This window comes from Methylobacterium haplocladii (assembly GCF_007992175.1).
Taxonomy (GTDB): Bacteria; Pseudomonadota; Alphaproteobacteria; order Rhizobiales; family Beijerinckiaceae; genus Methylobacterium; species Methylobacterium haplocladii.
Genome location: NZ_BJZT01000008.1, coordinates 1 through 54,574, shown reverse-complemented (window position 1 = coordinate 54,574; position 54,574 = coordinate 1). Strand labels below are relative to the sequence as shown.

Genomic DNA, 54,574 nt, shown 5'->3' with positions numbered 1-54,574 from the left:
CGTTCGCGCCGAGTTCGAGGATGACGCCGTCGGTGCCATCCGGCACCGACCAGTCGAGGCGATCGAGCCCGCCGGTGGTGGTGTCGCCCGAGACGCCGGCGTTGCCGACGGTGACGTCGTAGCCCTTGGCCTTCAGCGCTTTCTCCAGCACCGCCGGAAACGCGGACTCGGCCGGCAGCATGTAGCCGGCGGTGAGGCTGTCCCCCAGGGCGACGAGCTTGAGCGGGCGGCCGGCCCGGGCGGTACCGAGAGGAACCGCGATTGCGGCTGCGGCAAAGAGGAGCATCAGCGTGGCCATGCGGCGCCCGGGGCGCCACCCCACATGGTCGCGACATTGCGGGATCGAAGTCTCGCCCGCGTTCCGGATGCGTGACACAAGGCGCCTGACGATCTTCGCTTCAACCCGCACGGGACCACACCTTTCCGCGATGACGACTTTCCCATCCGCGCACAGATCGGTCGGCAGCCCGTGAGCGACAAGGCCGTCGCCCTTTCCGACATCGATCTCAGCCTCGGACGCGGCCCCTCGCGCGTCCACGTGCTCCGCGGCATCTCTCTGGACGTGGCGAAGGGAGAGGCGGTGGGACTGGTCGGGCCTTCGGGGTCCGGCAAGTCGACCCTGCTGATGGTCATGGCCGGGCTGGAGCGTCCGGATTCCGGGCGTATCGCGGTCGCCGGCACCGATCTCGGCGGCCTCGACGAGGATGCGCTGGCGCGCTTCCGCGGCCGCAGCATCGGCATCGTCTTTCAGGCGTTCCACCTCGTGCCGACCATGACGGCGCTCGAAAACGTGGCGCTGCCCCTCGAACTCGCCGACGTGCCAGACGCCCTGGCGCGCGCCGCGGCCGAACTCGACGCGGTCGGTCTCGGCCACCGGCTGCATCACTACCCCGCTCAGCTTTCCGGCGGTGAGCAGCAGCGCGTCGCCGTCGCCCGTGCGCTCGCGCCGAACCCGGCGATCCTGGTGGCCGACGAGCCCACCGGCAATCTCGACGAGGCGACCGGCCGCGGTATCGTCGACCTGCTGTTCACGCTGAAGCGCGAGCGCGGCGCGACGCTGGTCCTGGTGACACACGATCCCGGCCTCGCGCGCCTCTGCGACCGCACCGTGCGGCTGCGCGCAGGCCGGGTCGAGGATCCGGTGGCAGCGTGAGAGCGGACGTCCTTCCCAGCCAGCGCCCGCATTCTGGCGCGGCACTTCGGGATGAGCGCGTCGGTGGGATCGGAGCGCCTCGATCGCTCAGGATGGGGCTGCAGTAACCGCCCATGCACGGCACCCTCCCCTCAGCGCGTTCCGGCCGCCGGCCATTCGGCCTGCCCCTCACCCTGCGCCTTGCCCGACGCGAACTCCGCGGCGGCCTGTCGGGCTTCACCGTGTTCATCGCCTGCATCGCCATCGGCGTCGCGGCGATCGCCGGCGTGACCTCGATCTCGCGATCGCTCAGCGACGGACTCGGACGCGAAGGCCGGCGCATCCTCGGCGGCGATCTCACCTACAGCCTGATCAATCGCGAGGCGACGCTCGCCGAGACCGCGATCCTCGACGCACAAGGCCGCGTCTCCGTCGTCGCGACGATGCGGGCGATGGCTGTGGCGACCGATGGCACTGCGGCCCTCGTCGAGCTGAAAGCGGTCGATGCCAGCTATCCGGCCGTCGGCAGCCTCGCCACCGATCCGACGGCGCCCGTGGCCGATCTGCTCGCGACGCGGGACGGCGCGTTCGGCGCCGTCGCCGATCCCGTCCTGCTTACCCGGCTCGGCCTTAAGGTCGGCGATCGCATCACCGTGGCCGGCAAGCCGCTGGAGATTTGTGCCGCGCTGGTCACCGAACCCGATACGATTTCCGCCGGGATCGGCTTCGGCCCGCGCCTGATCGTCTCGATGGACGCGTTGCGGGCCACCGGCCTCGGCGAGCCGGGCAGCCTCAATCGCTGGAGCTACCGGCTACAGCTTCCGGCAGCGACCGATGCCGAGTTGGAAGCCGCGAGCCATGCCATCGGCAAGGCGTTGCCGGATGCCGGTTGGGAGGTGCGCTCGCGGCTCAACGCCGATCCGCGCTTCGCCAAGAGCGTCGAGCGCTTCACGCAGTTCCTGACACTCGTCGGCCTGACCGCCCTGATCGTCGGCGGCGTCGGCGTGGCCAACGCGGTCAGCGCCTTCGTCGAGCGCAAGCGCGGCTCGATCGCGACGCTGAAGAGCGTCGGCGCGCCGGGCTCGCAGGTCGTCGTGCTCTACCTGACGCAGGTGATGCTCATCGCCGCCTTCAGCATCGCGATCGGGCTGACCGTCGGCGCGGCAATGCCGTTTCTCGTCGATGGGCTGTTCCGCGACCAGCTGCCGCTGCCGCTGGAGCCGACGCTCGCCCCGGGCGAACTCGCCATGTCCGCCGCGTATGGCTTCCTGACGGCGCTCGCCTTCGCCATCCTGCCGCTGGGCCGTGCCCACGACATCCCGGTCTCGGGCCTGTTTCGCGACACCGTCGATCCGTCGGCACAGCGGACGCGGCTGCGCTACAAGGCGATCCTGGCAGCGACGCTGCTGGCGCTGGCCGGTCTTGCGCTGGCCACGGCTTTCGACCGGCGTGTGGCGCTGATTTTCATGGCGGCGGCGGCGCTGGCCTTCGGATTGTTGCGGCTCGTCGCGATCGGGCTGATGGCCCTGGCGCGGCGCTTGCCGCATCCGCGCGCGGCCGGCCCGCGCATGGCGCTGGCCAACCTCCACCGGCCAGGCGCCCTGACGCCGGCGATCATCCTGTCGTTGGGGCTCGGGGTGACGCTACTGGTGACGCTCAGCGTCATCGACGCCAACATCACGCGCGCGCTCACCAACACCCTACCGGGCAAGGCGCCGAACCTGTTCTTCCTCGACGTGCCCTCGCGCGATGCCGATGCCTTCACCGGCTTTCTTCAGAGCAAGGCGCCGGAGGCCAAGGTCGAGCGGGTGCCGATGCTGCGCGGGCGGATCACCGCGCTCGACGGCGTGCCGGTCGAGCAGATCAAGCCGCCGGAGGACGCAGCCTGGGTGCTCGACGGCGACCGTGGCATTACCACCGCCGACGCGCTCCCCGATGGCTCCAAGCTGACCGACGGCCAATGGTGGACCGAGGAAGAGGGCCGAACACCAAAGCTCTCCTTCGAGGCGGATCTCGGCAAGGCGCTCGGCCTGAAGATCGGCAGCACGGTCACCGTCAACGTGCTCGGCCGGACGCTCACCACGACCATCGCGAACTTCCGCAAGGTCGAATGGCGCTCGCTCGGCATCAACTTCGTGATGGTGTTTTCGCCCGGCACCTTCCGCGGAGCGCCGCATTCGGACCTCGCTACGCTGACCCTGCCGAGCGGCCCCGATCCGGCGCTCGAAGCGACGGTCTTACGCGACGTCGCCAAGGCGTTCCCCTCGGTGACCAGCGTGCGGGTGAAAGACGCGCTGGAGACGATCGACCGGCTCGTCCGCAAGCTCACCCTGGCAATCCGCGGCGCCAGCGTGGTGGCGGTGCTGGCGAGCCTGTTCGTGCTGGCCGGCGCCATCGCAGCCGGGCATCGGGCGCGGCTCTACGATGCCGTGGTGCTGAAGGTGCTCGGCGCCAGCCGCCGCCGGCTGATGATCGCCTATGGGATCGAGTACGGCGCGCTCGGCCTCGCTGCGGCTCTGTTCGGTCTGCTTGCCGGTACGCTCGCCGGCTGGACCATCGTCACCAAGGTCATGCGGCTGGAATTCGGCCTCGACCTCGGGGGCGCATCGATCGCCGCCGGGAGCGCCGTTCTGCTGTCTGTCGCGATCGGACTTGCCGGCACGTGGCGCATCCTCGGTCAGAAGCCGGCACTGTACCTACGCCAGTTCTGACGCGGACGGCGCCTCGCCAAAGTCAGGGAAGGCGGGACGAAAGCTTGTTCGCCTAGCCGAAAAAGGAAGTTTTAACGTCATCGCTTCGGATGAAATCTCGGTCTGAAACGTAGCTCGATTTCGCGCGGGCAAGCTCGACGGGGCTCTTGTTTATGACGCGGTGACGGAACATATTTCGGCTTGAGGCCTCCTCTAAGGGGCCACAGGTATCGCGTGCGGCCGTTCAACCCACGCTGAGAAGGCTTCCAAAGGAAACTTTCATGGCATTCGAAAATAGTCCGTTCCGCCAGGGCGCCCAGCCCCAGGGCTACGCGGCGCCCCAAGTCGAAGTCGACCAGGGCCTGCGGAGCTTCATGCTCGGGGTCTACAACAACATGGTCGTTGGCCTCGGGATCTCCGGTCTCGTGGCCCTCGCCATCAACATGGCCGCCGTTGCGAGCTATCAGGGCTCGAAGCCGCTGCTGACCCCGTTCGGCCAGTTCCTCTACACCAGCCCCTTCAAGTGGGTGCTGATGTTCGCGCCGCTGGCGTTCATCTTCGTCTTCTCCTTCCGGATGGACAAGATGTCGGCCTCCTCTGCGCGAACGATGTTCTGGGCGTTCGCGGCGGTGATGGGCGCCTCGATGTCGACCTTGATGCTCGTGTTCACGGGCGCCAGCGTCGTGAGGGTGTTCTTCATCACCTCGGCCACCTTCGCGGGCATCAGCCTCTACGGCTACACCACGAAGCGCAGCCTGTCGGGCATGGGCTCGTTCCTGATGATGGGCCTGATCGGCATCATCATCGCCTCGGTGGTGAACCTGTTCCTGGCCTCCTCGGCCCTGCAGTTCGCCATCTCGGTGCTCGGCGTTCTGATCTTCGCAGGCCTCACAGCCTACGACACGCAGAAGCTGAAGGAGATGTACCTCTACAGCGGCGCGGATTCCGAAGGCGCGGCGAAGATGTCCGTCAACGGCGCCCTGACGCTGTACCTGGACTTCATCAACATGTTCCAGTTCCTGCTCTCGCTCCTCGGCGACCGTCGCTGATCCGGCGAAGCGATCCGGAACGAACCACAGCCCCGGCAGCGATGCCGGGGTTTTTTTGTTTTTGCCGGTCAGCATGAGCCGGACCAGCGCTCGTGAGTCGCGTCTCCCGTGTCGTCTCGAACGGCCTAAAGAGGCGACGACGGATGCGCGCGACGCTTTGTCGAGAAGCACACAGGAACCGCCGCTCCGCGACCTGATTGATGCACATCGCCGGCCGGTAAGTTGGGGGCGTCGGCGGCTGAGGCCTTTGGCTCTCGCCCATCGAAATCCGAGCGGCGAATGCCTCGTTTCCATTTCCACGTATATGACGGGATTACGGCACGTGATCACGACGGGACCGAATTAGCCGATCATGAGGCCGCGCGCGCTATGGCGCTGACGGTTGCCGGGGAGCTCATGAAGGACGAAGGCCGTCGAACGAGCCTGGGCAACGAGTGGCGGCTCGAGGTGACGGACGCCACCAGCCTCGTGTTATACCGGATCGACTTCAGCATTGCCGAGTCGGCCGCCGTCCCACGAAGGCTAGCTTGAAGCTTGGTTCTGGAGGCTTGGATGGGTCGAACTTCGGCGTCGGATTTGAACCGAACGCCCGCTGGTCCTTGACAACTCAAGGCGGCGGCGGTGCCGACAGCATCGCCACGTGCTGTCCTGAACAACCGGGCAAGGGCTTACCCATTTACACCTAGCCGATCTAATGACGAGCTACCGGCTTCGCTGCACTCTTAGCCTTGCGAAAGCGAGTCAGACGGTGGGGATAGTCTCTGCGGGACCAACAGGCCCAATCCCGAACCGACCCCACCCTCGACTCCTCCCAACGAGAAGGAGGAGAGCAGCCACGTTGCCGGATCCGACCAACCGACACGGTCGCGGTCGTGGTGGGCACCGCCCGTCCCCCGACTGACAACGAACAATGAGCGCCGCGCGACCGCTTTGGCTGGATGCGTCGAAAGCAGCCCCTACGGCAGCGCCCCGGCTTTTTCCTTCACCTGAGTGATCGTATCCTGGCAGGCTTTTTCATCACCGGCCTTGTCCTGCGTCTTGGCCGTGTCGAGGAGCTTGCGCGCTTCGGTTATGCCGCCAGCTGTGGGCTTGGCGCCGGGATCGGAGGGCTTGCCCTCGGGAGCCTTGTCGAGGGCCATGGATGAGTTGGAAGATGTCGCGCCGTTAGCCGGCTCCTTCCCAGTGACCTTCGCGGCTCCGCTGCTGTCGAGGCGCCGTTCGATGGTCGTGATGTCGTCTTTGCAGGAAATGGCCAGGGCTGGCGCCGTCGTCGCGCCGAGCATGAGCACGGTCGGCAGAAGGTAGGAAATTCGCATTCGAAATCGCTCCGAGGTCGGCTGCGACGGCAGCCGATGCGGCGATTGAAGTCTTTGCCAGAGCAGGCGTTCCATGGTTGCGGCGCATGGTCATGGCATCGAAATGACGCGGCGGCTGCCGGCTGCAGTGTCGCGCCCGATTGCTGTCGAAGTCGCCGCGACTATTTCGGATAAATGCCGGCAAGCTGCTTGGACGCCGGCTTTATGAGGATGTGAACATGCCGCTGAAAAGACATCTCGACGGCAATTCGCACATCCCGCCCGACGACATCACGACGATCCGCTTCACCATGGCGAGCGACGGCCGGCCGGTCACGGTCAATCTTCCACTCTCCGTCATGCATGCGGAGTTCGGCAGCAGCCGGCTGGACCCGCTCGCGGATTTCGAGACGCTGCGCGACGTGATCGAGGCAACGGCGAGCCAAGTTTACGACGCGACCAACAATGCGGGCGACCACATCTTCCTGGCGGACGCGAGTTTCAAGACGGAAGCCAGCCGGACCTATCTGCAGACGAAGGACAAGGTTTGATACCAGTGGCCGCAACCACTGGCTCTTCGCGCGACCGGCTGCTGCAACTGCGAAGGCGCGCCGCCGCCCACATGGCGTACTGCCTTAGGGGCGTAAGCCTTAGCGGCCACTGGTAAGAGAGAGCCGCTACGGCTGCCATGCCGGCGCCGGGGAGGCTTTTTCCTGCTGGGCCTGATGCGTTCCGATCTCGGCCTGGATCGCCCTCAGCGCCTCTTGGACGCCCTGTCCCGACACCGAGGACAGCACCAGCGGCGTGCTCTTGCAGGCCCGCTTCAGACGGGCCTTCTGTTCCTTGAGCGTCTCCGGATCGAGGGCGTCGCATTTCGAGAGCGCCACGAGTTCCGGCTTGTCGCTGAGACCGTTCCCATAGGCCTCGATCTCGCCGCGGACCATCTTGTAGGCCTTGCCGGCATGTTCGGAGGTGCCCTCCACGAGGTGGAGCAGTACCCGGCAGCGCTCGACGTGGGCCAGGAATTTGTCGCCTAGGCCGATGCCCTCGTGGGCGCCCTCGATCAGGCCGGGAATGTCGGCGAGCACGAATTCGCGCTCGTCGGAGCGGACCACGCCAAGGCCGGGATGCAGCGTCGTGAACGGGTAGTCGGCGATCTTGGGCTTGGCCGCCGTCACGCTGGCCAGGAAGGTCGACTTGCCGGCGTTGGGCAGGCCGACGAGGCCGGCATCGGCGATCAGTTTGAGCCGTAGCCAGATCCACATCTCCGTGCCTTCGAGGCCCGGATTGGCGTGTTTCGGCGCGCGGTTGGTGGACGTGGTGAAATAGGCGTTGCCGAAGCCTCCGTTGCCGCCCTTGGCGAGCCTGACGCGTTGGCCGACTTCCGTCAGGTCGGCGATCAGCGTCTCGCCGTCTTCCGCGATGATCTGCGTGCCTTCGGGCACCTTGAGCACCGTGTCGGCACCCTTGGCCCCGTGGCAGTTCGAGCCCATGCCGTGCTCGCCCTTCTTGGCCTTGAAGTGCTGCTGGTAGCGGTAGTCGATCAGGGTGTTAAGCCCCTGCACGCACTCGACCCAGACGTCGCCGCCACGGCCGCCATCGCCGCCGTTCGGGCCGCCGAATTCGATGAACTTCTCGCGGCGGAACGCGACGCAGCCGCGGCCGCCGTCTCCGGAGCGGACATAGACCTTGGCTTCGTCGAGGAATTTCACGTCTTTACTCGTTTCAGGCTGTGCTGTGGCGGCATTTGCCGCCGAGGTTGCGGTAGCGGACGCTGCGCAGGCCCGCCTCGAACCAGCTCGATCCGGTCTTCTTCGGATCGTAGTCATAGAGGTTGATCTGCATCGCGTCGTCCGGCGAGTGGATGACCGGCGAGCTTTGCGTGTCGTCGTAGGACCATGCCGGCCGCGGTGCGCTGCCGACATCGTCTTGCGTCCCATCCTGCTCGCGCTGGAAGATCTGTGCGTAGACGGGTTTTTGCCCGTCCTGCTCGATGGTGAAATAGAAGCCGACCCGTGGGGTTTGATCGGCGAAATTCGTGAACTCGCAATAGAGCGTCGACACGGCGGCCTTTTTGGCCGTCGCCGCCGGCTTGCCGGCTTCCGAGTTGCCAGCCTCCGGCTTGGCCGCATCCGAGCTCGACCTATCCCGGTGCGGGCGCAGCGCAAACGCTGCCGCCCCGACGGCGGACAGTGCCGCCGCGCCCACCGCGATGATGCCGAGCCGTGTCATCCGATCACCCGTCACTCCGTGCGGCCGACCATTCGGCGCGCGTGAGCCGAAACAGATCGACCTCGCGCTCCTCTCCCCGCGCGGGAAACGCTTGCCGGTCCGAGCCCTGCCGCACGAAACCGCACTTCTCGAGCACCCGACGCGACCGGATATTGGCGGTCATCGATGCCGAGCTCAGCACGTCGCCGCCCGCATAAGCGAAATAGGCGCCCACCATCGTGGCCGCCGCCTCGCTCATCAAGCCTTCGCCCCAATGAGGCGTGCCGAGCCAATAGCCGAGGTGCGCGCCTGGGCCTGCCGGATGGGGGCCGATCGAGACGATCCCGATCAGGGCGGTCGGTGCCGCGCGCAGCGTGAGAGCCATGGCGAGCCCCTCCCCCTCCGTATTGCAGCGCCGGGCCTCGATCACGAAGCTGTCGATAGCGAGCGGATCGATCGGGTGCGGGATGCGCGCGGTCATGTCCGCCACGGTACGCTCGCCGGCCAGCCGTATGATTGCCGCAGCATCGCGGGCCTGCGGCCAGCGCAGCCAGAGCCTGCGGGTCTCGATGCGAAAGACGTCGTCTCGGGCGAGATCAGGGAACATCGCGTCCGCTCCTCGGGCGCCCTCGCGCGGAGGCCGCACCCTGGAATGACGAAGGGGAGGATGGATCCCATCCTCCCCTTCGTTCCGATCTGCGCTGTCGCCTGCTGCGTCCTGCGCCGGTCCGCCGGTTCGGTGTGGGACACCGGCGGGACGCGCTACGAGTCGTCCGCCGTTACTCCGCTGCTACTTGTACCGGTACCACTGCAACGAAGGCGCGGCCACGCTTCGTCTGGAACTCGACACGGCCTTCCGTCAAAGCGAACAGCGTGTGGTCCTTGCCCATGCCGACATTGTTGCCGGGATGCCACTTGGTGCCGCGCTGACGCACGATGATGTTGCCCGGAATCACGGCTTCAGAACCGAACTTCTTGACGCCGAGGCGCTGACCGGCCGAGTCGCGACCGTTGCGGGACGAGCCGCCTGCTTTTTTGTGAGCCATAGGGCTACTCCAAGATCAGTAAGTGATGACGTCTGCGAACGGGCGGTCAGGCGCCGGCGGGCGAAACGACCGCGGGGGCGTCGCCCTCGGCAGGCTGCGCCTTGGCCTTGCGGGGCTCGGCCTTCGTCGACTTGCCGCCGAAACCGATCTCGGTGATCCGCACGGTGGTGAAGTGCTGGCGGTGGCCCCGCTTGCGGCGCGAGTTCTGGCGGCGGCGCTTCTTGAAGGCGATGACCTTCTTGGCGCGTCCGTGGTCGACGATCTCGCCGGAGACCGTCACGCCTTCGAGCAGCGGAGCGCCGACCTGGACGGCATCGCCGTCCGTGAACAGCAGGACTTCGCCGAAGCTGATGGCCGATCCGGCCTCGCCCTCGATCGTGGCGACGGTGATGACGTCGTTGGCGGCAACGCGATACTGCTTGCCGCCCGTCTTGATGACTGCGAACATCGTTGGCTCTCGTGTTCTCTAGCCGGCCTCCCGCGCTGCGAAGCGCATGGGCCGTCTTCTTGTTGAGGTCATCCGCAGCCCGATGGGCGCGAACGCGAAACGCGCGGACTTCGTCGAGGAAGCCGCGCGTCTTGGAGGCCGGATAGTGGCTCGGCTGCCGGATGTCAATGAAGCGGCGGCGATGCGGGTGAAGGCGGTTGCAACTTCTCTCCTATGCCTGGGCGGGGCCAAACAGGCCCTGCTCAGCAAACGGCGCCGATATTGCTCATCACGTCGACGGTGCGGCCAGTATAGCTAGCCCCCGTTGCGCTGATGTAGCCCAGGAGCGCCTTCGGTAGAATCGAAGTGTAGGTCGTCGTCAGCATAACCGCCGAGCCGACGTCGTCGTCGCGCAATATGCTTTTGGCCGAAGTTATGATCTTGCTATCCGTCAATGTCGTCTCGGTCCCCGAACAGGGTTTGATCGTACCGCTCTGGTTCTGAATCATATAGAGCTTGATCGCTGCATTCGGGTAACGGACAAGCGCATTCGCCTGGCGGGGCGAGTAGCTGTTGATCAGTGCGGACATGCAGCTCGAACTTGCGCATGTTGCCATCGCGTGGGCGATCAGCGTCGATGCACGATCGGCGTCGCGCTTGGCACTCACCATGTAAACTAGGTCGAAGCCGCCAGCGAACATCAGCAGCAGCACGGTGCTGATCAACGCAAATTCGATGGATGCGAAGCCCGACTGCGCACTGCGAAAACGCTGGAAAGGTCGACGCATGAACTGAAGTCCTGGCAGGTCTCGATGCCGCTCCCGGCCTGGGTCCGGTCGGTCCGAAGCTTAGAAAACTTGTCTTAAGGCGATATCGACATGTCTATGGGCGGCGAAAGATTACCGAGTCCTTCGCCGTCAGCTGCGGTATGAAGGCAACGATCTGCGGCGTCGGCATCGTAGCTCGCAGAACCAGCACGTCGCCGCTGGCTCCAGAGCTGAAGGTCGATCCAGTTATAGCCGTCGTCGTCGTCGGCAGATCGTCGAGCCGCATCAACTCGATCTTGATACCGTTCGTCGAACTCAGGCAATCCGTCTGAAAGACGACCTTGGCGCAGACCTTAGCAATGTAGCCGGCCTTGTTTCCGAGGGTCAGCTCGCTCTCCGGGTTCGAGGCGCTACTGTACAGTGCATCGCTGAGCGTCTGCTGCGTATAGTGCAGAAAAACGAACTGCAGGATGCCGAGGCACAAGGCCAGGAACGGAAACACGACCAGCGCGAACTCGACGGCGGACGCGCCCGTCTCGTCGGCCAAGCCCCTTCGAGCCCGCGAGAAGCAAGCTGAATACCGACGTGCCGTTGCTGCATCCTGTTTGCGCGCGGCGGCAGGCCGGATCAGCAGCCATGTCGGTAGAGACCGCTTGAGATATGCTCGCATCGCCAATCCTCCCGCGCAGTAAGAGTCTACGACATCACGGGCAAGAATTTTGGCATATGCGGAGGTAGTCGATCAGGCCGCCGAAACTGTCATCGAGACCGGCCGCCCGCCAGGAAATCCGATATTCCTGCTGCGTCGACACGGTAAACTTGTAGCTGCGTTCGGTCCAGGTCTTCGACCAGATACAAACGTCGGCCATGTAAGACTTCATATAATTTGCATTTGTCGACACCGTAAGACTCTGATCGTCGGATTTGTAGCCGCTAGACTTCGGTTCGACCCACAATTCGATGCGCCGGGTTTGCCCGTCGAGGGAGATAGTGCTGACTCCAGCGCCATTCTTGGAGACATCGGTGTCCCGGGTGACGCCGTCCGTATCGGCCGGATTCGAGCAGAGCACAGTATCGTTCGGGTATTGATAGCTCCCGACGTTCTTGCGCGCATTGTAGACGTAGCGAACTTCGTAGACGCCCGCCGGCAGGGTCAAGGGCATGGTGATCGACGAGTTCGTCGTTTGTCCACTCTTGCTACAGGCCGCTGTCTGACTGGCGATCGTCGATCCGATTCGGTTGCTACAGTCACTGTCGAGCTCTGCGAAGTTCTGGCCATACTGCACACCGTCCCCGGTTTCGATCGCCGACAATTGGTCGACTTCGACGCCGGCGTTCGTGGTGCCCCAGCTCTTGCCCTGGCAGATCGAACTGGCGCAGGTCGCCTGCGCCATCGTTCCGAACACACCCCAACCGCCGTTGAGGCTATAATTCTCGAATGACTCGGACATCACCAGCGTCGGCGGTCCGGAGGAGGCGTTGACGGTCACAGTACAGTCACGCGTGACCGTGAAGGTCATGCTGTTCTTGCTCAGGAAGTTCTTGAAAACGAGATCGACCGCGCCGGTGGCGACGACATGGATGTTTCCCGGACGCAAATTGAGCAGCGGCGTCGTCAGGACCGTCTTCGACACCGTCGGTGTCGCCGTGAGTTGTGCCGTTGCGGTCAAGGCGCGTTCGTCGCGGTTCTTGGTTGCGTATGTTTGCACCTGGGCGGCGTAGTCCGCCGGCATGACGGTGCCGGTCAGACTCTCGACATAGACCTCGGCCTGCCGGCAGGTGAGGTCGGCGGCGGAGGTCAGTCGCTGCTTGTAGTCGATAGCGCGGGATACCTCGATACCGCCGCCGACGCCGACCATGAGGGCTGGCAGCAGCAGTGCGAACAGCAGCGCGACGCTGCCCGACTGATTCCTTTTAAACATCGGACATGATCCTGAGCGCGGTCTCATCCACTCCGCTCAGTACCCACTCCAGGTAAAGAATAGCTTCGCCGAATGCCGCACAGCACCCCGGCCGCCGGCTTCGTCAGGGCACGGACAACAAATCTTTAAGCCACTCTGCGAAATGTACGGCCGACATCCCATCGCCTCTTGCGTCCGGGCCAGACATCATGGCGGGACCTTTCGTAGATTGGCCGTACCAATCAGGATGATCGTCATCGGCTCGGCGCTCGCGCCGATCGAGCGTCAAACCGACCGCGCCGGCGCGCGACTCCGCGGACGCTACCGTTTCGTCAGGCCGCCCAGCACATTGCGGAGAATCGCGTTCCCGACCTGGGTGCCGACGGTGCGGGCCATCGAGCGAGCGGCGTTGGAGATGACCTGCTCGGTGAGGCTGGGCTTTGCGCGACCTCTCCCCTTACCCGCGTCCTTCGCCGACGCGCCGCCTCCGAACAGTCCGCCGAGGCTGGAGAGCAGCCCCCCGAGGCCGCCCTCCGACCCTTGGGCAGCCTCCGCCGTCTCGCCGTCGAGGTTCTTGCGCTTCGCAAGGATTTCGTAGGCGCTCTCGGCGTCGACGGCCTCGTCGTACTTCCCCTTCATGGTGCTCTTGCCGATCAGCTCGGCCCGCTCCGTCGGGGTGAGCGGCCCGACGCGGGCTTGCGGCGGCGCGATCAGCGCCCGCTCCACCATCGAAGGCGTACCCTTGGCTTCGAGGAACGAAACCAGCGCCTCGCCGACGGCGAGCTCGGTGATCGCCTTCGACACGTCGAAATCCGGGTTCTGCCGGAAGGTCTCGGCGGCGGCACGCACGGCGCGCTGGTCACGCGGGGTGAAGGCGCGGAGCGCATGCTGCACCCGGTTGCCGAGTTGGCCGAGCACAGTCTCCGGCACGTCGAGGGGGTTCTGCGTCACGAAATAGACGCCGACGCCCTTCGAACGGATCAGGCGCACCACCTGCTCGACGGCATCGAGCAGCGGCTTCGGTGCATCGCTGAAAAGCAGGTGCGCCTCATCGAAGAAGAACACGAGCTTCGGCTTGTCGAGGTCTCCGACCTCAGGGAGCTGCTCGAAGAGCTCGGAGAGCATCCAGAGCAGGAAAGAGGCATAGAGGCGCGGCCGCTGCATCAGCTTGTCGGCGGCGAGGATGTTGATCACGCCCCGCCCGTCGCGATCGGTGCGCATGAAGTCGTGCAGGTCGAGCGCCGGCTCGCCCAGAAACTTGTCCGCGCCCTGGTTCTCCAGCACCAGCAGCGCCCGTTGGATCGCGCCGATCGAAGCGGCGGACACGTTTCCGTATTTGGCGCCGAGGTCCTTCGAATTCTCGGACAGGAACGTCAGCAGCGAGCGCAGATCCTTCAGGTCGATCACCGGCCACTGGTTTTCGTCGGCGACCCGGAAGGCGATGTTGAGCACGCCCTCCTGGGTGTCGTTGAGTTCGAGGAGGCGCCCGAGCAGCAGCGGCCCCATCTCGGTGACGGTGCAGCGGATCGGATGGCCCTGGTCGCCGAACAGGTCCCAGAAGGTCACGGGGAAACGGTCGGGCTCGTAGGTGATCCCGAGTTCCTCGGCGCGCTTGACGAAGGCGGGCTTCGCCTCGCCCGCCGCGGCGAGCCCGGAGAGGTCGCCCTTGATGTCGGCGGCGAAGACCGGGACGCCGGCGTTAGAGAAGCCTTCGGCGAGCACCTGAAGCGTCACGGTCTTGCCGGTGCCGGTCGCCCCCGCGATGAGGCCGTGACGATTGGCGAGCTTGAGCGCCAGCACCTCCGGCTTCGAGCTCTTGCCCGTGCTTTTGCCGACCAGGATCGTGCCGTCGCCCGCCATGCCGTGCATTCCCTCTCAGAACGTGCTCCACCCTACTCCGGGAGCGCGGCCGTTTTCCAGGCTTGGCGGCAAGGCCGGATCCGCGTGGCCTTGATTTCAGCGTTCGCCCGTCGGAAGGACGGGCCGAAACGAGGAGAGGCCCCCCATGGACGAACTGATTGCCCGCATCACGGCCCGCACGGGCGTCGACGCCGAGACTGCGAAAGCGGCGATCGGGCACATCCTCGCCTTCCTGCAGAAGGAGGGTCCGCCCGAGGACGTGGCGCAACTGCTCGCCAAGCTGCCGGGTGCCGACGCGGCCATCGCCGAGTCGAACGCCGAAGAGGGCGGCGGCGGCCTGCTGGGCATGCTCGGCGGCATGGGTGGCGGCGTCATGGCGCTCGGCCAGAAGCTGATGTCGTCCGGCGTCTCGATGAGCCAGATGCAGCCTCTCGGCCAGGAGCTGTTCGCCTACGGCCGTGAGCAGGCCGGCGAGGACACCATGGGCCGCATCATCGGTGCGATCCCGGGTGTCAGCCAGTTCGTGTGAGAGATCTGCGATAACCCTCTCCCCCGCCAGATTTTGGGCTTGCCCAAGATCTGCGCTTTGAGAGCCCGAGTCGGGCAAGCCCGACCTGGGAGGGCGAGGCTGGCCCGCGAAGCAGATCGGGAAGAGGGGCGCGTCATGCCCAAAGAGGGCTGCCCTCCCCTGCAGAGAGGGTTGGGGCTGGCGCCAGCGCGCATCGGATCAAACCCCTGACATCCTCAGGCGGTTTCGTTCGACGGCTACGCGTGTGGTGGTGCGGCCGGCGGTCGGTGCACGAAGTGGTGTTTTCCTCCTAACGATCTGTCCCGACACGCCTTCCAGTGTCATAAAAGCGTGCGCCCTTCGTGATGATGTGCGCCGGTCAAGGCCGGATCGGCCTCGCGGGGCAGGCTCAAAATGGTGCCGAACTTTTCCGGGCGTGACGCGTCCGCGGCGTGGAAGACCGGCTGGGAAACCCACGTCCAGGCGCCCTTCGCCCGCTTCAAGCAGACGTTTGAGGGCGGCATTCCGGGCTTGGTGTTGCCGGGCGGCGCGCCGATCCTGCTGAAAGCGCGGCTTCCGAAGCCGGCGCCGGAATTCGGTCCCAGCCTCGGCCGCATCGGCAGCCTCGAAGTGCGGCTCGCGACGAAGAAATCCGAGGTCCGCCGGGCACAGCGCCTGCGCTACAAGGTCTTTTATGAGGAGATGTCTGCGGTCCCCTCGGGGCTCGCGATGCTCAAGCGCCGCGACATCGACGCCTACGATCCGATCTGCGACCACCTCCTCGTCATCGACCATGCCGCGGTCAAGGCGAAGCCGTTTCGCAAGCCGCGCCCGAAGGTCGTCGGTACCTACCGGCTGTTGCGCGGAGACCGGGCGGAGGGCGGCGCCGGGTTCTACAGCGCAGGTGAATTCGACATCGGTCCGCTTCTCGATCGCCACCCGGGAAAGCGCTTCCTCGAACTCGGCCGCTCCTGCGTGCTCAAGCCCTACCGCACCAAGCGCACGGTGGAGCTGCTCTGGCACGGCATTTGGACCTATGTGCTGCACCATCGCATCGACGCCATGCTCGGCTGCGCGAGCCTCGAGGGTACCGATCCGGACCGGCTGGCGCTGCAGCTCAGCTTCCTCCACCACCATGCCCGTGCCCCGGAGGCGTGGCGGGCGCGGGCAGTCTCGGAGCGCTTCGTCGCCATGGACCGGCTGGCGCCGGAGGCGGTGAACCCGAAAGCGGCGTTGCAGAGCCTGCCGCCTCTGATGAAGGGCTATCTGCGCATCGGCGCGACCTTCGGCGACGGTGCCGTGATCGACCGCCAGTTCGGCACCACCGACGTGTTCGTCGTGCTGCCGGTCGAGGCCATCGCCGCCCGCTACATCGGCCATTTCGGCGCGGAGGCCGACCGGCACGCGGCCTGAGGCGGCACCGTCTTGGCGTCTCCTGTTCCGGCAGGTCGGGTATGCGCGGCCGCCGCCGGGGCTCGACACGCGGGGTGTCCACGCCGATGTGACGGGTCTACCCGCCGGCCGCCTGCCTGCGCCGCGCCCTGCAATCCCCGAAGTGTCGATGCTCGCCCCCTCCCCGCCTTCCGACCGTGACCGTTTCACCGCGATCACCGCCGCGATCACCTGCGTTGCCGTGGTCGGCATCGGCCTCAGCCTGTCGATCCCGCTGCTCTCACTGGAGATGGAGCGGATGGGAGCCTCCGGTTCGATGATCGGGCTGAATACCGCTGTCGGCGGCTTTGCCAGCATCCTCACGGTGCCATTCGTGCCGCGGCTGGCGGCGCGGGTCGGTGTGTTGCAGCTGTTGCTGCTTTCGATCGTATTCGGGGCGGCGCTGCTCGTCGGCTTCAAGGTCTTCTACGACTTCGCCTGGTGGTTTCCGCTTCGCTTCTTTTTTTCGGCGACACTCGGCGCCCTGTTCGTCTTGTCCGAGTTTTGGATCACCCAGGCCGCTCCACCCGAGCGTCGCGGGCTGGTGATGGGCATCTACGCCACCGTGCTGGCACTCGGCTTCGCCATTGGGCCGGGGCTGCTGGTGCTGCTCGGGACGGAGGGGTTTGCGCCGTATCTTGCCGGCGCCGCCCTATTCGTCGTGGCGGCCGTGCCGATCGTGCTCGCGCGGAGCGTCTCGCCGACCATCTCGCGCGAAGGCGGTAGCGTGCGCTTCCTCGCCTATCTCCGGCTCGCTCCGGCGGCGACGCTTGCCGCTTTCATCTACGGCGCTGTCGAAACCGGTGGCTTCGCGATCTTGCCGCTTTACGGATTGAAGGTCGGCTTCGATGCGCAGACGGCCGCCGGCCTCGTCAGCGCCGTGGCACTCGGCAACGTGCTGTTCGCGATCCCCGTGGGCTGGCTTGCTGATCGGATCGACCGTGGCCTCGTGCTGCTCGCGGCGAGCCTAGCCGGCGCAGTCGGTGCAGCGCTGATCCCGGCGGCGAGCGTCTCGCTGCCGGTGCTGGTCGCTTTGCTGTTCCTTTGGGGTGGCGTTGCCGGCACACTCTACACGGTTGGCCTCGCCCATCTCGGTGCGAGCGTGCGCGGACCGGACCTGGCCGGCGCGAATGCGGCCTTCGTCGCGCTCTACAGCGCCGGCCTCATGATCGGCCCGCCGATGATCGGGGCCGGAATGGATCTCATCGTGCCGCAGGGTTTTGCCTGGACGCTGGCCGCCATGTTCGCCGCCTATGCGATTATCGTCACGACCACTACCCTGCGCCGCCGGGCAGCGGCGGATCGGGCTGCACCGCCGGAACGGGTCGAGCGACTTCTCCGTTAACCGGATGAAAGCTGCGCCGTTCGCGGCATCACGGGTTGTTTACGGAGCACGGCCATGAGCCTCATCGGACGCATCGTCACCAAGATCCTGGGCAACGAGGACCGTCAGGTCGTGCGCGACGATCGGAATTCCGGATCGAGCACGCCGCTCGGGCGCCTCGTCACCAAGATCCTGCGCAAGTAGGTTTTCTCTCCCCGTCGCCGGTCTGTCCGGCGACAGCGGAACGACCCGCCGCTTCCGTTACGCGGAAGCGGCTTTCCTCGTGCGCTCAACGAGCCACCGAGGCTTCGAGAACCGTGGACGGCGCGCCCGGTACGCTGTGCTGCCAGAAGCGACCCGTTTTGCCCTTCTCGTAGCCGGCATTGTAGAGGCTGCGCATGTAGGCGGTATCGAAGCCGCGCGCAGCGGCAGCGGTGGGCCCGGTCTCGTCGATATAGGTCAGGTTGAAGCCGATCCCGGACCGACGGCTGACCGTCTCGGTGGCGGACAGCGTCGCGCGGGTGCGGGCTCGGCTCGCCGTCGTGAACGAGCGCCCGGTGATGGCGAGCGTGTTGTTCTGGGTGACGTCGAACTCCGGCTCGAGCCGTCCGTTGATCACCACGTAGATGTCGGCCTGCCCCCGGCCGGCGCGCGTGCGCGGCAGGAATCCCTGCGGCAGGGTGAAGACCGGGATCACCACCGAGCCGTCGACATGCATCTCCTGGAAGGTGCGACCCTCGGCCTGGACGTCCACCAGCTGCGGCGGGAACACGGCCGGGACGCTCGCCGATGCGGTCAGCACGTCACGGAACAGATCGGCGGCAGTCGGCGCCCCGCTGGCGGCGATGGCGCCCATGTTCCAGATCACGGCACGCTGCTGGTCGAGATTGGTCGTCACGACGTAGAGGCGCCGGCCCTTGGCATGCTCGGCGGCGATGGCGACGAGCAGGTCCGGCGTGACGTAACGGCCGATGATCTCCCGCAGCTTGCCGTCCCCGAACAGGCCGGAGCCGAACAGCACGTTGGCGATGCTCGGCGCCTGAACCAGCGATTCGGCGATGCCGCTCGTGTAGAAGTCGGTGAGGTAGGCGTCGTAGGCCGAGCCGAGGAAGGCGAAGGGCGCGATCAGCGCGCCCGTCGAGACTCCGGACACGATTGCGAAGTCGGGCCGGGTGCCGGACGCGGTCCAGCCGTTGAGAACACCCGCGCCATAGGCCCCGTCACCGCCGCCGCCCGAGAGCGCGAGATAGCTGAAGCCGTTACGGCGGCCCTCCGGTCGCTCCGCCACGGCCGCGATTTCGGCCGCGGTGGCGTCGGCATAGGCCCGGACCGAACCCATGCCGGGCACGGTGGCGAGCGAGGCCTGCTGCGCCGTGTAGGGCGTCCGCGGCAATGACGAGCAGGCCGCGACCCCGAAGACGAGCGCGAGCCCAGCGGCAGCGCGAAGGACCCGCAGACGGGACAGGAACGACATGGCAAAAATGTCCGGACCAATGGCTCAGCTTCCACGAAACGAGCATGGCCTTACCTCGTTCCCACAGAAGCTTGACCATTTCGAGGCCTCGGGCGTCGCAGCGGGCGTCTGTTGCATCACGGCCTCACCCAGGATTGTCGCCGGTGGAAGGCGCGAAATCCCAAACGACGCTTAAGTCCTTCAAACCAACATATGTTTGCCATTCTTCCATGTGAGGGCGATGGAAGACGGTGCAGCTGGAGACGGGGGTGCTCCGGGACCTGGGCGGGAACACCCTCGCATGCTGAACGGACCGGCGCTCCTGCGCGTATTCCTCGTGGTAATCGCCGCGGCGGTCCTGACCGGGCTCGTCCAGCATTACTGGATTTTCGACAACAGCCCGCCGGACACGTCGGTATCGGTCACGCGGCCGGCGACGCCGAGCGCGGCCGCGCGCCGAGCCGATCCGGCGCCGGCACGCTCACCCGTACAGTCTGCCCCGCAGCCGCCTCCGGCAACACAGCCGGCGCCCGGACCGAGCCCCGTGGCGGAGCCCGACACGGGCAACGCCGCGCTGATGCCAAGTCCGCAGCCTGCCGCTGCCGAGCCGCCGATGGGCAGATCGCCGGTCGAGCCCCCGACACCGACCCCGCCGGCTGCAGCCCCGCCCGACCCGCGTGAAGAGGACGTCCCCGCGGCCGGGGCCGCCGACCCGCGCGCGGTCGATCTCGTGGATCTCAACACCGGCTCGCTGTCGGAACTCAACGCGCTCAAGGGCGGCGGCGCGATCGGGCGCGCGATCATCCAGCGCCGGCCCTACGCCTCAACGGATCAGCTGCTTTCCAAGCGGGTTCTCAGCCGCGCGATCTACCAACGTATCAAGGACCAGATCACGGTCCGCTAGAGACGCCGAACTCATTGCATCGGGCGGACGGCCCGGGGCTACGGTCGCGACTCACCTTCGTCCAACGAACCGCTATCCACATCGTCGGAGGGTGCTTCGACCCATTCGATCCGCCTGACGCTCTGGTGCCCGGCCTCCCGACTTCGTAAGAAGGACTTGGCAGAGTAACGAGAGCTGAGGCACCCCATGCAGACCACAGCCGGCGCGCCGACCCTGCGTTCGGACCTGGGCGTCGAGGAGACGAGCGAATCGGACAATATCGTCCGATGGGACGGCGATCGTCTGTACGTGGAGCACGACGTCTACCACAACGGACAACTCGTCCATCGCAAGTACCGCCGCACCGTCACCGAGCCGGTCGCCCGCGCCCTTCAGGCGATCATCAACCGCGCGCAGCAATGATCCGAGAGCGCGCGTGAAGGCGCTCCGCGCGATCATCCTTGTGACTGCCCTGCTCTCACCGGTTCCGGCAGCGGCGCAAGTGAGCGTAACCTTCGTCGAACCAGAGCGCTACACCGATGCCGAGAGCCACTTCGGATCGGGCTACACCCTTCGGGTGACGCTGGCGGAAATTCGGCGGCTGTTCACCGAACTCGGCGACCGCGCGCTCCGACCGGGTGAGAGCCTCTCCATCACCGCGCTCGATATCGATCTGGCCGGCTACGAGCGTCCCGGCGCAGTCGGACCCGACAGCCTGCGCATCGTGTCCGATGTCGGGCCGCCGCGCCTTCGGCTGCGCTATACTCTGAAAGAGCGCGACCGCACCGTGCTTGCGGCGGACGAAACGGTGACGGACATCGATTTTCTCTCGCGCTACGCCCGCTCTCTCGGCGGCGCCAGCTTCGCTCACGAGCGGGAACTGATACGGGACTGGCTCCAGACCCGCATTGCCCAGCGCCAGCCGCCGCGCGAGTAAACCACATTCCGGACCAAAGCTTGCTCTCAACGGCCCTACCCCTGGACCCAGCCGGCATGCGACCACCGGCGAGCGCGGCTGTGCGCCGCCTCGCAAGCGGCGGACGTCCATCGAGACGCCGGACCCGCTGGCCACGGCGATGAGGCGCATCGCACACATCTCCGACCTGCATTTCGGCTGCACGAATGCGGAGGTCGTCGAGGGCCTGGTGAACGAGTTGAACGCCGATCGTCCCGACCTGATCATCGCCTCGGGCGACTTCACCATGCGCTCGCGGCGAGCCGAGTACGTGCAGGCCCGGGCGTTCCTCGACCGGCTCGCCTCGCCCTGGATCGGCGTGCCCGGCAACCACGACATCGCTTACTTCGCTTTGCCGACCCGCTTCCTGCGGCCGTTCCGGCGCTACAGGCGCTTCATCGACGAGCGGACCGAGCCGAGCTTCCTCGACGACGAGATCGGGGTCGTCTGCCTCAACACCGTGCGGACCTGGGCCTGGGAGGCGGACTGGTCTCAGGGACGGATCAGCCGAGAGCAGATCGCGCAGGCGGAGGCGCGCCTCGCAGCCCTTCCGGCGGACGTCTTCCGCATCGTCGTCGGCCACCATCCCTTCATCGCACCGCCCTGGAACGCGAAGGCCCGGCTTGTCGGACGGGCCGATGCGGCGCTCGCAGCCTTCCGTCGGCATCGGGTCGGCCTGACACTCGCCGGCCATCTCCACCGGCACTATTCGCGCTTCGTCGAGGGGGACGCCGTGCGAACCGATGCCGGCGCGGCGGCGTCCGGGCATCGCCTTCTGGCCGTGCAGGCCGGATCTGCAACCTCGACGCGTCTGCGCGGCATGGAGCCCAACGCCTATAATCGCATCGTCGTCGAAGACGGCGCCGCGACGGTGACCGTACGGCTCTGGAACGGATCGGCCTGGGAGGATGCGGCGCAGGAGCCCGATGGGCCATGACGGATCGACGGGCGCAGATGTCACGTTCGAAGCGTCCAGTGCCGGACGCCGCTCGGGCCGTGGGGCCTGGGAGTCGTTCCCTGCCGACCTCCGAGGATCCCTGCGATTCCGAGAATCTGTCGCGTCGGACCTTCGCACGAAGCGGTCCGACCGAGCCGCAAAATCACCGATGTCCCCAGGCCGATCATGGCGCAGGAACGTCGGCACGCCTCCGGACATGGCCCGGAACCACTCCGATCCGCCTGCCATTGCACGACGGCCGAGTTGCAGCACGCGTAAGCCTACGACGATGAATCCTGTCGCCCTTGCCACGATGGCGAGCATCATGGTCGGCTTCACCGCCGCGCTCCTCTACGCGCTCAGCACTGGGACCGCTTGGTTCGTCGCGCTGCTCGTGATCCTGGCCGTCGCCCTCTTCGTGAAGTGGCGATAGGGCATCGCAGGCCGCCGCTGCGGTCCTCGTGCGTCGGCGCCGCACGCAGCTTTGAGGCGCCCCTGCGCTGTGCTAACGAGACGCTGAGCTCCCTATCCGGCCGTCATCGCGACCGGGCTGCCTCCGGCAAGTCCGGACGGGATGGGACGACCCCCGAAACCAGGACACGACCCTCAGCCGATGCCGCCTGCTGTGACTTCCTCGGACACCGATAGCGCCTCCACCGAGGGCGCGGCCACGCCGGCGCGCGCTTCAAGCTACTCCTACGAAGAGTTGCTGGCCTGCGGACGTGGCGAGTTGTTCGGGGCCGGCAACGCGCAGCTGCCGCTGCCGCCGATGCTGATGTTCGACCGCATCACGTCGATCGGCACAGAGGGTGGCGCCTACGAGAAGGGCCACGTGCTGGCCGAGTTCGACATCCGCCCGGATCTCTGGTTCTTCCCCTGCCACTTCAAGGGCGATCCGGTGATGCCGGGCTGCCTCGGGCTCGATGCGCTCTGGCAACTCGTCGGATTCTTTCTCGGCTGGTCTGGCGCCCCCGGCCGCGGCCGAGCGCTCGGTGTCGGTGAGGTGAAGTTCTCCGAGCAGGTGCTGCCGACCGTGAAGAAGGTGGTCTACGGCATTGACATCCGGCGCATGCGCACCGGCAAGCTCGTGCTCGGCATCGCCGACGGCTGGCTCGAAGCCGACGGACGGCGTATCTATGAGGCGAAGGATCTGCGCGTCGCCCTGTTCCAGTCCTGAGCGGCCACGTCCCCCGGACATCGCCGTCTGCGGTTGCCGCTGTTGAGATTGGGCGCGCATCATCCTAGGTGACGTCTCGCGGCGCGGTTCGAAGCGTCGCGGTGGAGAAGCCAGGCCATCATGCGGCGCGTCGTGATCACCGGGATGGGCATCGTCTCATCCATCGGCAACAACACTCAGGAGGTCCTCGCCTCCCTGCGCGAGGCGCGCTCTGGCATCGCCCGCGACGCCTCCTACGCGGAACACGGATTTCGCAGCCAGGTTTCCGGTGCACCGAACCTCGACGTCGAGTCGCTGGTCGACCGGCGCGCGATGCGCTTCCATGGCGGCGGCACGGCCTGGAATCACGTCGCCATGGATCAGGCGATCCGCGACGCCGGGCTGGACGCGAACGACGTCTCTAACGACCGCACCGGAATCGTCATGGGCTCCGGCGGCCCTTCGACCCGCGTGATCGTCGAATCCGCGGCGATTGCCCGTGAAAAGGGCCCGAAGCGCGTCGGTCCGTTCGCCGTGCCGAAGGCAATGTCGTCGACCGCCTCCGCGACGCTCGCGACCTGGTTCAAGATCCGCGGCGTGAACTATTCGATCTCGTCCGCCTGCGCGACCTCCAACCATTGCATCGGCAACGCCTCGGAGATCATTGCGGCCGGCCGCCAGGACGTGATCTTCGCCGGCGGCTGTGAGGATCTCGATTGGACGCTCTCCGTCCTGTTCGACGCGATGGGCGCGATGTCCTCGAAGTATAACGACACTCCCGCCCGCGCCTCGCGCGCCTACGACAAGAACCGCGACGGCTTCGTCATTGCCGGCGGTGCCGGCGTGCTGGTGCTCGAGGAGCTCGAGCACGCCAAGGCCCGCGGCGCACGGATCTACGGGGAAATCGCCGGCTACGGCGCCACCTCGGACGGCCACGACATGGTCGCGCCGTCCGGCGAAGGCGCCGTGCGCTGCATGCGGCAGGCGCTGGAGACCGTGAAGGGCGCGAAGATCGACTATATCAACCCGCATGCGACAGCGACGCCCGTCGGCGACGACAAGGAGATCGAGGCGATCCGCGAAGTCTTCGGCCGCAGCGAGGACTGCCCCCCGATCTCGGCCACGAAGTCGCTCACGGGGCACTCGCTCGGTGCCACCGGCGTGCAGGAGGCGATCTACTCGCTCCTGATGATGAACGACGGCTTCATCTGCGAGAGCGCCCATATCGACGAACTCGACCCGGCCTTCGCCGATATGCCGATCCTGCGGGAACGCCGCGACGGCGTGAAGCTCGGCCACGTCATGTCGAACTCCTTCGGTTTCGGTGGCACCAACGCGACGCTGATCCTCAAGAACGTCGACGCCTGAGCGGTCGATCTTCGCCCTTGCGTTCGCGAGGAGCGAAATGGCTCATAAGCTTTCTCGCAACTGCGTCAGCGATTTTCGCAGTTGCGAGATCGGCGGCATAGCCGAAGTGGAAGACGCGCCGATAGCGCGGTGGTGGAACCCCAGAAGTCAGGACGCGTTTGTCTTGCGAACAGCAGGACATCGGCTCCCATGGTCTGGATCGCCTTCGTTGCCTTCGGAAGCGTGGCTGCTACAGCCGGAGTGGTCATTTTTGCCAAGCAGAGCCTGATCGACGATGCCCAGGCAGCGACCAAGGGCTATTTCTGAGAGCGGCGCGTTCACACCTCGCGCGAGAGCCCAGCCCCGTTTTTCGACTGCGGTCGAGGCGGGGCTTTTCTTTGTCCGAGACCTTGGCACGTGGACAGTGCCGTCGCTCGCACGCTAAGCGTGCCCCTTCAGGATCGGGCTATTCGTGCCCGACGAGCGTGCAGGTCGGTTAAGGCAGCGTTTCATGACAGGTCTGATGAAGGGCAAGCGCGGCCTCGTCATGGGGGTCGCGAACAACCATTCCATTGCTTGGGGCATTTCCCAAGCCCTCCATGCCCAGGGTGCCGAACTCGCGTTCACATACCAGGGAGATGCCCTCGGCAAGCGCGTCGCCCCCCTCGCCGCCTCGATCGGTTCCGACATCGTGCTGCCCTGCGATGTCGAGGATATCGCCTCGGTCGATGCGACATTTGCCGCCCTCGACGAACGTTTCGGCGGCGAGCTGGACTTCGTGGTCCACGCCATCGGCTTCTCGGACAAGACCCAGCTCAAGGGCCGCTACGTCGACGTCACGACCCGCGAGAACTTTGCGCGGACGATGACGATCTCGTGTTTCTCGTTCACCGAGATCGCGCAGCGCGCGGCCAAGCGCATGAAGAACGGCGGCTCGCTCCTGACCCTGACCTATGGCGGCTCGACCCGCGTGATGCCGAACTACAATGTGATGGGTGTCGCCAAGGCGGCCCTCGAGGCCTCCGTACGCTACCTGGCCATGGACCTCGGCCCTGACCGCATCCGCGTGAACGCCCTCTCGGCCGGCCCGATGCGGACGCTCGCCGGCGCCGGCATCGCTGACGCCCGCCTGATGTTCAATCACCAGAAGGCCCATGCGCCCCTGCGGCGCACGGTGACGCTCGACGATATCGGCGGCTCGGCGCTCTACCTGCTCTCCGACCTGTCCAGCGGCGTGACCGGTGAAGTGCACTTCGTCGATTCCGGCTACAATATCATCTCGATGCCGCGTCCCGACGTGCTGCAGGCGCAGGACGAAGCGGGCGTGATGGGCGACCATTAGGACCGCTCTGCCGGACCGACGCCGATAGGTTTGTCATCCCATCCGTCGTCACGGCGCCGCGTGGCGGAACGTCGAGTACAGAACCATTTCGCGCTTATCTTGGCCCTGTCGGCGGCCCTGGATTCCCGGCGCACTCGCAGCGCCCTTTGATAACCGTCTGGCCTTATCGTTCCGTCCGTCCGTATCTGACATCGCGGACCGGAAGCGGGATCACGCGCACTGGCTTCCTGACGTCGACGTCGACACCGCTAACAGCAGCCGGCCGCTGAACGGCCGAAACGAGAGCGGGTCGTTCGATGGCCGGTGAAGGCGCTCCGGCGAGCGATCCGCCGATGGCCACACCGAACGCCAGCGCAAGGAGCGCCATCGGGCGGGTGCCCATGTTCGGGCGAATCCTCGGTTCGATTGCATGCGGCAGCATCGTCGCCTCCCATCTCCGGACCGGCCGGAGGATCGCGTTTCGATGCGTCCTTGATGCTGCAGAGCGCGCGTGGCGGCGACGAGCAAGATCGGCCGCTTTCAGCCGTGCCCGGACCGGGCGTGCGGATCGGTCGTGCGGCGGTGCGGATCTGTGCGGGTTTCAGTTGTACTCGTACGCACGCTCGCCATGCGAAGCGATGTCGAGGCCCTCGTACTCGGCCTCCGCGTCGACGCGGATGGGTGTGAGCAGGCCGATCGCGCGGGTCAGGCCGTAGGTGACGGCGCCCGACCAGAGGATGGTCACGACGATTGCGAGCGTCTGTACGCCCAGCTGTGTCCAGACGTTGCCGCTCTCGCCGAGCCCGACGCCACCGAGTTCCGGTAACGCGAAGAACGCGAGCAGCAGCGAGCCGAGCATGCCGCCGACGCCGTGAACGGCGAAGACGTCCAGCGAGTCGTCGATCTGTAGGCGCTGCTTCACGTGCAGCGTCGCGTAGAAGCAGACGATACCGCCGGCGAACCCGATCAGGAGCCCGGCGCCCGGCGCGACCATGCCTGCGGCCGGCGTGATGGTGGCGAGGCCTGCCACGGCACCCGTCACGATGCCGATCGAGGTGGGCTTGCGGATCTTGATCCACTCCGCCGCGGTCCAGGCGATGGCGCCGGCTGCCGCCGAGAGGTGGGTCGCCAGGATGGCGTTCGCCGCGCTGCCGTCCGACGCGAGCGCGCTGCCGCCATTGAAGCCGAACCAGCCGACCCAGAGCATGCCGGCGCCGGCCATGGTCATGCCGGGGCTGTGCGGTGGCGTCATCTGGGCCGGAAAGCCGCGGCGCTTGCCGATCATCACTGCAAGCACCAGCGCCGCGATGCCGGCCGTGGTGTGCACCACGATGCCGCCGGCGAAATCGAGTACGCCGAGGCCGAACATCCAGCCACCGCCCCAGATCCAGTGCGCCACCGGCACGTAGACCAGCATCAGCCAGAGGGCCGAGAACAGCACCACGAACGGAAACGTCACCCGCTCGGGGAACGCACCGATGATCAGCGCCGGCGTGATGACGGCGAATGTCATCTGGTAGAGCGCAAAGGCGCTTTCCGGCAGCAAAGTCGGGGTGCGGACTGCGTCGAGGCCCGACAGGAACACTTTGCCGAGGCCTCCGATCAAGGCGCCGTTCCCGTCGAAGACGAGGCTGTAACCGCAGATCGCCCACAGCACCGACGCCACGCAGCAGATCGCGAAGCACTGCATCAGCACCGAGAGCACGTTCCGCGCATGCACGAGGCCGGCGTAGAACAGGGCCAACCCTGGCAGCGTCATGAACAGCACGAGCGCCGAGGCGGTCAGAATCCAGGCGGTGTGGCCGGTATCGATGACGGGTGCGGCAAGCGCGGGCTGAGCGAGCATCATCAGCCCGAAACAGGTCGAGCCGCACAGGGCGAGACGGCGCATGAAGCGAGCTTTCGAAACGGCCACGGTTGAGCGCTTGCTCAATACGCGGTCATTCTGCCGATTCAAGTCGCGCGTCAGCCTGATACGCGATCGAGTTGCCCATGAACGAGACCGTCAGGCAGCGTGGGACGTCGCCGGCCGATCCTGCACGAGGGCGACGATGTCCTCCCAGCGGGAGACGAAGGCCGCGACGCAGGCCGGATCGAAATGCGTTCCGGCCTGGGCTTCGAGATGGGCGCGGGCCTGCTCGACCGGCCAAGCCGGCTTGTAGACGCGGGCGGAAATGAGGGCGTCGAACACGTCGGCCACCGCGACGATGCGGCCGGAGAGGGGAATTTCCTCGCCCTTGAGGCCCTGCGGGTAGCCGTTCCCGTCCCAGCGCTCGTGGTGCGTCAACGCGATCTCGGAGGCGAGCTGGAGCAGGTGCGACGGGCTGTCGTGCAGCATCCGATAGCCGCGTAGGGCATGCTGCTTCATCTCCTCCCGTTCGGCATCGGTCAGCGGGCCGGGCTTCAGCAGGATTTCATCGGCGATGCCGATCTTGCCGATGTCGTGCATGGTCGAGGCGAGCGCGATGTCGTTCGCGTCCGTTTCCGACAGACCGAGCCCCTCCGCCACGGCGATCGCGCAGCCGGCGACCCGCGTCAGATGATCGCCCGCCTGATCGTCGCGAAACTCGGCGGCGAGCATCAGGCGGCGCACGATCTCGCGTTCGCGCGCAGAGACCTCGGCGACGGCACGTTCGATCTGCTGGTTCATCGCCGCATTCTTGCGGTCGCCGTCGCGGCGGGCGGCGGCGAGTTCGATGAGCGTCCGCAGGCGGATCTGGAGATCGAGCGTGTCGACCGGCTTCAGCATCAGATCCGTCGCACCGGCCTGCAGAGCGGCACGACGCTCGGTCCGCCCCTCGCCGGCGGCGACGATCAGGATGGGGGTGCGGGCAAGCTCGGGAAACGTGCGCAGCGACCGCGTCAAGGCGAAGGCGTCGAGGCCGGTCTCGTGTTCGATCACGACGACGTCGGGCGGCTGTGCGGGGAATTCCGCGAGCGCGGCCCGTACGCTTTCAATGACCTGAGTGGTGCAGTCGAAGCCACGGAGGGCAAGCACGAGCTGGATCGGGGTTTTCGCTGCGACGACGGCCACGAGGGCATTGCCGGTCTCCGCAAGCGTGGCTTTGAGCATTCCCATGGTCCCGTCGGCCCATCTTCGCCGAGGCGATGCCCCCCCAGCACTGCAACGACCGACTCGAGGCTATCGAAGAGCCGTTAATCGAGGTTGAAATTTTGTGCCGGCCGCCGCTTTCTCGTGAAACGGCACCGACGACCGATCCGAAATTTTGTGCACCTCACCGAACGCCGGGTGACCAGATTTCCGCCTGTTGGCTCCGACAGCGCAGGGGGAGTTTCGCCAGCGACGCCGATCAACGACGCCCGCTGGACCCGAAACCACCGCCGCCGCGTGCACCGTCGCCAACCGGCGGATCACCCGGTGCGGCATCGTCCAGGATCTCGAATTCGGCCTGCGCCACCCGCACCACGACGAGTTGAGCAATACGGTCTCCGGGCTCCAGCACGATGCGCGCGACCGTTTCGCCATCGGCAGGCGCCGGGTTGCGGTTCCAGGCGGACACGAAGAGCGGCCCCTCGTAATCGGCGTCGATCACACCGGTGCCGTTGCCGAGCACCAGCCCCTCGCGATGGCCGAGGCCGGAGCGCGGAAGGACGAGGCCGCACCATTCGGGGTCGCGGATCATCACGACCAGACCGGTCGGGATGAGAGTGGCCGGCGCCTGCGGCTCCAGCACGAGCCGCGAGTCGATGCAGGCGAACAGGTCGAGGCCAGCCGAATCGGCCGAGCCGCGGCGGGGAAAGCCCCATGCCGTGAGGCGCGGATCGAGCAGCCGGACAGCGATCCGCATCAGGCGGCCGACGGGTGGCGGCGCGTCGCGGACATGGCGTTCTCCTCCCGGCTTCGATCCCAGCGGCGGTATCGCCTATCCCGTGCCCGATACGCAACGAAACCGGCGGAAGAATCGGCTCATGCTCCGCTGGATCGCCGGCCTCGATGGACGTCGCGGCCTCCGGGCCGAAGCGTGCTGTCGATCGCCTGCAGGCTCATTCCAGCCAGAGAAACTTGAAGCTCGACAGGCGCTGCCCGGTGATGTTTGCAGAGCGATAGACTGCGCGTCAAAATGTTGATGCCATTCGTTGGTTGCTGGATTGGGTTCGAGCGTGTGTGCGCTTATCTTCGATGCGCCGAGACCCTCGTCGTCTGGAGCATCGTCCAGGATCCTCATCCAGGATGAAGACCTAAGCTTTTGTCTTGAAACGGTTTTTCCAGCTAGTCAGCGGTCGCTTTCCGGGCCGACGCCTCGAGAGGGTTTCGGCGACCGACTATGACGGATCGTGCGGAACCCGCCGCGTCAACGCTCGCAAGGCACCGCGGAATGTCCGCACGTCCTGCTCGGTCAGGGCCATGCGGTGCAGGCGGTCGCGCATGTTGCGGATGATTCCGAGGCGCTTTTCGGGCGGATAGAACCCGGCTTGGCCGAGCGCCGTCTCCAAGCTCTCGAACAGCGAAAGCACGGCCTCGCGGCTCGCGGGCGGAGCCGTCATCGCGCCATCGAAGGGCTGGCGGGCGAGGCCGGCGGCGCGCCGCCATTCGTATGAGACGAGCAACACCGCCTGGGCCAGGTTCAGCGAGGAGAACTCGGGCGAGACCGGGAAGGTGACGATGGCATCCGCCAGCGAGACCTCGTCGTTCGAGAGCCCCGTGCGCTCGCGGCCGAACAGGATGCCAACCCGCTGCCCGGATTCCTGCCGCGAGGCCACGTCCGCCATGGCGTCGTCGGGGGCGTAGGCGCGCTTCATCTGGCCGCGCTCGCGGGCCGTGGTCGCCAGCACGTATTGCAGGTCGGAGATCGCCTCCGGCAGCGTCGCGTGGATCGTCGCTGCGTCGAGGATGTGGACGGCGCCGGAGGCCGCCTCGCGCACACCCTTCTTCGGCCAACCACCCTTGGGCGCGACGAGGCGTAATTCGGCCAGCCCGAAATTCGCCATGGCGCGGGCGGTCATGCCGATGTTCTCGGCCAATTGCGGCTCGACCAGGATGATGACGGGGGCGGCGGCGCTCATGCCGGGCCTCTCGCACGGACCGGCGGACTGCGCCAAGTCCGACATTGCGGTCGATTATCCAGCCGCGGCAAGCGAAGTCGGCTGCTCACCGCGGCGAACGTCGATCACCGAAGGAAGCGTCGCCAGCCAAGCCGGCGGCGCCACTCCCAAAAAATCAGATCTTACCGTCGAGGCCCATCTGGTAATACTTGTGGGTGATCTTGTCCTGGTTCTCGAGCAGCCAGTCGATCGAAGGCTCGTTGGTCATGGCCTTGCGGATCGCCTCGCACATGCCCTTGCGCTGGATCTCGAACAGCGACTTGTGGTCGACGGTCTCGGCCTCGATGACGCCGGGGCTGAGCCAGACCGAGCAGATGATGCCGAGGTCGTTGGCCTTGTGCTTGGGGATGTAGCCGGCGCGGACCGCGTCGAGGACGCCGTTGGCAATGGCGAACTGCACCGTGCCCATCAGGATCGAGGTGTACTTGCTCTCCGTCACGCTGACCTTGGAGACGCAGAGCGTCACCGGGCGGACCATGATGTCGGTGTTCAGGAGCGCGAACACGCGGGAATGGCCGACGACCTGATCGCCGGTGAGAGTGGCGAGGGCAGTGCCGACCGGGCCGTCGAGCTCACCGATGATGACCTCGGGTTCGGCCGCCGTGTTCGGCGCGCCGCCCGCGACGAGGGCTTCGCCGGCGCGCAGGATGATACGGTCGCTCATGATGTCTCCTTGAAAATGGGAATGGCCTGAACCTGTTGCGCGAGTACACAAAATCCAGGGGCTGGGCCATGCGGGTAGCGCGGGCGGGGCAGCTTCGATAAGTCCTCGCGCCCATGACGACAGCCCCGCGACACGAGACCGACGGCCTGCGCTACACGGTGGCGCTGATCGAGATCCAGGGCGGGCTCGTCGGCCTGTGGGGGTTCCTGCAGGACCTCTCCGCCACCGCCTTCAAGATGCCGCTCGTCTTGGTTCCGGGCGTCGCCGTGATCGGCCTCGTGCTGGTGGCGAGCGTGGTCGCCGGTGTGGCGCTCTGGCAGGACAGGCGGCTCGGCTACGCGCTTTCCGTGCCGGTGCAGCTCGTCCAGGTAGCGTGGTTCGTCGGCGCATCGCTCACCTTCCGGATCAGCGCGAGCGGCTGGCTCCTGGCCGATCTGTTCCTGCGCAGCACGCCGGAAGCCGGCACGACCGTCGGCTGGCAGCTCGATGTCGCCCGCAAGGGCGGCTATGCGCTGTCGTTGGCGCCGCGCGAGGAGACGACGTTCGCGCTGAACCTCGTGGCGCTGGCGATCCTGATCTGGCTGGCCTTACGGCTGCGCACGCGGCCACCGGAGCCGCGACACGGCTGACGTTCAGCCTGCGGCAGAGGCGCGGAGCATTCCGTGAATCGCCGGATCGGCGCGCCAAGCCGCGACGCGTTCGCAGACAAGCTGCGCCTGCGGGACCATCCCATACCGGGAGAAGCTGGCCGCAACGAACTGGCCCAGCGTCATCGTCCGGGCAGGGCCGGTCCGCGGCGTCTCGACCTTGAGGAAGTGGCTGTTGCCGGGAACGCCGTAATGGCGCGCGATCTCCGGATAGACCGGCCAAGTCCCGCCGCTCATCATCGTGTCGGCGAGATAGGCGTCGAGATCGCAGTCTCCGTATGCAATCCCGGCTTTCTCCAGCAGGCCGCGGGCGAGGTCGGCGGCAACGTGCATCTTCGGGTGGTTGTCGGAATGCATGAAGCAGCCGCGCCGCGCCCAGCGCACGAGGTCACGGTCGAGATCGTAGTCGGCTTCACGTCCGAGCGCCCGCAGGGCCGTGACGGAGGCGTCCCACATTCCGAGATAGCCGAGCGCACGATAGACCGCACCGTCGAACAGGCGCAGCGTAGCGTCGATGCCTAAGCCTTCGCGATAGCCGAACAAGGCCAGCGCGGAATGCGCGTGCCCCAGCGGACCGAGCAGGCCGCCGGATTCCGGCCGGTCGAGCAGCCCGACGCGGACCTGGTCCGGATGGAACGCCGCGAACACGATCGTGGGTATCACGAAGAGGTGCGTCTCGGCTCGCAGTGTCGCCAGGGTGCCACCGTCCTTGAAGACCGGAAGGTAGGTGTTCGAGAAGGTGACGTCGTGCCGGCGGCTCTCGGCGATGAGATCCGTCATGCGCGAATACCGCGTGGCCGCGTCGAAGGCGGAGACGAAGGTGACATCGGCCTCCGGCAGCAGCAGCGTCATCGCCTGGGCGACGGCCGCGCCCTGGCAGATGCCGACGACCAGGACTTTTGGCGAGCGCCCGCTGCGGGCGCGCTTCGCGCGGCGCTCGGCGCGGCGGAATTGGACACCCCGCCGGACATCCGACAGAACGTCTTTGATCAGCATGGACGCGGTTTGGCATGATCGAGAAACCCGGGCAATCGCCTGCCGAGACGCCCGCGCGGTCGAACCCGTATGACGGCCTACCCGCCGAGCGCTCCTGGCGCCGCGCCGTCGCAGGCACCCCGCCCTTCGCCCTCGACCCGAGCCGCCCGAACGCGTTTCGCTTGAGCCGCACCGAGCGGATCGCCACCGCCGGCAGCTGCTTCGCGCAGCATGTTGCCCGGTTCCTAAAGGAGAACGGATACAGCGTCCTGACCGCAGAGCCGCTGCGGGAGGGAACCGACGACGGGTTTTCGGCGCGCTACGGCAACATCTACACCACGCGCCAGCTCATCCAGCTGTTCGAGCGCGCCTTCGGCCGGTTCGACCCGCAACTGGTCGCATGGGAGCGCGCGGACGGCCGCTTCGTCGATCCGTTCCGTCCGCGCATGGAGCCGGAGGGGTTCACCACGGTCGCGGATTGCGTGGCGGAGCGCGACCGGCACCTCGCGGCGGTGCGCGGCCTGTTCGAGACCCTCGAAACCCTGGTCTTGACGCTGGGCCTCACCGAGGGCTGGCGCGACACGCGCGACGGGGCCGCCCTGCCGCTGCCGCCGGGCGTTGCCGGCGGGACCTGGAACCCGGCCGATGTCGGCTTCGTGAATGCCGGCGTGTCCGAGATGGTCGGCGACCTGCTCGCTTTCGTCGACGGCCTGCGCAGCGTGAACCCAATCGCGCGGATCATCCTCACGGTGTCGCCGGTGCCGCTGGCGATGACCTACCGTGACCGCCACGTCCTCGTTGCCAACGCCTCCAGCAAGGCGGCGCTCCGCGTCGTCGCCGACGAGGTCTGCGCCGCGCGGCCCGACGTATTCTATTTCCCGTCCTACGAGATCGTGACCTCGCCGCTCACGATCGGCCGCTACTTCTCCGACAACCTCCGCTCGATCACGCCGGAGGGCGTGGATCACGTGATGCGCTGCTTCCTGTCCCATGCCGAGCCGCGCGACGCCGAACGGCATGAGGCCGGGCCGACGAGCTTCGACATTGGACGCGAGAGCCAGCGGACCGCGCAGGTGATCTGCGACGAAGAGCTTCTGGATTCCTGAGGCGCAGAACCGCAGCGATCGGCCATTCCTCCCTTTGTCGTCATGCTGCACCGCGTTATAGCGGGCGCCGACCTGACCCTCGGAAACCTTTTCCGCGGGTCGCCAGCGGGGACACGACATGGCGAAGATCAAGGTGGCGAATCCGGTCGTCGAGCTCGACGGCGACGAGATGACCCGGATCATCTGGGCGGAGATCAAGAACAAGCTCATCCACCCCTACCTCGATCTCGACCTCGACTATTACGATCTCGGCATCGAGCACCGCGACGCCACTGACGATCAGGTCACGGTCGATGCGGCCGAGGCGATCAAGCGCCACGGCGTCGGCGTGAAATGCGCTACCATCACCCCCGACGAGCAGCGCGTCGAAGAGTTCAAGCTCAAGGAGATGTGGAAGTCGCCGAACGGCACCGTCCGCAACATTTTGGGCGGCGTGATCTTCCGCGAGCCAATCATCTGCAAGAACGTTCCGCGCCTCGTGCCGGGCTGGACCCAGCCGATCGTGATCGGCCGTCATGCCTACGGCGACCAGTACCGCTGCACGAACTTCAAGGTGCCGGGCAAGGGCCGCCTGACCATCAAGTTCGAGGGCGACGACGGCACCGTGATCGAGCAGGAGGTGTTCAAGTTCCCGGCGCCCGGCGTCGCCCTGGCGATGTACAACCTCGACGATTCGATCCGCGACTTCGCCCGCGCCTCGCTGAACTACGGCCTCGCCCGCAAGTATCCGGTCTACCTGTCGACCAAGAATACCATCCTCAAGGCCTATGACGGCCGCTTCAAGGACCTGTTCGAGCAGGTCTACCAAGAGGAGTTCAAGTCGCGCTTCGTCTCACTCGGCATCACCTACGAGCACCGCCTGATCGACGACATGGTGGCCTCGGCACTGAAGTGGTCCGGCGGCTATGTCTGGGCCTGCAAGAACTACGACGGCGACGTCCAGTCCGACACGGTGGCGCAGGGCTTCGGCTCGCTCGGCCTGATGACCTCGGTGCTGCTGACGCCCGACGGCCAGACCGTCGAGGCCGAGGCCGCGCACGGCACGGTGACCCGCCACTACCGCGAGCATCAGAAGGGCAAGGAGACCTCGACCAACTCCATCGCCTCGATCTTCGCCTGGACCCGCGGCCTTGCGCACCGGGCCAAGCTCGACGGCAATACGGATCTCGGCAACTTCGCCACGACGCTCGAAACGGTCTGCGTCGACACGGTCGAGAGCGGCTTCATGACGAAGGATCTCGCCCTCCTCGTCGGTCCCGATCAGAAGTGGCTCTCCACCACCGGCTTCCTCGACAAGGTCGACGCCAACCTCAAGACCGCCATGGGTGTGTGAAGTCTCCAGCGCGCGTCATGGTGTATTCAATCGATGACGTCCGCCCCTAGCGCTGCCAGTGAACGCAGGGTCGGCCGAGCTCGACCGCGACATTCCTTGGCACCGGTTCGAGTGAGCTTCGGCGTATCTTGGCGGGGTCCGCCTATTTTTGTGCCAATCCTGCCGGAGCCGGTGGCTCCGGGGGCCGACAACGGGTAGCCTCCCAGAAGCCTGCCGTGTTCGGCGTGGGAGCAACCCGGGTTTCGGCGCATGGAAAGCGCAACGCGTCGCTTCGATATCGAAGCGATCACCGACAAGATCTACGAGGCTTCGGTCGTGCCGGAATCGTGGACCTCTGTCCTCGATGCGATGACCGACATCGCCGGTGGTGTCGGCACGATTCTACTCGCCGCCGACACGACCGATTTCCGCTTCATCAGCACCGATGGGCTCTCCGGGTTCGTGGAGAGCTTCGTCGCGCAGGGCTGGCCGGAGCGGAACACCCGCACCCCGGCCGTGCTCAAGGCGCGCCATGCCGGCTTCATCGTCGAAAAGGACGTCTACTCGCCCGAGCAGATCGCGAGCGATCCGCTGATCAACCAGTTTTTGCGCCCGCAGGGTCTCGGTTGGGCCACCGCCACCGCCTTCCCGATGACCACCGGCGATACCCTGGTGTTCAGCGTGGAGCGCGCCTATCGCCACGGCCCGGTGCCGGACGCGTCGGTGGAAATCCTCGACAGCGTGCGCCCGCATCTCGGCCGGGCGGCCTTGATCTCGGGCCGGCTGCGCCTCGAGCGCGCCCGCGCGGCCGTCGAGACTTTGGCCCTGCTCGGCTTGCCGGCCGGCATCGTCTCGCGTGATTTCCGGCTGCAGGCTGCCAACGCGCTCCTCGACGGGCTGATGCCCAGGGTGGTGCGCGACGGCAGCGCCCGGGTGGCCTTCGCCGACGCCGATGCCGACAATCTGCTCGCCTTTGCGCTGAATGCCACCCACCGGCAGGTGCCGCGCTCGATCCCGATCCCGGCACGTGATCCTGATCCCGCCATGGTGGCCCATCTTGTCCCGGTGCGCGGCATCGCCCGGGATCTGTTCACCGGCAGCGCCTTCATCCTGGTGCTGACGCCGGTGGAGCGGCACGTGCAGGGGCCGGACGCCGACCTGCTCCAGGGCCTGTTCGACCTGACCGCCGCCGAGGCACGGGTCGCCCGCGCCATCGTTGCCGGCGAGACCGTCGAGACGTTGGCGATCCGGCAGGGCATCAGCGAGGGCACGGTGCGTAGCCAGCTCAAGTCGATTTACGCCAAGACCGGCATGAAAGGACAACTCGACCTCGTCCGCCTCGGCTCCGGCCTGAGCTTGGTTAGGTCAGATGATATCTGATTAAACTTCAGTTTTATCCATTTGGAACTTCATGCATCATTGCGGGAACAGCGAAGCAGCTCGGGGTAGCACACGCAGAGTTCGGCATGTGGGGATGGGTTGTTTCGGTAAGCTGATCGTGACGGGGGGCCGCGACGTCCCGATGGCTTCGCACCGATACCGCTCCGCTGCCTCGCGCGGTAAGCACACCGTCTCCCGGTTCCGTTCGTCCACGAAATGCTCTAGGGCGCTGCCGGTATGACCCGCACAGCGCTCTATGCCGGCTCGTTCGATCCGGTGACGAATGGCCATCTCGACGTGGTGCGACAGGCGAGCCGCCTGACTCAGCGGCTCGTGCTCGCTATCGGCGTGCATCCGGGCAAGGCCCCGATGTTTTCGGCCGAGGAGCGCGCAGAACTTCTCCAGAAAACCTGCACGCCGCTGGCCGCGGCCGAGGGGGCGGAAGTCGAGATCGTGACCTTCGATGACCTCGCGGTCTCGGTGGCCCGGCGGCACAACGCCAGCGTGTTCATTCGCGGACTGCGCGACGGCACGGACCTCGATTACGAGATGCAGCTCGCCGGCATGAACGCCGCGATGGCACCCGGGGTGCAGACCGTGTTCCTGCCGGCCTCCATCGGCGTACGGCCGATCACGGCGACGTTGGTGCGCCAGATCGCATCCATGGGCGGCGATGTCTCGCCCTTCGTGCCGCCGCTCGTGGCTGAACGCCTCGCAGCCCGTTTCACGAAATCCTAGAGCATCGGATCGGGAGGCGGTATCTGGCTTTCGGAAGATCCTATGCTCAACGACAAATCAGACGATCAGAAAGCTTACATCACATGAACCGCCGGCTTGCCGTCCTCACGCTCGCGCTCACCGCCGCGCTCGGGTTGTCCGCCCCCGCTCGGGCAGCGGATCCCAATACCGTCTACCTCGACACCAAGGACGGCCGCGTCACCATCGAGCTGCGGCCCGAGATTGCCCCGAAGCACGTCAAGCAGCTCAAGACACTGATCGGCAAGGGGTTTTACGACGGCTTGAAGTTCCACCGGGTCATGGACGGTTTCATGGCGCAAACCGGAGACCCGAAGGGCAACGGCACAGGCGGATCGAACCTGCCGAACATCCCGGCCGAGTTTTCGTCCGCCCCGTTCAAGCGCGGCACCCTCGGCATGGCCCGCTCGGGCGATCCGAACTCGGCGAACTCGCAGTTCTTCATCTGCCTTGGCGATGCACCGTTCCTCAACGGCCAGTACACGGTGATCGGCGTGGTCACGAGCGGCATGGATGTCGTCGACAAGATCAAGAAGGCCGAGCCCGGCGCTCAGGGCGGCGCGGTGACGAATCCCGATAAGATCGTCACGCTGAAGCTCGCAAACTGAGCGGACGATGCGCCGGCTCGCTGCCATCATCGTCATGGTCGCGGCCCTGCCAGCGCCGTCACTCGCCTTCGGCCCGATCCAGCCGCCGCTCAGCCTGCCCGAGACCCTGCGCGGCACCGTTCAGGTTCCGGTGCAGGGCATGGCCGGCGGCGAAAGACGCAGTGACGGCCAGCCGGTCGATACCCTGCGCGATCTGTTTCCGGCACTCGCCGCCTGCTGGCAGGCGCCGGAGGGGCTCGCCAAGTTCGAGCACACCGAGATCACGGTGAGGTTCAGCCTGCGCCGGGACGGCTCGGTGATCGGCACCCCGCGCATCACCTTCTCGCAGACGCCGGCCGACGCGCGCGGCAAGGCACTACTCACCGAAGCAAGCCTCTCGGCGATCCGCCGCTGCACGCCGGCCCGGATCACGCCCGCACTCGGCGGTGCCATCGCCGGACGGCCATTGGCGCTGCGCTTCGTTTACGAGGGGCCGAAGGGCCGAGGTGTGTGAAACCGCCTCCTGCGCGATCGCTCGTATCCCTCGACTGTCCTAGCGCGCGGAGCGGAGCAACTTAGGGTCACATTTCCATGAGTTGGACGACGGCTCCGACTCATTAGCCCGAAACGCCGGGCGCAAGGTGCTCACAACCAGCTGAGAGCACTTGCCAGACCCGGGAAGGTCGCACTCCCGGACAGACCAGAAAGGTTCCCTTCGACGAAAACGGTTTGATCGCAGGCACGCCCCGTCATACGTACGCGCCGGGCGCTCTTGCAATGAAAGCCCGGGCGAGCCTGGTGCGCGGCACGATCGAATCGATCAGGTGCTGCACGCCGGTGACGCAAACCCCCGCTCGTGAGAGCACGATGGTCGTGAACGACATCGCGCTCCGCCTCGTCTACAACCGATCAAAACGCTGAGGAGTTCTTGGGTATGGCAGACGCCAACGAGACCATCGTCCTGGAAACCACGAAGGGCCGCGTCGTGATCGCTCTGCGCTCCGACCTCGCGCCGAACCACGTCGAGCGCATCAAGACGCTGGCCGGCCAGGGCTTCTATGACGGCGTGCCGTTCCACCGCGTCATCGACGGCTTCATGGCCCAGACCGGCGACCCGACCGGCACCGGCTCGGGCGGCTCCGAGCTTCCCGACCTGAACGCCGAGTTCAACGCCGAGCCGCACGTGCGCGGCACCTGTTCGATGGCACGGACCAACTTCCCGCATTCGGCGAACTCGCAGTTTTTCATCTGCTTCGACAACGCCCGCTTCCTCGACAAGCAGTATACCGTTTGGGGCAAGGTGGTCGAAGGCATGGACGTGGTCGACAGCCTCAACAAGGGCGAGCCGCCGCGTTCCCCCGACAAGATGGTCAAGGTGACCGTCGCCTCCGCCTGATTCTTTCGGGGCTGACGGGGCGGCGAAGCTCGATCGCCGCCCCCAATATGGCTGAACGCAGCGTTCTCGATCATGCGCGATCGGCACCGTGGCGCCGCCCGTCATGGTTTCACGCACTGTAGCGAGCCGCTTCATGATCCCCTGGGTCCATCTCGACACCGGCACCGTGCCCGGTGAGAACAGTACGCTGCGTCTGATGCGGCGGGGCGACGAGTTTTCCATCGTCGTCGGCACCATCGAACTCATGAACAACCGGCTCAGCGCCTCCGAGAAGGCGCTGGCGAACCTGGTCTGCGAACGCCTTCGCGGGCGGCCCCGCGTCGGCATGCTCATCGGCGGCCTCGGCATGGGCTTCACGTTGCGTGCCGCCCTCGACGACCTCGGTCCCGACGCAACGGTCGTCGTCGCCGAACTTGTCCCCGCCGTCGCTGCCTGGGCACGCGGCCCGCTCGCCCACATCTTCGCCGGCATCCTCGACGATCCCCGCGTCGACCTGCGCGAGGACGATGTCGGCCGCCAGATCCGGTTGAAGCCGGCGCAATACGACGCGATCCTGCTCGACGTCGATAACGGTCCCGAAGGCCTGATGCGCCGCGAGAACGACCACCTCTACGGCCCGGACGGCCTGGGGCAGGCCCGCGCCGCGCTCCGCCCCGGCGGCATTCTCGGCGTCTGGTCGCAGGGGCCGGACCGGATGTTCAAGTCTCGTCTGCAGCGCTCGGGCTTCGCGGTCGAGGAGGTGCGCGTCCGCGCCAACGGCGGCGCCGGCCGTCGCCACGTGCTGTGGATCGCGACCCGCACGAGCGAAGCCGCGCAGGATGCACGTCGCGGTCCCCCCAGGGCCTCACGCCCACGGAATGGACGGCCTTCGCACGGCTGATCGCCGCGCTGCTTCAGACACGAGAGGCCCGTTCGGGATCCGCGATCACCGCTTCGGCCGTCGCGAGATCGGCCGGCGCGTTGATGTTCAGAAACGGATCGGCCGGTTCGGTCGGCCACGTCGCGACCGCCGCGCCGTAGCGCGCGATGAACGCGCCGAGCCGACGCTCGTCCCGCTCGACCAAGGCCGCGTGCACGTCACGTCTCAGAGCGACCGGCCAAAGCGCGACCGTATAATGCTCTCGCTCGCCGGAGGCGGCGATGGCGATCGGCGTGCCGCTGCGCTCCGCCATGGTCCACAGGCGCGAGACGAGGTCGCGCGGCAGGAAGGGCGTGTCGCCCGCCACACTGATCACATGCGCGACGTGCGGACACCGCTCGGCCGCGAAATCGAGCCCCGCGAGGATGCCGGCGAGTGGACCGGGATTGCCTGCGACGTTGTCGGGCAGGACCGGACCCGGAAAACCGGCGAAGCGGACCGGATCGCCATTTGCGCTCAGCGCCAGCCCGGCCATGCATTGCGGCGTCAGCCGCTCCACGACGTGATCGAGCAGGGTGCGGCCGCCGAGCCGCAGGAGCGGCTTGTCCCCGCCCCCCATCCGGCGGGCTGAGCCGCCGGCCAGGATCAGCCCAAGGGTCGGCGGCGTCATGGGTCGGTGCGCTACTCGATGACGATCCGCGGCGCCGCGCGACCGGCCGGCGCACCGCTCAGGTTCGCCCAGAGCTTTTGTGCGATGTCGCGATAGATCCTGGCCTGCGGACCCTCGGGATCGGTAGCCACCACGGGCCGCCCGGCATCCGAGGTCTCGCGGATCGCCATGGTCAGCGGCACCTCGCCGAGGAACGGCACTTCGAGCCGCGCCGCCTCCGCTCGCGCACCACCATGGCCGAAAATGTCGGAAGCGTGACCGCAATTCGGACAGATGAACGTCGCCATGTTCTCGACGACGCCGAGGATCGGCACCGAGACCTTCTTGAACATGGTCACGCCGCGGCGGGCATCGATCAGCGCGAGATCCTGAGGCGTCGAGACGATGACGGCGCCGGACAGCGGCGTCGCCTGCGCCATGGTAAGCTGCGCGTCGCCGGTGCCGGGCGGCATGTCCACGATGAGGATGTCGAGATCGCCCCAGGCCACGTCGCGCAGCATCTGCGTGATGGCGGACTGCACCATCGGACCACGCCAGATCATCGCGGATTCGGCTTCGATCAGGAAGCCGATCGACATGACCTTGAGGCCGTAGCCCTGCATCGGCTCGAGTACCTTGCCCTCGATCACCCGCGGCTTGCCGGAGATGCCGAGGAGTTTCGGCATCGACGGGCCGTAGATGTCCGCATCGAGCATGCCGACCGCCAAGCCCTGCGCGTGCAGCGCCAGCGCGAGGTTGCAGGCCGTCGTCGACTTGCCGACGCCGCCCTTGCCGGAAGCGACGGCGACGATGTGCTTCACGCCGGGCAGGGCCGCACCGGTACGCGGCGGCGGAAGCGGGGTTCCCGGACCGGGGCCGGATTGCTGCGGTGCTTGGGGCGGCGGCGCGTTCGGGCCGCGCTCGGAGGTGAGGCTGGCGAAGACGCCGGAGACACCGGGCATGGCGAGCACCCGGCCCTCGGCCTCCCGGCGCACGGTTTCGAACCGCTCGGCCTCGCTCGGGTCGATCAGGATCGAGAACATCACGCGGTTGGTGGGATCGACGACGACCTGCGAGAGACGGCCGGAGCCGGGAAGGCTCGTGCCGCCGCGATCGACTTTCACGGTCGACAGCGCATTGATCACGTCGTCACGGGTGATCGCCAAGGCTTGCTCCTCGCAGGCGACTAGCCCGCTCTCGTCGGTCTTACTGGATACACCGCCCATGTAACCCCGTGCACTCGAAACGCCAGCCCGAAGCCGGGCTTGCGTCATCGGTACTGCAAGGGCGGGATCGCGAGGCTCTTCCGTTTCCTCCTGAACCAACCCGGTGCGCGCCCGTTGTCGAGACGCATTTCGGATCGGCTTCGCCGGGTCGCCCGCGACGCCTGCCGACAAGTTGCGTTCGAATATCGAGTTGGAGAATCGACCTCATGCATCAGGGCAATCACCGCGACCACGAAGGCGCGAAGAAGCTCTTCGAACTCATTAAGGACGTCAAGATTGCGATGATGACGACGGCAGACCCGGACGGTACGCTTAACAGCCGGCCGATGTGGAACAACGACGCCGACGAGAACGGCGATCTATGGTTCTTCACCAAGCTGCACAGCCCGAAGACGGCCGAAATCAGCCGAGACAACCAGATCAACCTCAGCTTCTCCGACCCGTCGAAGCAGAACTACGTCTCCGTAGCCGGCAAGGCCGAGATCGTCACGGATCAGTCGGTCATCGACGCGAAGTGGTCGGCGAGCCTGAAGACCTGGTTCCCGAACGGCAAGGACGATCCGGAGGTGGCTCTGATCCGTGTCCATCCCGAGCAGGGTGAGTACTGGGACAGCCCCAACAGCAAGATGGTGCACCTCTACGGCTTCGTGAAAGCCACGTTGACCGGCGAGAGCCCGAAGACGGAGACGAAGAAGGTGGACTTGGCCTGAGCACACTTTAGCGGCATGCAGATCGAGGGCGGCGTTTCGCAGGAAGCGTCGCCCCGATCCCGTTGACTTCGACGTCGATCGACGGAATGCCTGAGACGGCGGTTGCCATTTCCGGCGCTGGACTGGACGGCCGACCGTAGCCGATGCTCGACCTCGCCACCCGCGCCCACGACCACAACTTCCGCATCGATCCGATCATCCGGTCGCTGCTCGACACCGATTTCTACAAGGTGCTGATGGCGCAGACGATCTTTCGTCGCCATCGCGACGTCGCCGTCACGTTCGGCATCAATAACCGCACCGCGCGTATCCGTATCGCCGACGAGATCGCCGAGGGCGAACTGCGGGAGCAGCTCGATCATGCGCGCACGCTCCGGCTGTCGCGTGGCGAGTCGACCTGGCTTCGCGGCAATGCGTTTTATGGCAAGCGCCGAATGTTCTCGGCCGCGTTCCTGGACTGGCTCGAGACCTTCCGTTTACCCGAATACGAGCTCGCGGCGCGCGACGGGCAATACGAGCTCACGTTCCACGGTCCCTGGATCGAGACCACGATGTGGGAGGTGCCCGCTCTGGCGATCCTCAACGAGCTGCGCTCACGCGCAGTCCTGCGCGATCTCGGCAAGCTCGACCTGCAGGTACTCTATGCCCGCGCGATGACGCGGGTCTGGGAGAAGATTGAGCGCCTGGGTCGCTTGGCCGACCTGTCGATCGCCGATTTCGGTACCCGCCGCCGCCACGGCTTCCTCTGGCAGGGTTGGTGCGTGCAGGCGATGGCTGAGGGCTTGGGCGACCGGTTCCTCGGCACCTCGAACTGCCTGATCGCTCTCCGCCGCGAGGTCGAAGCCGTCGGCACGAACGCGCACGAATTGCCGATGGTCTATGCCGCGCTCACGGATGACGACGCGGCACTCGCGCAGGCCCCGTACGACGTGCTGGCGGACTGGCAGCAGGACTACGAGGGCAACCTGCTCGTCGCGCTGCCCGACACCTACGGCACGACGGGTTTCCTGGCAGATGCGCCGGATTGGCTCTCGGCCTGGACCGGCATTCGCATCGATTCGAAGGAGCCTATCGCCGGCGGCGAGGAGGCGATCCGGTTCTGGCAGTCCCGCGGCGCCGATCCGCGCGAAAAACTCGCGATTTTTTCGGATGGGCTCGATGTCGATTCGGTCGAACGCATCCACGCGCATTTTCATGGGCGCATGCGGATCGGCTACGGCTGGGGCACGCTGCTCACCAACGATTTCCGTGGGTTCGTACGGAATGGCCGGCTCGACCCGGTCTCGATTGTCTGCAAGGTGATCGAGGCGGACGGCCGGCCCACCGTGAAGGTCTCGGACAACCCCGTGAAGGCACAGGGGCCGGCAGCGGAGGTGGAGCGCTACAAGCGGGTGTTCGGCGTGGGTGAACTGGCGGCATTGCCGGTCATCGTCTGAAAACCATCCCCAGCCGGACGGATCCGCATGCGGTCCGTGCAGGCGAGCGCGTTGCGCCGCTCCGAGCCGTCGTCTAACCCGGTCGCCGACACGCCCGAGGCTGCATGACTTCCCTGCTCGACACGTCCCAACACGACAAGATCCTCATCGTCGATTTCGGCTCTCAGGTGACCCAGCTCATCGCGCGTCGCGTGCGCGAAGAGGGCGTGTACTGCGAGATCGTGCCGTTCACGAAGGCCGAGGCCGCCTTCGACGAGCATCGGCCGAAGGGCGTGATCCTCTCGGGTGGTCCGGAATCGGTCACATCGGAATTGTCGCCGCGCGCTCCGCAAAAGATCTTCGAGGCCGGCATTCCGGTGCTGGGCATCTGCTACGGCCAGCAGACCATGGCGGCCCAGCTCGGTGGTGAGGTCGAGGGCGGCCATCACGCCGAGTTCGGCCGGGCAGAGGTCGAGATCGTTTCGGACTCTCCCCTCTTCCGCGGCGTCTGGCATGTCGGCGAAAAGTATCCAGTCTGGATGAGCCACGGTGACCGCGTCACCAAGCTCCCAGATGGCTTTTCGACCATCGCCCTGTCGCGCAATGCACCCTTCGCCGCCGTCGCCGACGAGTCGCGAAACTACTACGCGGTTCAGTTCCATCCGGAGGTGCACCACACCCCGCACGGCGCCCTGCTGATCCGCAACTTCGTGCGCGACATCGCGGGCTGCTCCGGTGACTGGACCATGGGCGCCTACCGTGAGGAGGCGATCGCCAAGATTCGCGAACAGGTCGGTACGGAGAAGGTGATCTGCGGCCTGTCGGGCGGCGTCGATTCCTCCGTCGCGGCCGTGTTGATCCATGAGGCGATCGGCGAGCAGCTGACCTGTGTCTTCGTCGACCACGGCCTGTTGCGGCTGGGCGAGGGCGAAGAGGTCGTCCGGCTGTTTCGCGACCACTACAATATCCCGCTGGTGCACGTTCAGGCGCAGGACATGTTCATCGACGCGCTCGAGGGCGTCGACGATCCGGAGGTGAAGCGCAAGACCATCGGCCGGCTGTTCATCGACGTGTTCGATGCGGAGGCCAAGAAGCTCGGCGGCGCCGGCTTCCTGGCACAGGGCACGCTCTATCCGGACGTGATCGAGAGCGTGTCGTTCTCCGGCGGCCCATCGGTGACGATCAAGAGCCACCACAACGTCGGCGGCCTGCCCGAGCGGATGAACATGAAGCTCGTCGAGCCGCTGCGCGAGCTGTTCAAGGACGAGGTGCGCTTGCTCGGCAAGGAACTCGGCCTCCCCGAAAGCTTCGTCGGCCGCCACCCCTTCCCCGGCCCCGGCCTCGCGATCCGCTGCCCGGGCATGATCACGCGCGAGAAGCTCGAGGCCCTGCGCAAGGCCGACGCGATCTACCTCGACGAGATCCGCCAAGCCGGCCTCTACGATACGATCTGGCAGGCCTTCGCGGTGATCCTGCCTGTGAAGACGGTGGGCGTGATGGGCGACGGCCGCACCTACGACCATGTCTGCGCGCTCCGCGCCGTCACCTCGATCGACGGTATGACCGCCGATTTCTACCCCTTCGAGATGGCCTTCCTCGGCCGCGTCGCGACGCGGATCATCAACGAGGTGAAGGGGATCAACCGGGTGACGTACGACATCACGTCGAAGCCGCCAGGGACGATCGAGTGGGAGTAGGTCATCGCCAGCGTCGCTGGATCGACCTGACCTCCAAGCCGTCCGCTCCTGTATGCTGCGCGAATCCTCCCTTTCCGGCTCGCGGTCGAACGCTTAAGGAGGGGGCACGATCGTCCCGGAACGCCAAGAGCTCCCATGATCAAGGCCCGTATCGTCGTCACCCTGAAAACCGGTGTCCTGGACCCCCAGGGTAAGGCCATCGAGGCCGCTCTGAAATCTTTTGGTATTCAGGACGTCGGAAGCGTTCGCCAGGGCAAAGTGTTCGACGTCGAGATCAAGGGCGACGACCCGGCCCAGGCCGAGAACACGCTGAAGACTGCCTGCGAGAAGCTTCTGGCGAACACGGTGGTCGAAGACTACTCGATCGAGATCGCCTGATGCGCGCGGCCGTCGTCGTCTTCCCCGGCTCCAATCGCGATGCCGATGTCACGCGCGCACTGAGGCTCGCCGGTGCCGAAGTGGTGACAGTCTGGCACGCGGACGGCGAACTGCCGGCAGGCACGGATCTCGCGGTGCTGCCGGGCGGCTTCTCATATGGGGACTATCTGCGCTGCGGCGCCATCGCCGGCCGAGCGGCGGCGATGAATGCGGTGCGGGCGCATGCCGCTCGCGGCGGTCTCGTGCTCGGGATCTGCAACGGATTCCAGATCCTGTGCGAATCCGGATTGCTGCCCGGCGTGCTGATGCGCAACGTCGACCGCCGCTTCATCTGCCACCGTCAGATGCTGCGTGTGGAGCGGACGGATACGTGCTTCACGCGATCCTATGCGAGGCATCAGGTCATCGACGTCTGCGTCGCGCATGGCGAGGGCAACTACTTCGCCGACGCGGAGACCATCACACGACTCGAAGGCGAGGGCCGCGTCGCGTTCCGCTACAGCGACGCCGCGGGCGAGCTGACGGTGGATGCGAACCGAAACGGCTCGCTCAACTCCATCGCCGGTATCTACTCCGACAAGCTCAACGTCTTGGGGATGATGCCCCACCCCGAAAACTTCGTCGAAGACCTGATCGGCGGGACGGATGGCCGAGGCCTGTTCGAGAGCCTCGCGGCCTGACCGGTCATCGTCTTTGCGAGCGTAGCGAAGCCATCCAGAACCGCATTCGCACCGTCAGGGCGTCGGCCTGGATCGCTTAGGCTTCGCCGCGCAATGGCGGCGGATCAGTGCCCGTCGAATTCCATCAGCGTACGCACCGGAACGCCGAGGTCGCGCAATTTCTGCGCACCGCCGATCTCCGGCAGGTCGATCACGAAGCAGGCGGCCACCACCTCCGCGCCGAGCTGGCGCAGCAGGTTCACGGCTGCCGTGGCGGTGCCGCCGGTGGCGATGAGGTCGTCGACCAGAAGGACCTTGTCCCCCGGCTTGATCGCGTCGACGTGGATCTCGATCTCGTCGGTGCCGTATTCCAGCGCGTAGGCGAGCGAGACCTTGGTGTGTGGCAGCTTGCCCTTCTTGCGGATCGGCACGAAACCCGACGAGAGCTGGTGCGCCACCGCACCGCCGAGGATGAAGCCCCGCGCCTCGATCCCCGCCACTTGGTCGATCCGGCCGCCCGCATAGGGATGGACCAGCGAGTCCACGGCACGCCGGAACGCGCGCGGATCGCTCAGCAGGGTGGTGATGTCGCGAAAGATGATGCCCGGCTTCGGATAATCCGGGATCGAGCGGATCGAGTCTTTCAGCGCGATGTGACGGCGGGCTTCCATGCGGCACGGCTCTTCATCTGGAGTTCGCATCGCCGTTTAAGGCAAACGGGAGGTCCGGCGCCAGAGCGCCGCTAACGCCTCATGGATCGGAAGCGGCAGTAGCCGCCGAGGCTGTCGTAGCCGGCGGGGCAGCGCCGAACGCAGGCGCCGGCGGCGTATTTCAGCGGTGGTCTACAGGTGTTCCGAAACCGCTTCTCGCCGAAAAGGTAGGATTGCGCCGGGCCTTGCGCAGCTGCAGGCACGGCCGCTCCCAGCGGCAGCGCAACAACGAGGGCAAGGAAGGCAGTTAGCGCGAAACGGCTCGGCATGGTGGCTCCGGTGCTGACCGATCCGTCACCACGAACCGGCTCTCTATTCGATACAGCCTACGCGTTCGCCTTCCTGAGGATACCGATCAGTTCGCGGTGCAGCACTTCGTTGCCGGCCGCGACCGACTTCGCAGCCGTCTTGGCGGCAAGCGGCTCTGCGCCGCCGTCGGCGTTGGTGGCGAAACCGCCGGCCTCGCGCACCAGGATGATCCCGGCCGCGATGTCCCAGGAGTTGATGTCGCGCTCCCAGTAGAAATCGCTGCGGCCACAGGCGACGTAGGCGAGATCGAGGGCCGCCGAGCCGAACCGCCGCGCACCGCCCGTCACGGCCATCACGGCCGCGACTTCCTTCAGCAGGCGATGCGGGTCGCCGCGGCCGAGATAGGGCGAGCCATAGGCGACGAGGGCGTCGGCCAGTTCCGAGCGGCCCGAGACACGCAGGCGGCGGTTGTTCAGGTAGGCGCCCTTGCCGCGCTCCGCCATGAACAGCTCGTCCTTGATCGGATCGTAGATGACACCGGCGACGATCATGCCGTCGCGCTCGAGCCCGACCGAGATCGCGAAATGCGGAATGCCGTGCAGGAAGTTCGTGGTGCCGTCGAGCGGATCGACATGCCACGTGTGGCTCTTGTCGGACCCCTCGATGATGCCGTCCTCTTCCAGCACCAGACCGTACCCGGGGCGCGCCTTCATCAGCGCATCGCGAACTACCTCTTCGGCCTTGCGATCGGCGGCCGAGACGAAGTTGCCCGGACCCTTGCGCGAGACCTGCAGATTCTCGACCTCGCCGAAGTCGCGCTTGAGGCCCCGGGCGGCCTTGCGCACGGCGTCGACCATCACGGTCATGAGGGGAGAGTTGATCATACGGCGTCCGTGTCCGGCCCGATGCCGGCGCGCTGGAAAGGATCGGGATTGGAAGGGGTTCTATACGCGTCGCGCCCCAGCGCCATAGGGCGGGGTGATTTTCTCCGGCTGGCCGGAATGCGTCCCGGCCATACCTAGATTCTCAGCGAGAGGCCCACGAAGGCCTCGGCACGAGGAAACACCATGCGCCCCATTCGTCTCGCCGCCGCTTCCGCCGCGCTCGCGCTCGGCATGAGCCCGGTCTGTGCCCAGCAGCCGGCGCCGGCGCCGCCCAACCTCCCGGAAAAAGTCCCGTTTGGCGTCGCCTACGGCGCGCCTCTCGGCCTCGAACAGGCCCGAAAGATCGTGTCGGCCGCACAGGCGGAAGCGGAGAAGCGTGGCTGGCCGATGAACATCGCCGTCGTCGATACGCATGGCGACCTGGTTCATTTCGCCCGCATGGACGGGGCGCAACTCGCCTCCGTCGGCGTCTCGCAGCGGAAGGCACGGACGGCCGCGCGCTGGCGGAGAGAGACGCGGGTGTTCTTCGAGGCCTACGGCAAGGGGCCGCCGATCTATGGCACGCTCGATCCGGACCTTGCCGCCTCGCCCGGCGGCATCCCCCTGATCGTCGACGGCAGGCTGATCGGCGCCGTCGGCTGCTCCGGCGGGACCAGCGATCAGGACGTGGTGGTCTGCCAAGCCGGCATCGACGCGCTCAAGTAGACGCGCCCAGCGCCTTCAGATAGCGCCGCGTTGCGACGGCCGGGTCGGCCGCCCGCATGATCCCACCCATCACCGCGATGCCTGCGGCGCCGGCCTTGCGGCAGGCCGCTGCATGCTCGGGCGCGATGCCGCCGAGGGCGATGAGGGGTAGGCCGATGGCAGCAGCTGCGTGCAATGCGTCGAGCCCGAGGGCCGGACCATAGCCAGGTTTGCTCGCCGTCGAAAAGACTGGGCTCAGCGTCGTGTAGGTCGCATCAGCCTGGGCCGCCCGGCGGACATCGCCGAGGCTGTGAGCGGACAGGCCGATCAGCGGTGGCTCCGCCTGTCTCGCACGCGTCCCGAGAGCCCCCGCCGTCATTGCGAGCGCAGAGAAGCAATCCAGGGCCAACACGCTGGCTTCGGAGCATTGGCCCTGGATTGCTTCGGCTTCGCCTCGCAATGACGGCTCAGGGTTCGGCGCGCGATCGCCGTACTCATCGGCCGGTTTTGGCATGAGGTCCAAATGCTCGGCGCCGAGATGAACCCCATCCGCGCCGATCTCGGCAGCTAGCACAGCGTCGCCGCCGATCGTCAGCCAGCCGCCGGCCCCATGCACGAGGGGGAGCAGTTCCAGCGCCAGATTCCGTCGTGCCGCCGGCTCCAGATCCTTGTCGCGAAACCAGATCCAGCGAGCACCGCCGTCGAGCACCGCGCGGACGGTCTCCACGAGCGGCCGCGCCGACCCGTGCCGGTCGGTGACGACGAGCAGCAATGACGGGATCAAGACCCGACGAGGCCGAGCTGCGGGCTCGACGGCTCGGCTCGGCCCCGGCGGGGAATGCGTCCGGCGAGATGCGCCAGCCGCCCGGCCGCAACCGCGTGGCGCATGGCGGCGGCCATCCGCACCGGATCGTCCGCCTTCGCCACGGCCGTGTTGATCAGGCAGGCCGCCGCCCCGAGTTCCATGGCGATCACTGCGTCGGAGGCCGTGCCGATGCCGGCATCGACGACGACCGGCACCGGGGAACGGCGGCAGATCAGTTCGAGATTGGCCGGATTGGCCACCCCCATACCGGAGCCGATCAGCGAACCCATCGGCATCACGGCGGCGCAGCCCATGTCGGCAAGCCGCTCGCAGATTACCGGATCGTCGTTGCAGTAGGGCAGCACCGTGAAGCCGTCGTCGACGAGATGACGGCAGGCAACCATCAGCTCGACGACATCGGGATAGAGGGTCTCGCGATTACCGATGACCTCGACCTTGATCCAGGTGGTGTCGAGGGCTTCGCGGGCGAGTTCCGCCGTCATGATCGCGTCGCGCGCCGTCTCGCAGCCGGCGGTGTTCGGCAGGAAACGGGCACCCTTCAGCTTCTGGAACGTGTCGGAGCCGTGGCCCTGCAGCGAGACGCGCCGGATCGAGACAGTGACGACCTCGGCGCCGGAGGCGCGCACCGCGTCCGCCATGATCCCCTGACTCGGATAGCCGGCCGTGCCGATGAACAGACGCGAGGTCAGCTTCTGGCCTGCGATCTCGAGGAGATCGTCATCGCCTTGCGCTGTCAGCGTCGTGTCGTGACGGGTCATGAAGGAGCCCCTTGGTTTCCTCTGTTCAGCCGCCTTGCATCGCGCGAACGATCTCGATGCGGTCGCCCTCGCTCAGCAGGGTCTCCGGCCAACTCGGCTTGCGCACCACGCGCCCGTTCAGAGCGATGGCGATGCCCTCCGTCGGCAACGCGCGCGCCTCGGCCTCGATGGCGAAGAGCGCCGCGACGTCGCGAGCATCGCGCTCGCAGGGCTCGCCGTTGACGATCAGCCTCACGCGCTCGCTCTCCGCATCGGCCCGCTGTTCGTCTGAGCGAATCGGCCGAGGCCGAAGCCCCGGCAGACCTCCGGAACCGTTCCCGTCTCCACCAACGCGACCACCGCATCCGCCGTCGACGGAGCCAGCAGATAACCGTTGCGGTGATGGCCTGTCGCGACGACGAGGCCGTTCGGCAGCGTGTCGATAATGGGGGCATCATCGTCGGAGGTCGGGCGAAAGCCGCTCCAGACGGCCTCGACCTCCATCTCCTCGACGCCCGGCAGAACCCGGCGTGCGCCCTCCAGCAGGGCGAAGAGCCCGCCCGCGGTGACGCCGTCGCGAAACCCGCAATCCTCCACCGTGGCGCCGACGATGAGCGAGCCGTCGCCCTTCGGTGCCATGTGGATCTGCTCCGTCCAGATCATGTGCGCGAGGGTGCCGGTGCGCGTCGTGGTCTTCAGCGCCAGCGACTGTCCCTTGATCGGCCGCACCGGCAGACCGAGCGCATCCGTCAGCAGACCGCCCTCCCCGCTCCAGGCACCTGTCGCGAGGATCACGGTCTCGGCGGCCAGTGTACCGCGGTTCGTCACGATGCCGGACGCCTGCCCGCCCCGATAGGTGACGTCATCGGCGGCAAGATCCTCGACAATCATCACCCCGGCCGCTTCGCAGGCGCGCACCAGCGCCAGCATCACGAGGCGCGGATCGACCTGGGCATCGAGCGGACAGAAGATCCCGGCGGTCACGTTCGGTCGCAACAGCGGTTCGCGTGCCCGGACCTCGGCACCGGCGAGCCATTCGGCGGCGACGCCGGAGCGGCGCTGGAGGTCGTGCCGGAAGCGGAGCCGTTCAACTTCGTCGCGGCCGATGGCGAGCACCAATGTGCCCTCCTCGCGGTAGTCGATGTCGACGCCGGAGGCTTGCTGAAGCGCGTCCCGGAACACCGGCCAGCGGCACAGGCTGTCCAAAGCCAGCGGCAGGAGCAGATCGGAGCCCGGCTCGTGCTCCGCGGCCGGCGCCAGCATGCCGGTGGCGGCGAGGCTCGCCCCGGCGCCGACGGTCTCGCGCTCGAGCACCGTCACCGAACGGCCGTCGCCGGCAAGCCGCCAGGCGATCGACAGCCCGATCAATCCACCGCCGACCACGACGATGTCGGAGTGCTGCGGCAGCGCGGCCGCACGCGGTCGCAGGCCGAGGCCGCGTCGAAGACCGATCGGGGACGTCAGAACAGCCGACACGAAGCCTCCACGGTTGCCCGTAGGGATCAGGTGCCGCGCTTCGGTGAAGCTGGGGCGTCCTTCGATGAGACGCCCGCGGTCCAATCCCTACGCCGGTATGAGCCGGATCAGGTTCGAAGGATTTCCGCGCTGCCGAGGATGGCGATAGCGGTGTCTCAGCCCCTTGTCGGGGATCTCCCTGGAAGAATCCTGATGTGGGCCGGGATGCGCGCACGGTCAATCCCCTGCGCGGTTCGCGCAATTGTCGCGATCCGGCAAACGGTGCCGATACCGAGACCCGCGAAACCAGCACGATCGGCATCTATCCTGGGCTGCGGCAGACGGTCCGTTCACCACCGCCATGCGGTCCTTCGATCCGGAGTGGCAAACGCTTGCGGGGGCGGCGGTGACGGGTTTGCGAGACGCCGCCTACTGCGTGGCGGCGATGTGCCTGATCGTCGGCGGCGGCCGAGCCGTCATGCGATCCGCAACCGGTGCGGCCCCGCCGACCGTGGCACAGCCGGTCGCGGCGACGTCTTCCGGTGCGATCTCGCTGCACGCCGACCGTAGCGGCCACTACACCACGACCGCCCTCGTCAACGGTCGCGTCGTGTCGATGATGGTCGATACCGGCGCGACGCTCTGCGCCTTCGGTCAGGCGGACGCAGAAAGCCTCGGTCTCACCGTCGCCCCGGGCGATTTCAAGAAGGTCGTCATGACCGCGAACGGACCGGTGCGTGTCGCCCCCATCCGGATTCGCCTCCTCCAGATCGGCCCCGTTGCCGTGCGCGACGTCGAGGCCGTGGTGATTCCGCGCGGGCTCCTCGGCACGAATTTATTGGGGATGTCTTTCCTGTCCCGGTTGCGGGATTTCAGTGTTGCCGGCGCACGGATCACGCTGAGGGGCTGACGAATGTCGACTGCGATCAGCGTTGCGAGGATGATGCGGGACGCCGGTTCAGGCTCCGATGTCCGGCCGGGACGAGTCCGGAAAGCCTTATCATACGCCTGAACTGCTTCGCCCGTGGCCGACGCGCGGTCTCGCGTTCGCCTTGCCAAGGACGTGCCCGATCTCTATGAGCCTTCCCGCACGAGACGGATCGGCCACGCGCTGGAACCGGCTCGGCCGCTTTAGCTCAGCTGGTAGAGCACCTCATTCGTAATGAGGGGGTCGGGGGTTCGAATCCCTCAAGCGGCACCATTTTTTCCTTGCTAACACAATTATTTATGGAGCCAGGGACTCCTGCTCTTTCCTCGCTGCAACTGCCGAGAAGCACCGAGAGCACGACAGACGGTTTCCCTTTTCGCCTGTGTAGCGACGGTGTCCAGGAACGGTTGTGCACCGCTCGCTGCCCGCTACATCGAACTCTCCGGAAGGCGCAACCGATTGCGTTGAAACGGTGCCTGGCTTCGCTGGCGTAGCAGCAGCCATCCCGGAAGGGGGGCTCGTGGACGTATCGCAGAGGCTCCCTGTCGTGCTGTCTGTTTTTCTATCTGTCTTCTCCTGTTTGATCGGGGCTAAGTGTTTGGCGAGCAGGCAGTATCCCGCATCCGTGTTTTTGGATGTGAAGTTTTTGCAGGCCCCCGAAATTGGCTGAAAATTGGCTTGTACGCTTTGTACGAAATCTTGTCCGCGAGGGGGTTTGGACAGGCCGCGGACAGGGGTTCCAGCCGTGCATCCAAGCGTTCGGTGCGTGCCTTCTCGCCTAGAGATTTCCGCAACTAATTGCGGATGCTCGGGTAGGCGCCTTCCATCGAGTGCCGGTCGCTACGGTAAACGTTTCATTGGCTGACGTGACCGGCTGGCTTTGGACCGGGCTGATTGAGAGGATCAGCCAGGATCGAAGGAGCTGGAT

Annotated in this window: 60 protein-coding genes, 1 tRNA gene, 1 pseudogene and 1 riboswitch (1 of these 63 cut by a window edge); of the genes and pseudogenes, 34 read left to right on the top strand and 28 right to left on the bottom strand. The window is 66.5% G+C overall.

Annotated elements, in window-relative coordinates; translation table 11 throughout:
* Positions 1–286: the 5' end (the start) of an arylesterase gene (locus MHA02_RS05060; RefSeq protein ID WP_147077377.1), read on the bottom strand. The gene continues 341 nt to the left of window position 1, outside the view; 286 of the gene's 627 nt are visible here — the first part of the coding sequence; the start codon lies at positions 284–286; the stop codon falls past the left edge of the window.
* A 183-nt stretch (positions 287–469) separates the two neighbouring features.
* On the opposite strand from MHA02_RS05060, the gene MHA02_RS05055 reads away from it, so the two are divergent.
* The 4 genes from MHA02_RS05055 to MHA02_RS22945 all read left to right on the top strand — a co-directional run bounded on the left by MHA02_RS05055 (position 470) and on the right by MHA02_RS22945 (position 5,402).
* A complete protein-coding gene (locus MHA02_RS05055) occupies positions 470–1,153 on the top strand; it encodes an ABC transporter ATP-binding protein (RefSeq protein WP_147077203.1) in 684 nt (227 codons plus the stop codon).
* Between the two features lie 113 nt (positions 1,154–1,266).
* Complete coding sequence (locus MHA02_RS05050; protein WP_147077201.1) at positions 1,267–3,843, top strand: ABC transporter permease; 2,577 nt, start codon at positions 1,267–1,269, stop codon at positions 3,841–3,843.
* Between the two features lie 260 nt (positions 3,844–4,103).
* The gene (locus MHA02_RS05045; protein ID WP_147077198.1) at positions 4,104–4,871 is read left to right on the top strand and encodes a Bax inhibitor-1/YccA family protein; all 768 of its coding nucleotides are present in this window, start codon (positions 4,104–4,106) and stop codon (positions 4,869–4,871) included.
* 279 nt (positions 4,872–5,150) lie between these two features.
* Complete coding sequence (locus tag MHA02_RS22945; protein ID WP_147077197.1) at positions 5,151–5,402, top strand: DUF6894 family protein; 252 nt, start codon at positions 5,151–5,153, stop codon at positions 5,400–5,402.
* Between the two features lie 425 nt (positions 5,403–5,827).
* Here the strand turns inward: MHA02_RS22945 and MHA02_RS05035 are convergent, their stop codons facing one another.
* On the bottom strand, positions 5,828–6,262 hold the full coding sequence (locus MHA02_RS05035) for a hypothetical protein (RefSeq protein WP_373318362.1): 435 nt from the start codon (positions 6,260–6,262) through the stop codon (positions 5,828–5,830).
* A gap of 143 nt (positions 6,263–6,405) precedes the next feature.
* Here MHA02_RS05035 and MHA02_RS05030 point away from each other — a divergent pair, with 143 nt between their 5' ends.
* Positions 6,406–6,717, top strand: a complete 312-nt coding sequence (locus MHA02_RS05030) for a DUF1488 family protein (protein ID WP_147077194.1) — start codon at positions 6,406–6,408, stop codon at positions 6,715–6,717.
* A gap of 126 nt (positions 6,718–6,843) precedes the next feature.
* On the opposite strand, the gene obgE is transcribed toward MHA02_RS05030, so the two are convergent.
* The 9 genes and pseudogenes from obgE to MHA02_RS04985 all read right to left on the bottom strand — a co-directional run bounded on the left by obgE (position 6,844) and on the right by MHA02_RS04985 (position 14,378).
* On the bottom strand, positions 6,844–7,878 hold the full coding sequence (obgE, locus tag MHA02_RS05025; RefSeq protein WP_147077192.1) for a GTPase ObgE: 1,035 nt from the start codon (positions 7,876–7,878) through the stop codon (positions 6,844–6,846).
* A 13-nt stretch (positions 7,879–7,891) separates the two neighbouring features.
* Positions 7,892–8,398 (bottom strand): hypothetical protein, encoded by a 507-nt coding sequence (locus tag MHA02_RS05020; protein ID WP_147077190.1) that lies wholly within the window; start codon positions 8,396–8,398, stop codon positions 7,892–7,894.
* A 4-nt stretch (positions 8,399–8,402) separates the two neighbouring features.
* Positions 8,403–8,984 (bottom strand): GNAT family N-acetyltransferase, encoded by a 582-nt coding sequence (locus MHA02_RS05015; RefSeq protein ID WP_147077188.1) that lies wholly within the window; start codon positions 8,982–8,984, stop codon positions 8,403–8,405.
* A gap of 172 nt (positions 8,985–9,156) precedes the next feature.
* Complete coding sequence (rpmA, locus tag MHA02_RS05010; protein WP_147077186.1) at positions 9,157–9,423, bottom strand: 50S ribosomal protein L27; 267 nt, start codon at positions 9,421–9,423, stop codon at positions 9,157–9,159.
* A 145-nt stretch (positions 9,424–9,568) separates the two neighbouring features.
* Positions 9,569–9,871 (bottom strand): annotated as a pseudogene (gene rplU, locus MHA02_RS05005) (50S ribosomal protein L21); the annotation flags it as partial.
* Positions 9,872–10,113: 242 nt separating this feature from the next.
* A complete protein-coding gene (locus tag MHA02_RS05000) occupies positions 10,114–10,638 on the bottom strand; it encodes a TadE/TadG family type IV pilus assembly protein (protein ID WP_147077182.1) in 525 nt (174 codons plus the stop codon).
* A gap of 94 nt (positions 10,639–10,732) precedes the next feature.
* A complete protein-coding gene (locus tag MHA02_RS04995; RefSeq protein ID WP_170249026.1) occupies positions 10,733–11,164 on the bottom strand; it encodes a TadE family protein in 432 nt (143 codons plus the stop codon).
* Positions 11,165–11,321: 157 nt separating this feature from the next.
* Positions 11,322–12,539, bottom strand: a complete 1,218-nt coding sequence (locus tag MHA02_RS04990; protein ID WP_170249024.1) for a pilus assembly protein TadG-related protein — start codon at positions 12,537–12,539, stop codon at positions 11,322–11,324.
* 300 nt (positions 12,540–12,839) lie between these two features.
* Positions 12,840–14,378 (bottom strand): helicase HerA-like domain-containing protein, encoded by a 1,539-nt coding sequence (locus MHA02_RS04985; protein WP_147077177.1) that lies wholly within the window; start codon positions 14,376–14,378, stop codon positions 12,840–12,842.
* Between the two features lie 145 nt (positions 14,379–14,523).
* Between MHA02_RS04985 and MHA02_RS04980 the strand changes: the two genes are divergently transcribed.
* From MHA02_RS04980 to MHA02_RS04965, 4 genes are all read left to right on the top strand, one after another.
* Positions 14,524–14,907, top strand: coding sequence for a DUF2267 domain-containing protein (locus MHA02_RS04980; protein WP_147077175.1), 384 nt, complete (start codon positions 14,524–14,526; stop codon positions 14,905–14,907).
* 393 nt (positions 14,908–15,300) lie between these two features.
* A complete protein-coding gene (gene olsB / locus MHA02_RS04975) occupies positions 15,301–16,299 on the top strand; it encodes a l-ornithine N(alpha)-acyltransferase (RefSeq protein WP_147077173.1) in 999 nt (332 codons plus the stop codon).
* A gap of 148 nt (positions 16,300–16,447) precedes the next feature.
* Positions 16,448–17,662, top strand: coding sequence for an MFS transporter (locus MHA02_RS04970; protein WP_147077171.1), 1,215 nt, complete (start codon positions 16,448–16,450; stop codon positions 17,660–17,662).
* Positions 17,663–17,716: 54 nt separating this feature from the next.
* Positions 17,717–17,845: a TFIIS helical bundle-like domain containing protein gene (locus tag MHA02_RS04965; RefSeq protein ID WP_147077169.1), complete on the top strand. Its 129-nt coding sequence runs from the start codon at positions 17,717–17,719 to the stop codon at positions 17,843–17,845.
* A gap of 85 nt (positions 17,846–17,930) precedes the next feature.
* Here the strand turns inward: MHA02_RS04965 and MHA02_RS04960 are convergent, their stop codons facing one another.
* Complete coding sequence (locus tag MHA02_RS04960) at positions 17,931–19,115, bottom strand: patatin-like phospholipase family protein (RefSeq protein ID WP_147077167.1); 1,185 nt, start codon at positions 19,113–19,115, stop codon at positions 17,931–17,933.
* A gap of 280 nt (positions 19,116–19,395) precedes the next feature.
* On the opposite strand from MHA02_RS04960, the gene MHA02_RS04955 reads away from it, so the two are divergent.
* The 8 genes from MHA02_RS04955 (at position 19,396) to fabI (ending at position 25,714) form a co-directional block, all read left to right on the top strand.
* Positions 19,396–19,998 carry a ComEA family DNA-binding protein gene (locus MHA02_RS04955; RefSeq protein WP_147077165.1) on the top strand — a complete coding sequence of 201 codons (603 nt, stop codon included), beginning with the start codon at positions 19,396–19,398 and terminating at the stop codon, positions 19,996–19,998.
* A gap of 186 nt (positions 19,999–20,184) precedes the next feature.
* Positions 20,185–20,400, top strand: coding sequence for a hypothetical protein (locus MHA02_RS04950; protein WP_147077164.1), 216 nt, complete (start codon positions 20,185–20,187; stop codon positions 20,398–20,400).
* Between the two features lie 13 nt (positions 20,401–20,413).
* A complete protein-coding gene (locus tag MHA02_RS04945) occupies positions 20,414–20,914 on the top strand; it encodes a DUF3016 domain-containing protein (protein WP_147077162.1) in 501 nt (166 codons plus the stop codon).
* Positions 20,915–21,053: 139 nt separating this feature from the next.
* Positions 21,054–21,869 (top strand): metallophosphoesterase family protein, encoded by an 816-nt coding sequence (locus MHA02_RS04940; protein ID WP_147077160.1) that lies wholly within the window; start codon positions 21,054–21,056, stop codon positions 21,867–21,869.
* 289 nt (positions 21,870–22,158) lie between these two features.
* The gene (locus MHA02_RS22010; RefSeq protein ID WP_170249022.1) at positions 22,159–22,302 is read left to right on the top strand and encodes a hypothetical protein; all 144 of its coding nucleotides are present in this window, start codon (positions 22,159–22,161) and stop codon (positions 22,300–22,302) included.
* A 180-nt stretch (positions 22,303–22,482) separates the two neighbouring features.
* Positions 22,483–23,046: a 3-hydroxyacyl-[acyl-carrier-protein] dehydratase FabA gene (fabA, locus tag MHA02_RS04935; protein ID WP_147077158.1), complete on the top strand. Its 564-nt coding sequence runs from the start codon at positions 22,483–22,485 to the stop codon at positions 23,044–23,046.
* A 120-nt stretch (positions 23,047–23,166) separates the two neighbouring features.
* On the top strand, positions 23,167–24,393 hold the full coding sequence (fabB, locus tag MHA02_RS04930; RefSeq protein ID WP_147077155.1) for a beta-ketoacyl-ACP synthase I: 1,227 nt from the start codon (positions 23,167–23,169) through the stop codon (positions 24,391–24,393).
* A 490-nt stretch (positions 24,394–24,883) separates the two neighbouring features.
* A complete protein-coding gene (gene fabI / locus MHA02_RS04925; RefSeq protein WP_147077153.1) occupies positions 24,884–25,714 on the top strand; it encodes an enoyl-ACP reductase FabI in 831 nt (276 codons plus the stop codon).
* Positions 25,715–26,294: 580 nt separating this feature from the next.
* On the opposite strand, the gene MHA02_RS04920 is transcribed toward fabI, so the two are convergent.
* From MHA02_RS04920 to MHA02_RS04900, 5 genes are all read right to left on the bottom strand, one after another.
* Positions 26,295–27,584 carry an ammonium transporter gene (locus tag MHA02_RS04920; RefSeq protein ID WP_147077151.1) on the bottom strand — a complete coding sequence of 430 codons (1,290 nt, stop codon included), beginning with the start codon at positions 27,582–27,584 and terminating at the stop codon, positions 26,295–26,297.
* Between the two features lie 114 nt (positions 27,585–27,698).
* Positions 27,699–28,766 carry an HD-GYP domain-containing protein gene (locus MHA02_RS04915; RefSeq protein ID WP_147077149.1) on the bottom strand — a complete coding sequence of 356 codons (1,068 nt, stop codon included), beginning with the start codon at positions 28,764–28,766 and terminating at the stop codon, positions 27,699–27,701.
* Positions 28,767–29,004: 238 nt separating this feature from the next.
* Positions 29,005–29,502, bottom strand: a complete 498-nt coding sequence (gene dut / locus MHA02_RS04910) for a dUTP diphosphatase (RefSeq protein WP_147077147.1) — start codon at positions 29,500–29,502, stop codon at positions 29,005–29,007.
* Positions 29,503–29,977: 475 nt separating this feature from the next.
* Positions 29,978–30,718, bottom strand: a complete 741-nt coding sequence (locus MHA02_RS04905) for an RNA methyltransferase (RefSeq protein WP_147077145.1) — start codon at positions 30,716–30,718, stop codon at positions 29,978–29,980.
* Between the two features lie 154 nt (positions 30,719–30,872).
* The gene (locus MHA02_RS04900) at positions 30,873–31,421 is read right to left on the bottom strand and encodes a formaldehyde-activating enzyme (RefSeq protein ID WP_147077143.1); all 549 of its coding nucleotides are present in this window, start codon (positions 31,419–31,421) and stop codon (positions 30,873–30,875) included.
* 113 nt (positions 31,422–31,534) lie between these two features.
* Here MHA02_RS04900 and MHA02_RS04895 point away from each other — a divergent pair, with 113 nt between their 5' ends.
* On the top strand, positions 31,535–32,050 hold the full coding sequence (locus tag MHA02_RS04895) for a hypothetical protein (RefSeq protein WP_147077141.1): 516 nt from the start codon (positions 31,535–31,537) through the stop codon (positions 32,048–32,050).
* Positions 32,051–32,053: 3 nt separating this feature from the next.
* Here MHA02_RS04895 and MHA02_RS04890 read toward each other — a convergent pair whose 3' ends face one another.
* Entirely contained in the window at positions 32,054–33,064 is a 1,011-nt protein-coding gene (locus MHA02_RS04890) for a WcbI family polysaccharide biosynthesis putative acetyltransferase (protein WP_147077139.1), read from the bottom strand.
* A 14-nt stretch (positions 33,065–33,078) separates the two neighbouring features.
* On the opposite strand from MHA02_RS04890, the gene MHA02_RS04885 reads away from it, so the two are divergent.
* From MHA02_RS04885 to MHA02_RS04860, 6 genes are all read left to right on the top strand, one after another.
* Positions 33,079–34,149, top strand: coding sequence for a GSCFA domain-containing protein (locus MHA02_RS04885; protein WP_147077137.1), 1,071 nt, complete (start codon positions 33,079–33,081; stop codon positions 34,147–34,149).
* A 118-nt stretch (positions 34,150–34,267) separates the two neighbouring features.
* Positions 34,268–35,482 carry an NADP-dependent isocitrate dehydrogenase gene (locus MHA02_RS04880; RefSeq protein ID WP_147077135.1) on the top strand — a complete coding sequence of 405 codons (1,215 nt, stop codon included), beginning with the start codon at positions 34,268–34,270 and terminating at the stop codon, positions 35,480–35,482.
* 249 nt (positions 35,483–35,731) lie between these two features.
* The gene (locus MHA02_RS04875; protein ID WP_147077133.1) at positions 35,732–36,841 is read left to right on the top strand and encodes a helix-turn-helix transcriptional regulator; all 1,110 of its coding nucleotides are present in this window, start codon (positions 35,732–35,734) and stop codon (positions 36,839–36,841) included.
* A 237-nt stretch (positions 36,842–37,078) separates the two neighbouring features.
* A complete protein-coding gene (gene coaD / locus MHA02_RS04870) occupies positions 37,079–37,579 on the top strand; it encodes a pantetheine-phosphate adenylyltransferase (protein WP_147077130.1) in 501 nt (166 codons plus the stop codon).
* A gap of 83 nt (positions 37,580–37,662) precedes the next feature.
* Entirely contained in the window at positions 37,663–38,205 is a 543-nt protein-coding gene (locus tag MHA02_RS04865) for a peptidylprolyl isomerase (RefSeq protein ID WP_147077128.1), read from the top strand.
* A gap of 7 nt (positions 38,206–38,212) precedes the next feature.
* The gene (locus MHA02_RS04860; protein ID WP_238180307.1) at positions 38,213–38,698 is read left to right on the top strand and encodes a UCP034077 family protein; all 486 of its coding nucleotides are present in this window, start codon (positions 38,213–38,215) and stop codon (positions 38,696–38,698) included.
* Between the two features lie 235 nt (positions 38,699–38,933).
* Here MHA02_RS04860 and MHA02_RS22820 read toward each other — a convergent pair whose 3' ends face one another.
* Complete coding sequence (locus MHA02_RS22820) at positions 38,934–39,068, bottom strand: hypothetical protein (RefSeq protein ID WP_280177957.1); 135 nt, start codon at positions 39,066–39,068, stop codon at positions 38,934–38,936.
* A gap of 50 nt (positions 39,069–39,118) precedes the next feature.
* Between MHA02_RS22820 and MHA02_RS04855 the strand changes: the two genes are divergently transcribed.
* Positions 39,119–39,580 (top strand): peptidylprolyl isomerase, encoded by a 462-nt coding sequence (locus MHA02_RS04855; protein ID WP_147077126.1) that lies wholly within the window; start codon positions 39,119–39,121, stop codon positions 39,578–39,580.
* Positions 39,581–39,713: 133 nt separating this feature from the next.
* On the top strand, positions 39,714–40,460 hold the full coding sequence (locus MHA02_RS04850) for a spermidine synthase (RefSeq protein ID WP_147077123.1): 747 nt from the start codon (positions 39,714–39,716) through the stop codon (positions 40,458–40,460).
* 13 nt (positions 40,461–40,473) lie between these two features.
* Here the strand turns inward: MHA02_RS04850 and mobA are convergent, their stop codons facing one another.
* Positions 40,474–41,109, bottom strand: a complete 636-nt coding sequence (gene mobA / locus MHA02_RS04845) for a molybdenum cofactor guanylyltransferase MobA (RefSeq protein ID WP_147077121.1) — start codon at positions 41,107–41,109, stop codon at positions 40,474–40,476.
* 11 nt (positions 41,110–41,120) lie between these two features.
* Complete coding sequence (locus tag MHA02_RS04840; protein WP_147077119.1) at positions 41,121–42,254, bottom strand: Mrp/NBP35 family ATP-binding protein; 1,134 nt, start codon at positions 42,252–42,254, stop codon at positions 41,121–41,123.
* Between the two features lie 266 nt (positions 42,255–42,520).
* Here MHA02_RS04840 and MHA02_RS04835 point away from each other — a divergent pair, with 266 nt between their 5' ends.
* The 5 genes from MHA02_RS04835 (at position 42,521) to purQ (ending at position 47,194) form a co-directional block, all read left to right on the top strand.
* A complete protein-coding gene (locus tag MHA02_RS04835) occupies positions 42,521–43,024 on the top strand; it encodes a pyridoxamine 5'-phosphate oxidase family protein (protein ID WP_147077117.1) in 504 nt (167 codons plus the stop codon).
* A 143-nt stretch (positions 43,025–43,167) separates the two neighbouring features.
* Positions 43,168–44,460 (top strand): nicotinate phosphoribosyltransferase, encoded by a 1,293-nt coding sequence (gene pncB / locus MHA02_RS04830; RefSeq protein WP_147077115.1) that lies wholly within the window; start codon positions 43,168–43,170, stop codon positions 44,458–44,460.
* A gap of 104 nt (positions 44,461–44,564) precedes the next feature.
* Positions 44,565–46,136, top strand: a complete 1,572-nt coding sequence (gene guaA / locus MHA02_RS04825) for a glutamine-hydrolyzing GMP synthase (protein WP_147077113.1) — start codon at positions 44,565–44,567, stop codon at positions 46,134–46,136.
* Between the two features lie 138 nt (positions 46,137–46,274).
* Positions 46,275–46,514, top strand: coding sequence for a phosphoribosylformylglycinamidine synthase subunit PurS (purS, locus tag MHA02_RS04820; RefSeq protein ID WP_147077371.1), 240 nt, complete (start codon positions 46,275–46,277; stop codon positions 46,512–46,514).
* The gene (purQ, locus tag MHA02_RS04815) at positions 46,514–47,194 is read left to right on the top strand and encodes a phosphoribosylformylglycinamidine synthase subunit PurQ (RefSeq protein ID WP_147077111.1); all 681 of its coding nucleotides are present in this window, start codon (positions 46,514–46,516) and stop codon (positions 47,192–47,194) included. The genes purS and purQ overlap by 1 nt, the downstream gene beginning before the upstream one ends.
* A gap of 104 nt (positions 47,195–47,298) precedes the next feature.
* Here purQ and MHA02_RS04810 read toward each other — a convergent pair whose 3' ends face one another.
* The 3 genes from MHA02_RS04810 to MHA02_RS04800 form a co-directional block, all read right to left on the bottom strand.
* Positions 47,299–47,844: an adenine phosphoribosyltransferase gene (locus MHA02_RS04810; protein ID WP_147077109.1), complete on the bottom strand. Its 546-nt coding sequence runs from the start codon at positions 47,842–47,844 to the stop codon at positions 47,299–47,301.
* Positions 47,845–47,915: 71 nt separating this feature from the next.
* Complete coding sequence (locus MHA02_RS22595; RefSeq protein ID WP_147077107.1) at positions 47,916–48,152, bottom strand: hypothetical protein; 237 nt, start codon at positions 48,150–48,152, stop codon at positions 47,916–47,918.
* Positions 48,153–48,209: 57 nt separating this feature from the next.
* Positions 48,210–49,016, bottom strand: coding sequence for an inositol monophosphatase family protein (locus MHA02_RS04800; protein WP_147077104.1), 807 nt, complete (start codon positions 49,014–49,016; stop codon positions 48,210–48,212).
* Positions 49,017–49,199: 183 nt separating this feature from the next.
* Here MHA02_RS04800 and MHA02_RS04795 point away from each other — a divergent pair, with 183 nt between their 5' ends.
* Entirely contained in the window at positions 49,200–49,721 is a 522-nt protein-coding gene (locus MHA02_RS04795; RefSeq protein WP_238180066.1) for a GlcG/HbpS family heme-binding protein, read from the top strand.
* Here the strand turns inward: MHA02_RS04795 and MHA02_RS04790 are convergent.
* From MHA02_RS04790 to thiO, 4 genes are read right to left on the bottom strand one after another with little or no spacing between them, the layout of a single operon-like run.
* Positions 49,714–50,481 carry a thiamine phosphate synthase gene (locus MHA02_RS04790; protein WP_238180068.1) on the bottom strand — a complete coding sequence of 256 codons (768 nt, stop codon included), beginning with the start codon at positions 50,479–50,481 and terminating at the stop codon, positions 49,714–49,716. The genes MHA02_RS04795 and MHA02_RS04790 overlap by 8 nt on opposite strands.
* Positions 50,481–51,284 (bottom strand): thiazole synthase, encoded by an 804-nt coding sequence (locus MHA02_RS04780; protein WP_147077102.1) that lies wholly within the window; start codon positions 51,282–51,284, stop codon positions 50,481–50,483. The genes MHA02_RS04790 and MHA02_RS04780 overlap by 1 nt, the downstream gene beginning before the upstream one ends.
* Positions 51,285–51,309: 25 nt before the next feature.
* A complete protein-coding gene (gene thiS, locus MHA02_RS04775; protein WP_147077100.1) occupies positions 51,310–51,519 on the bottom strand; it encodes a sulfur carrier protein ThiS in 210 nt (69 codons plus the stop codon).
* Positions 51,516–52,739, bottom strand: coding sequence for a glycine oxidase ThiO (gene thiO / locus MHA02_RS04770; RefSeq protein WP_147077098.1), 1,224 nt, complete (start codon positions 52,737–52,739; stop codon positions 51,516–51,518). The genes thiS and thiO overlap by 4 nt, the downstream gene beginning before the upstream one ends.
* Before the next feature lie 66 nt (positions 52,740–52,805).
* Positions 52,806–52,928, bottom strand: a riboswitch (TPP riboswitch).
* Positions 52,929–53,079: 151 nt separating this feature from the next.
* Here thiO and MHA02_RS04765 point away from each other — a divergent pair.
* On the top strand, positions 53,080–53,628 hold the full coding sequence (locus tag MHA02_RS04765) for a retropepsin-like aspartic protease family protein (RefSeq protein ID WP_244612398.1): 549 nt from the start codon (positions 53,080–53,082) through the stop codon (positions 53,626–53,628).
* Between the two features lie 215 nt (positions 53,629–53,843).
* Positions 53,844–53,919: transfer RNA gene (locus MHA02_RS04760), tRNA-Thr, on the top strand.
* The last annotated feature ends 655 nt before the right edge of the window (positions 53,920–54,574 follow it).

Bases quoted from the DNA above. Each gene is read 5' to 3' on its own strand.
- MHA02_RS04990 (WP_170249024.1), bottom strand. From the start codon at position 12,539: ATGTTTAAAAGGAATCAGTCGGGCAGCGTCGCGCTGCTGTTCGCACTG.
- MHA02_RS04955 (WP_147077165.1), top strand. From the start codon at position 19,396: ATGCTGAACGGACCGGCGCTCCTGCGCGTATTCCTCGTGGTAATCGCC.
- MHA02_RS04905 (WP_147077145.1), bottom strand. From the start codon at position 30,718: ATGAGCGCCGCCGCCCCCGTCATCATCCTGGTCGAGCCGCAATTGGCC.
- fabB (WP_147077155.1), top strand. From the start codon at position 23,167: ATGCGGCGCGTCGTGATCACCGGGATGGGCATCGTCTCATCCATCGGC.
- MHA02_RS05015 (WP_147077188.1), bottom strand. From the start codon at position 8,984: ATGTTCCCTGATCTCGCCCGAGACGACGTCTTTCGCATCGAGACCCGC.
- MHA02_RS04865 (WP_147077128.1), top strand. From the start codon at position 37,663: ATGAACCGCCGGCTTGCCGTCCTCACGCTCGCGCTCACCGCCGCGCTC.
- MHA02_RS04880 (WP_147077135.1), top strand. From the start codon at position 34,268: ATGGCGAAGATCAAGGTGGCGAATCCGGTCGTCGAGCTCGACGGCGAC.
- MHA02_RS04920 (WP_147077151.1), bottom strand. From the start codon at position 27,584: ATGCGCCGTCTCGCCCTGTGCGGCTCGACCTGTTTCGGGCTGATGATG.
- MHA02_RS04800 (WP_147077104.1), bottom strand. From the start codon at position 49,016: ATGATCAACTCTCCCCTCATGACCGTGATGGTCGACGCCGTGCGCAAG.
- MHA02_RS04875 (WP_147077133.1), top strand. From the start codon at position 35,732: ATGGAAAGCGCAACGCGTCGCTTCGATATCGAAGCGATCACCGACAAG.
- MHA02_RS04960 (WP_147077167.1), bottom strand. From the start codon at position 19,115: ATGTCGTTCCTGTCCCGTCTGCGGGTCCTTCGCGCTGCCGCTGGGCTC.
- MHA02_RS04780 (WP_147077102.1), bottom strand. From the start codon at position 51,284: ATGACCCGTCACGACACGACGCTGACAGCGCAAGGCGATGACGATCTC.
- MHA02_RS05045 (WP_147077198.1), top strand. From the start codon at position 4,104: ATGGCATTCGAAAATAGTCCGTTCCGCCAGGGCGCCCAGCCCCAGGGC.
- MHA02_RS04855 (WP_147077126.1), top strand. From the start codon at position 39,119: ATGGCAGACGCCAACGAGACCATCGTCCTGGAAACCACGAAGGGCCGC.
- purQ (WP_147077111.1), top strand. From the start codon at position 46,514: ATGCGCGCGGCCGTCGTCGTCTTCCCCGGCTCCAATCGCGATGCCGAT.
- MHA02_RS05030 (WP_147077194.1), top strand. From the start codon at position 6,406: ATGCCGCTGAAAAGACATCTCGACGGCAATTCGCACATCCCGCCCGAC.
- MHA02_RS04940 (WP_147077160.1), top strand. From the start codon at position 21,054: ATGAGGCGCATCGCACACATCTCCGACCTGCATTTCGGCTGCACGAAT.
- MHA02_RS04985 (WP_147077177.1), bottom strand. From the start codon at position 14,378: ATGGCGGGCGACGGCACGATCCTGGTCGGCAAAAGCACGGGCAAGAGC.
- MHA02_RS05000 (WP_147077182.1), bottom strand. From the start codon at position 10,638: ATGCGTCGACCTTTCCAGCGTTTTCGCAGTGCGCAGTCGGGCTTCGCA.
- MHA02_RS04915 (WP_147077149.1), bottom strand. From the start codon at position 28,766: ATGCTCAAAGCCACGCTTGCGGAGACCGGCAATGCCCTCGTGGCCGTC.
- guaA (WP_147077113.1), top strand. From the start codon at position 44,565: ATGACTTCCCTGCTCGACACGTCCCAACACGACAAGATCCTCATCGTC.
- MHA02_RS04765 (WP_244612398.1), top strand. From the start codon at position 53,080: ATGCGGTCCTTCGATCCGGAGTGGCAAACGCTTGCGGGGGCGGCGGTG.
- olsB (WP_147077173.1), top strand. From the start codon at position 15,301: ATGGTGCCGAACTTTTCCGGGCGTGACGCGTCCGCGGCGTGGAAGACC.
- MHA02_RS04835 (WP_147077117.1), top strand. From the start codon at position 42,521: ATGCATCAGGGCAATCACCGCGACCACGAAGGCGCGAAGAAGCTCTTC.
- MHA02_RS04895 (WP_147077141.1), top strand. From the start codon at position 31,535: ATGACGACAGCCCCGCGACACGAGACCGACGGCCTGCGCTACACGGTG.
- coaD (WP_147077130.1), top strand. From the start codon at position 37,079: ATGACCCGCACAGCGCTCTATGCCGGCTCGTTCGATCCGGTGACGAAT.
- MHA02_RS05035 (WP_373318362.1), bottom strand. From the start codon at position 6,262: ATGGAACGCCTGCTCTGGCAAAGACTTCAATCGCCGCATCGGCTGCCG.
- rpmA (WP_147077186.1), bottom strand. From the start codon at position 9,423: ATGGCTCACAAAAAAGCAGGCGGCTCGTCCCGCAACGGTCGCGACTCG.
- MHA02_RS04980 (WP_147077175.1), top strand. From the start codon at position 14,524: ATGGACGAACTGATTGCCCGCATCACGGCCCGCACGGGCGTCGACGCC.
- dut (WP_147077147.1), bottom strand. From the start codon at position 29,502: ATGCGGATCGCTGTCCGGCTGCTCGATCCGCGCCTCACGGCATGGGGC.
- fabI (WP_147077153.1), top strand. From the start codon at position 24,884: ATGACAGGTCTGATGAAGGGCAAGCGCGGCCTCGTCATGGGGGTCGCG.
- MHA02_RS22820 (WP_280177957.1), bottom strand. From the start codon at position 39,068: ATGTCGTTCACGACCATCGTGCTCTCACGAGCGGGGGTTTGCGTCACC.
- pncB (WP_147077115.1), top strand. From the start codon at position 43,168: ATGCTCGACCTCGCCACCCGCGCCCACGACCACAACTTCCGCATCGAT.
- MHA02_RS04795 (WP_238180066.1), top strand. From the start codon at position 49,200: ATGCGCCCCATTCGTCTCGCCGCCGCTTCCGCCGCGCTCGCGCTCGGC.
- MHA02_RS04810 (WP_147077109.1), bottom strand. From the start codon at position 47,844: ATGGAAGCCCGCCGTCACATCGCGCTGAAAGACTCGATCCGCTCGATC.
- MHA02_RS22945 (WP_147077197.1), top strand. From the start codon at position 5,151: ATGCCTCGTTTCCATTTCCACGTATATGACGGGATTACGGCACGTGAT.
- MHA02_RS04965 (WP_147077169.1), top strand. From the start codon at position 17,717: ATGAGCCTCATCGGACGCATCGTCACCAAGATCCTGGGCAACGAGGAC.
- MHA02_RS05020 (WP_147077190.1), bottom strand. From the start codon at position 8,398: ATGACACGGCTCGGCATCATCGCGGTGGGCGCGGCGGCACTGTCCGCC.
- MHA02_RS04890 (WP_147077139.1), bottom strand. From the start codon at position 33,064: ATGCTGATCAAAGACGTTCTGTCGGATGTCCGGCGGGGTGTCCAATTC.
- MHA02_RS04970 (WP_147077171.1), top strand. From the start codon at position 16,448: ATGCTCGCCCCCTCCCCGCCTTCCGACCGTGACCGTTTCACCGCGATC.
- mobA (WP_147077121.1), bottom strand. From the start codon at position 41,109: ATGACGCCGCCGACCCTTGGGCTGATCCTGGCCGGCGGCTCAGCCCGC.
- MHA02_RS04850 (WP_147077123.1), top strand. From the start codon at position 39,714: ATGATCCCCTGGGTCCATCTCGACACCGGCACCGTGCCCGGTGAGAAC.
- MHA02_RS22010 (WP_170249022.1), top strand. From the start codon at position 22,159: ATGAATCCTGTCGCCCTTGCCACGATGGCGAGCATCATGGTCGGCTTC.
- MHA02_RS04860 (WP_238180307.1), top strand. From the start codon at position 38,213: ATGCGCCGGCTCGCTGCCATCATCGTCATGGTCGCGGCCCTGCCAGCG.
- MHA02_RS04900 (WP_147077143.1), bottom strand. From the start codon at position 31,421: ATGAGCGACCGTATCATCCTGCGCGCCGGCGAAGCCCTCGTCGCGGGC.
- MHA02_RS22595 (WP_147077107.1), bottom strand. From the start codon at position 48,152: ATGCCGAGCCGTTTCGCGCTAACTGCCTTCCTTGCCCTCGTTGTTGCG.
- fabA (WP_147077158.1), top strand. From the start codon at position 22,483: ATGCCGCCTGCTGTGACTTCCTCGGACACCGATAGCGCCTCCACCGAG.
- MHA02_RS05050 (WP_147077201.1), top strand. From the start codon at position 1,267: ATGCACGGCACCCTCCCCTCAGCGCGTTCCGGCCGCCGGCCATTCGGC.
- MHA02_RS04885 (WP_147077137.1), top strand. From the start codon at position 33,079: ATGATCGAGAAACCCGGGCAATCGCCTGCCGAGACGCCCGCGCGGTCG.
- MHA02_RS04950 (WP_147077164.1), top strand. From the start codon at position 20,185: ATGCAGACCACAGCCGGCGCGCCGACCCTGCGTTCGGACCTGGGCGTC.